Genomic DNA, 57,671 nt, shown 5'->3' on the forward strand with positions numbered 1-57,671 from the left:
GGAGAGCACCGAATGCCCGTCATGCCGATGCTCGTAATGCAGCATCACCCCGGCGCCATTCGGCAAAACCTTATTGATCAGAACGAAACGATCACCCCGGCGAACATAGGTCTCCCTGTGCTCAAGCCCCCGCATCAGCACCAACCGATCTTTGCTGAGGCGAATGACGGTCAGATTTTCAATGGCGTTGAAGTGAAAGAGTTTTACCTTGGGAAGGGGGAACTCATGGCTGCGTCCGTCGAAGTCATGAAACACCAAACCGTCGCCGACGAGATCAAAACGTGTAGTAAACGCCGTAATCCACCGCGCACCGATAACGTCCTGATCGTAGGCATCCAGACTCGAACAGTAAGTCCGCGTCCACTCAATCGGAAAAGGCCCTGGCAGGCTGAAATCGGTATGGCTAACCGACTCCGAACCCATCGCAAAACTGATGCTGTGGCGCGTCGACGCGCATGTGCAGGAGCAGGGACAGGCACAGGTGCATTTTTTCAGTACGTGGGGCCGACCCTTCGCGGGCTTTTCATGCTGAACAACCTCAAGCTTCCCTTCACCCAACCTGCGCTTGGCCTGATTAGTCACCCCCGGCTTGATGTTGAAGGATTGCCCGTGCCCATTGCGCGCACGCCAATTGACGACCGCATCGTTCAAAGTAACCAGCAGCGCGGCGATGGAGTGTTGAGCTCCGGGATCCGCCAACCCTTTCATCTGCGTCCGAAGCTGAGGAGCCAAAACACGCAACAAATCGGCCTGTCTGACCACCTTTTCTTCAACTGCTTCAGGCACGAGATGTTCGACGGCGCCATTCACCGCACCCTTGCCCGCCGCAACGCAAACCTCCGCAGCCGCCGCAAAAATATTCCCAATCGCCGCCTTAGGATCGTAAGCCCAGAGATCCCCGGCGGCATGGACCAACTGCTCCGCTTCCAGCAAATCAGCCTTGGCGTTGAGGTCCGGCCTAACCAGCTTTTCAAGGCCAGCAGCGATCTCAATCAGCACGCCTTGCCCAAGCTTCCCCGCATCCTCGAGAATCCCGGGAAGCTTGGCCTGCGCCTGACTCACAAAATCATCAAGGGTCCCGACGATGGTTGCATTCAGGTGCCCGATCAGAACCTCGATCAGCGCATCCCCCAGCACCATCTTCCCCGCCTGGCGCATCTCCTGACGCACCAGAAACAGCATCGGCCGCAGCGTCATTCGCGCTGCCGCCATGCCCGGCGGAATAGGCACCATCCCGATCAGGTTGATGCCCAAACTCACCCAATCGAGCGGGTCGCGTTTGTCACTGGTCGCCAGCCGAACGATGTCATTCAGCGCATCGACCAGCGCCATGATATTGCCCACCACCGGCAGCCCACCGGCCACGGTCTTGATCCGCTCAAGCGTGACAACCCCGCCGCTGATCTCCTGCAGCCAGGCATCGACATTGGCCGCACCCGCTCCCACGTCCTCAACCTGAATCAGATCAAGCGGAACAATCGCCACCTGAGCTTCGCGCTCTCCAATGCCCGCGCTCATGACAACTTCTCGCCGGCCAGCAGGCCCGACACTTCAAGCAAGCCCTCATCCACCGTGGGCACTGGCAGGCTCGGAAGCTTCCCGCTTTTGATCATCCCGCTCAGAAGGCCTGAAGCGATCGGCAGAGCCGCAGTCGCCAGCGGCGGCAAGCCCAATCCCGCCGCCCCAGCGTCAACCGCGGCCGTCATGACTTGGGCAACATCCCAGTTCTTGCTCGGCAGCCCCTCGGCAACCTCCGTCTCTAACGGCGCTGGTACCTCCCCCGCACCCGGCGGCAGGACCGGCCATTCGGGCTTGCCGATGAAGCTGCCTTCCGTCCAGGTGTCCGCCGGGTCCTTGCCGAAGGCCACCCTGCCAGGCCCGGGTGCAGCACCAGGAACGGTCGCGAAGCCCTTGGTATCAAGGGACCCTTTAAGCCGCTGGCCCAAGGCGTCGATCACCTCGAAACCGCCGCCCTGAATCCCTTGCTGCCCCGCGTACTGGTTGAACAACTCAAGGTCGCCCTGCCCTGGTTTCGGTGGCTCGGGGAACACGCCCGCGAGGTTTTTCGCCGAGGTGTAGGCGAAGTTGGCGGCGTGGGCGGTGTACGGGCCGGTGGTGACGTGGGTGATGCCCGCGGCGTTGTAGGTGGTGGCGCTGCCGCCGCCCTGAATCACCAGCTCGGTTTTGGCGGTGAGGGTGATGCGCTCGGCGTTGGCGGTGATGTTGAGTTTGGCCAGCAGGTTGATGCTGTCCTTCAGGGCGCGCACGTCAATGTCGCCGGAGGCGGCAACCAGACGCCAGCCGAGGCTTTGTACGAACAAGCGCATGCCCTGGCTGGCGCTGGCCAGGAGGCGTTTACCCACGGAAAAACTGGTGTGCCCCGTGCTGCTCAAGGCCAGGTGCTCGCCGGTGGCGATGTGACTGGAGCGTGGGGTGGTCAGGGCGATGCCGGCCGGGCTGGCGAGGACCAGATGCGGTTCGGTGAATTCGGGAAACTCGTTGGCGCTCTTGTTGGCGGGGCCGCTGCCGAGCACGCCCTGATGCTGGGCGTGCAGGGCTTTGGCGACGTCATCCTGATCGCCGGGTTCCTGGGCCTGCAATTCCTTGGCCTGCAGGGCGAAGCCTTCCTGCTGGTCGGCGGCAGTGGCCAGGCGTTCGGCGGTTTCCGGCAGGTCCTTGTGGTGCTTCGATTCGTTGGGCCGTGGCTCAGTGGTGATCAACAAACCTGCAGCGGCGCGCACGGCGCCGTGGCGGTCGGTGCGCAGCTCGAAACCTTCGCCCCGAGGCTGGCCGCCGGCGGGTCGCGGATGGGTCAGGTAACCGAGGTTGATGGCACTGGCGCCGTGATCGCTGCGCAGGGCAATGCTGATCTCGCTGGTGGTGTCGTCGATGCGCAGTTCGTTGGCGCGGCCGCCCTTGTATTCCTTGCTCTTGACCGTGGCCACGGTCTTGAAATCGGGCAGTTTGTACGGCGGCAAATGGGCGCCGTGGTACAGGCAACCGGTGATGAGGGGCTGGTCGGGGTCGCCTTCGAGGAAGGTGATCAGGACTTCCATGCCGACCCGCGGCAGGTTGATCGCGCCGAAGTTCTGGCTGGCCCAGTTCGAGGCCACGCGCATCCAGCAACTGGTCTTGTCGTTGTGCTGGCCTTCGCGGTCCCAGAAGAACTGCACCTTCACCCGGCCGTGCTGATCGCAGTAAATCTCCTCCCCTTCGGGCCCGGTGACCACGGCGCTTTGGGTGCCCAGCACCTTCGGTTTCGGATGTTCCAGCGGTGGCCGGTAGTGCACGTCCCACGGCGTCGCGCTGAAACGGTTGCGATAGCCCTGATGGAAATCGCTTTTCAAGTCAGTGACGTCGCTGGTGATGACCTCTTCCAGCACCTGTGGCTGCTTGCCTTCGTGGAAAACCTCGGTCAGCAGCCACAGGTCGTTCCACAGCGGGTTGGCGTGCCCGGTCAGGGCGAGAAAATGGCCACTGACCAACCGTGGTTGATCGCTGCTGCCTTCGGCCAGCCGGTAGTCGCTGCGGTGGCGCTCGAGGGCGCGATGGGCCAGATGACGGCCTCGTTCGCGATCGGCGAAGCGGCCGGGATAGTCATAGTCCTCGAGGTCGGGGACTGCCGCACTTTTGGCCGTGCTCTCCAGCTGGAACTTCGGTTTGGTGAAGTCGTAATCGCGGCGCGTGGTGCGGCTGGTGCGGGTGTTCATGCGCAGGCCGAAGCGCTTGATCACCTGGGCGTCGGCGACCAGTCCGGTGTCCTGCTGATAGAGCACCGGCGCCAGTTTCGGGAACACCGTCTGGTCATCGCCGAACACCAGCAGATGGCCCTTGGCGCTGTGCTGAAAATGAAAGTGAATGCCTTCCTCTTCGCACAGGCGCTGGATGAAATGCAGGTCAGACTCGTCATACTGCACGCAGTACACCCGCTCGGGGTAGGTCGCGCCGAGCTGGAACCGGTAATCGATGGAAAGAATGCCGTGCTCTTCCAGGACCTGGCTGATGATCTGCTGCACCGACATCTGCTGGAAAATACGCTGATTTATCCGGTGCGCCAGATAAGCCAGCTGAGGCCGCAGGGAAATCCGGTAGCGGGTCAGGCGTTTGCCGGCGTCCCCCTGGGCGATGCTGTACGCCAGCCCGTGAACCCCGGTGCCGTCCTCGGCCAGCTGCAAAAACGTCTGCGCGTGCAGCAGGCTTTCCAGATCGAGCGCAGCCTTTTCGCTGACCAGCTCCAGCTCGAATTCGAAGGGTTGGTTGAGGCGCTCCCGACCGGTGAAAGACAGCACTTGAAACAACGTGTCCTGCCCGTTGAGGGTCAGGCTGAATTGGGCTTGGTTGGCCGGTGCGAACATCCCTTGTTCCTTATGCGCTGTTGCGGCAGACGTCGATGCAAAGGAGGCGATCAACGACTGCAAATGCGTGGAAGGACAGCGAACCGCCAGGCGTCGGCGGTGCTCTCCGCGGTCTGAAAATCGCGACCTATCGGGGTTGATCGCGCATCCAGAGGACGACGGAGATATCAAGGGCCGTGCCAGCAGGCGCGCGGCCCCTATGCCACAAGGGTTTGCGGGAGATTCTTGCGGGCTGGGCGAGATGCCTGGTCAGGACTCACGGGAAATGTGCGCAAGGAGTTGCGCACCCCTGCGCAAGTTCTTGCGCACTCCTCTGCAGCCCACCAGCGATGTGGTCTGCAAGTCGGTAAGCCAGTAATTGGCGACGGTGTGCTGCGCAACTTCTTGCGCATGATGGCGATGGGGAGTCACAGGGAAGCGAGGGGTGTGACAGGGTGCAAAGAGGTCCGGCAGGGATCGGCAGCATCGCGCCGCCGATCCCTATGGCGCCGGATCAGGACTCGGCGTCGGCGTCCGCCAGGTGAGTGTTGAATGCAGGCCGCGTCCCGCCCACTCGCGCAAGGAAATACAGCGCCACCCCCACCAGCATCAGCGCCCCCGCACGCAGCCAGGTTTCGCCGCTTTGCTGCGTCAGCAGGATCAGGCACGACACGATCGCCAGCACCGGCACCCACGTCGGGACGCGAAAGTGGTCAGCCTCGACGGTGTCCTTGCGCAGGACCAGCACGGCGAGGTTGGTGCTGATAAACACGAACAACAGCAGCAAGACCACCGTCTCCGCCAAGGTTGCCAGTGAGCCGGTCAGGGTCAGGATGATCGCGACCACTGTCGTTGCGACGATGGCCACCCACGGCGTCCGCCGCTCAGGCAGCACGTTAGACAGCGCGTTGGGCAGCAGGCCCTGGCGCGACATGCCATACGCCAGACGGCTGGACATGATCATCGTCAGCAGCGCGCCATTGGCCACGGCCACCAGCGCAATGAAAGCGAATACTTGGGGCGGAATGCCCAGATGCGACGCCTTGACCACTTCCAATAGCGGTGCCGAGGAATGCACCAGTTGCTCGATGGGCATGACGGTGGCAGCGGCGATGCCGACGCCCATGTAGATGGCCCCGGCGATCAGCAGCGCACCGAACAATGCGCGGGGATAGACCGTGCGCACGTTGCGCACTTCCTCCGCCAGATTGGCCGAGGTCTCGAAGCCCACGAACGAATAAAACGCCAGTAACGCAGCGCCGAGCACGGCAAACGCGGGGTTGACGCCCTCCTTGAATTGCACGGCGCGTGACAGGTCCCCATCGCCGGAGCGGAAAAACCACGCGGCCGCGACAATCACCAGCAGCAGGCCGGAGACTTCAATCACCGTCATCACCAGGTTGGCGGACAGCGATTCCTTGATGCCGCGCGCGTTGAGCAAGGCGATCACCACCAGGAAGATCAGCGCGACGACGTGAGGCGGCAGGTCGATGAAAGGCGCCATGTAGTCGCCGGCGAACGCCAGGGACAGCCCGGCCGCGCTGGTCACCCCCGCTGCCAGCATGCAGAAGCCCACCAGAAACGAGATCAATGGCGACTTGAACGCCTTGCCGGCAAACACGGCAGAGGCGCCGGCGTGGGGATATTTGGTGACGAGTTCGGCGTAAGAGCCTGCGGTGAGCATGGCGAAACACAGGGCGATGAGCAGCGGTACCCAGATCGCCCCGCCCACTTCACCGGCGATGGTCCCGGCCAGGGCGTAGACACCTGCGCCGAGCACGTCTCCCAGGATGAAAAGCAGGAGCATGGGGCCCGTGACCGCGCGTTTGAGGGCTTGGCTCGGTTGTGGCGAGTGTGATGTCATGGGGTGGCTCCGGCGGTGTTCGGCCCTTGGGTTTAAGGATGTCCCGGTTGGCGAGATTTAACGGGGCTGATTGAGCGACAACGCTTCACCGTAAATCAACCAGCCCCGCGTTGCGAAGAACGCCTGACTTAAGCCGGCTTCCAGGTCACCGCATCTATCCCCAATCGCTCGGCCTTGGGCTTGGAGAGCTTGATGGCTCTGTCGCTCCGGTATTTGGGGATGTCAGCCACACCGGCGTCCACCGCAGCCCAGTGCCACGCCTCAGCGTTGTCCATTTGCGTGGCGCACACGTAGAACCAGCGTGGCTTGCCATGGAAAAGGTATTCGATGCGGTAGTGTTGGGTATGTTGCATGGTCTTGATCTCGTTCAATGTCGATTTCGTTGTTCGGTTTCCATCTTGGGTGGACGACTGACTCACCGCAGGCGGGTTGAGCGACAGACTAGGGATCCGCTTGTGGCCCGGCGGATCGACTGTTGGTACCCGGAGGCGAGGGTTTGGTCGGTTGCATGATGTGGCCGCGACCGGTGGGGTCTGCCAATTGCACCGCGTCGCCGTGCTGCCAGGCGTCGGCGCCCTTGAGCACCGGCCGGGCCTGAATGTCCGCGCGTTGCGAGCGCTTCTCCCGGGTATCAATGCCCATGCGGCGGTTGCGCTGTTCGACCATGGCCGGGTCTGCCTGGCCGTCCGCCGTAAAGCCCATCATCAGTTGGGGCACGCCCAATGGCAGTTGCTTGTCCTGGTCGGTGTGCCAGGTGTGCCAGGTTTTGCCATAGGTATTGGCAAGTTTGGCCATCAAGGCGTGTTCGGTGCTGGCAGGAATACCCGGCGCCACCAATTGCCCCGACTTCACTTCATGGGCATGGCTGTGCCAGAGGCGCTTCTCGCCATCGGGCAGCTTCTCGAAGAGCTCAGCGCTGATGATGTATTCAACGCCCATCAACTTGGCATCCCGCACATTGCCGTCGTAAATCACGCACTGAATGAACGCTTCACTCAGCACCGAGCAATAGTGATGAGCTTCCATCTGCACGTCAGGATGACCATTATAAAAATGAAAGCCATCCAGATAGGCGTTGAGCGCTTCGATGGGCGGACGCGACTGCAGCGTCGCGGCACCCGCGTCGAGCAGGCCGAGGGTTGCGCTGGTCGGCTTGCCGGGAGTCGGCACACTGGATCGAGTGTCGTCACCCGCACACCCGCTCAATGCACCACAGGCCAAGGTGACCGATAAGGCCAGGCTTGGGCTGAAACAGGCTAACTTCTTCTCAGGGGATGACCGCATTGAAAGTCTCCATAGTTGAGGCCTCAGGCTTTCAAGGGCGGCTTCGTGCCGCGTTCTAACTGGGCGGGAAACCCATTGATTCAATCAAATGCAAATAAGCCGGGGCAGACAATGCGCCGGTATAAAGTTGACCCTGTGCCGGAGCCGGATGTTCATCCTTAATGTCAACTTTCGGGACGAGCGGCTCAGAGGCGAATTAAGACTGTTAGTTGACGCCTTACATCAATCAAAGAGATGTATTAAGTCCGGCAGCAGCCTCGAATCATTCATTCGGATAGGCGCCGCCTCAGGTCAATAAACAGCTCGCACCGCCTACCCGACACCTATCAAAGCCTTTTAACCATCGAACAGCGCGGCTCACTGGATTAGTTGTCCGTCAGTGACAGTCGACACAGCCCGTTAGTTGATATCGGGGAGCCATCATGACTGCCATCAACGAGAAACCCGGGCAACTTCGCCAACGATTGTGAGCCAGTCAATCGCTCTCCAGCCTTACGGTTTCAGCACCCGGCAAGTCCAGAGGTTCTCCTGCGGCGATGCGCTCGGCCTGATCACGCCCCCGCTCCAGCCCTTGCTCGACGGTCGATTCCGACGCCGGCAGTCTGAACAGATGCTCCACTACCCTTTCCCCGTCCGCTGCGTAAACACAGACCAATACTTCGACGAAGTCGTTATTGGCCCGAGCGCGAACTTCCAGCTGACAGCCATTTTCCGCCGCCTCGCTGTAGGACTCGTCGGTGAGTGTTAGTTGCGCCCAGCTCTGATAGACATCACCACGATTGAACATTCAAGACTCCTGATTGGGTTTATAAGTGACCGTCGCTACTTGCACGGGTAACGCGCCCCGCCATTGAGACGGGCAATCAGCGAAACAACGGAACGGTTCATCGGCCGCTTCGTTAGTTCACCTTTTTTCACGGGCGGGGATGCTCGACGGAGGGTGTTCTTTCAGCCTCGCCACGCGCCCGTGTGTTGCGCATGTTCCGTTGGGCACGGCAACGCTGAAAAAAGTCATTTTCTTACACAGCGCCAGCGAGCCAGAGCGCCCCGCGTCGCAAGCGCGGCCATGGCTATAGAAACCAACCCTGCCGCCGATATCCTCTGACAGTCATAACGTTCTGCAGCGCTGCAAGTTGTGGGGTTCGCCGTTTTTTTCTTTTTGCGCGCGTTAGGTTCCTAGTCATGAAATTCCCGTCTTTTGATCGACTGAAAATGCTGGTCTGCGTGCAGCGAGACAACACGCGTCTGATGGAAGCGCAATACATCGCGCTGTCCAGACAGTTGCCCATGATGTACGTCATTCTGCTGATCAACACCCTCGCCCTCGCGGCCACCCATTACGGCATCGCTCCGCTGTGGCTGACGGTCTACATCCCGGTGTTGCTGACCCTGGTCGGCGCCGTGCGCGCGGTCCTCTGGTGGCAGAGCCGCAGTCAGCACATCACCACCGAGCGGATCTTCAGAAAACTGACCCGTACCAACCAGCTCACCGTATTCATCGCGTTCGGCTTCACGATCTGGGCGCTGCTGCTGTTTCCCTACGGCGACACATACACCAAGTCCCACGTGGCCTTCTACATGGCGATCACAGTGATCGTCTGCATCTTCTGCCTGATGCACCTGCCCTCTGCAGCGATGATGACCACGGCGGTGGTCAATATCGCCTTCGTGGCGTTTTTCGCCAGCGCCGGCAATGCCACGTACACCGCGATGGCGGCCAACGTCTTTCTCGTCTCGCTGGCGATGATCGTGGTGCTGCAGAATCACTACGGCGAGTTCACCCGCCTGGTCAACATGCAGATACGCACGGAAAAGCTCAGCGACGACAATGAACGACTGGCCAACGAAGACAGCCTGACCGGCCTGCCCAACCGGCGACAGTTCTTCAACCTGCTCGACCGTGAACTGAACCACGCCCGGCACGACGACACGCGACTGGCAGTGGGGATGATCGACCTGGACGGTTTCAAGCCGATCAACGACTCCTATGGCCACGGCGTGGGCGACAAGCTGTTGCGCCAGGTCGGCCAGCGGCTGCGGGCATTTGCCAGTGAGCAGCTGCATGTGGCTCGCCTGGGCGGCGATGAGTTCGGGCTGATCATCGTCAGGGCCGGTGATGAAAGCGACCTGATCAAACAAGGCCAGTCGCTGTGTCGCACCATGCGCCAGCCTTTCGTGATCGGTGACATTCAGGTCAGCATCAGCGCCTCCATGGGCCTGGTAGTGTTTCCGGACCTGGCGAGCACCTCGACCGAGGCCTATGAGTTCGCCGACTACGCGCTCTACACCAGCAAGCGCGAAACACCCGGCGAGCTGTGCATGTTTTCGCCCGGCCAGCATCAGCGCCTCAAGCGCGACATGCTCACAGAGCAGGGCCTGCGCCAGGCCAATGTCGCTGAAGAATTCACCCTGGTGTTTCAGCCGATCGTCGACATCCGTACCTCGCGCACGGTGGCGTTCGAAGCGCTGGCCCGGTGGATGAGCCCGAAGCTGGGCAACGTCGCGCCGGGCCACTTCATCGGTGTGGCCGAGCGGATTGGCCTGATCCACCGCCTGACGCCACCGCTGCTTGAAAAAGCCCTGCACGCGGCGCAGTTGTGGCCGGCCGATGTCAGGCTCTCCTTCAACCTGTCGGCCCACGATTGCTCGTCGATGGAGGCCGTTGAACTGTTGATTGAGGTGATCCGTCAGAGCGGTTTCGACGCCTCCCGGCTGGACCTGGAGATCACCGAAACCGCCGTCATCAAAGACCTCGTTCAAGCGCAAAGGGCGATCAACGCGTTCCGTGAGCTGGGCTGCGGCATTTCCCTGGACGACTTCGGCACCGGATATTCAAGCCTGAGCCAGCTTCACGCCCTGCCGCTGACCAAGCTGAAGATCGACCGCTCGTTCATCACCGACATTCACCAGAACGCCGCGAGTTTCAAGATCGTCAAATCACTCCTGGCCCTGAGCCAGGACATGGAATTGCAGTGCGTCAGCGAAGGCGTTGAAACCGAGGCGGAGCTGGAGGCGTTGCGGACCCTGGGCTGCACGCTGGTTCAGGGCTACCTGTTCTCACGGCCGATGCCCCTCGAGCAGACCCTGGAGTGGATCGGCTCAACGCCGAGCGTGCCTGTGGCGGCGATGGTTCTGTGATGGTGTTCCGGGAAGAGCACAGCGGCGCTTGTTGCCGCTGAGAGGATGGCAACGGGCGTTGCCGATCAGGCGCTGTGCTGAACTTTCATCATGGCCAGGCCAATGAAGCGTCGCGAGTCTTCCTGGAAGTCTCGCACCTGGGCGGCGAATTGCTCTTCGCGGACGTCCTGGTGGCGCGTGCTGAAACAGGTGGCGACGTCGGCGATCACCTGCGTCGTATCGTTGAGGGTCTGGTGAAGCGTGCCCAGAATGCCGACCGCATTTCGATTCGAAATGACCACTTCGCGGTTATTACCAGAGAACGTCCTGACCGAAGACGGCTGCTCGTCCGCATCCAGTCTGTCCGCAGTGCCCAGCAGGGGGTTGCCGGAAAACAGATAATGCATGTCAACGCCAGCGTCACAGACGCGTTGAAGATAATCGGCCTTGGGTGATCGATGGCCACTTTCGTAGTGACCTTGGGCGTTAGGTTCGACGCCGCCTATTCTGGCAAACGCAATTTGCGTCAGACCAAGCCGTTTGCGTTCTTTTCTCAAACGCGTTCCAAGCGTTTCCATGAGCAAACTCCTGCTGAATTCACGCCACGCGATGGAGCGGTGGGTGCAATGGGGGGCTGGAGTGCGAGCTTCCTGGGTTAGCGAAATAGCCTCGTACGGTGGGAACTCACCACCTTACAGCGTTTGCAACATGAGCGAACAAGTATTTGGCCAGCCTGCGGATTAGCCGGTGTTGAGTCATGCTTTCCTGACCCATCCTCTTTTGTCCGACAAAAAAAACGGCACCTCCATTACCCGACGTACATCCAGCTGAATGTACGCAACGGGATCAATCAAATCCCGGCAGCCATTGTTGGCCGTCCTCAAAATTGACCCGCTGAAACGCAAACGTTTTCCCCCCATACGAACGGATTAGCGCAAATCTGCCGACGACCGGTAGATCGCCGTCTAACTCAATATTTCTGCCGGTATATCAGTCGTTTACGTGATACCAGACGCCTCACATAGACAAACGTCAAAGTATTTTCTATTGATCTCGAATGGATCCCATCTAGATTAATGGCAAACGGCTTTCATCCAAATAAGGAACAAGGTTGCGCCTGCTTCAATGAATCGGGTGGCTGGTATGACACGCCATTAACCGCGTTGTTGTAGTGCTAAAAGCGAAGAAAGGGACTGTCGAATGGATAATATTGTTGTAGCCAATAAAGCAACATCCGAACTCACTGCCAAAACCTGGGGAGATCTTTCACTCAATTCACCGTCCGTTGTTCAAATGCCCGTCCCTCCCAGTCAAGTTGCTTCGGTCTCCCGCAATGGGCAAGACCTTGTGGTGAACTTGAAAAATGGCGAACACATCAAAGTCGCCAACTTTTTCAACACCGCGCCTGACGGTCCCAACAGCGACATGGTGTTTCAGGGCGAAGACGGCACGCTTTGGCAGGCGCAGTACGACACCCAGTCCTTCAACGGTTTCACATTCGACGAAGTCGATTCCCTCGACCAGCTCATCGCAGACGCTGGCGTAGTAAGCGGTTCGACCCCTACGTTTGCGATTGCCGGGCTCGGCCTGTTGGGCGCCGGCGGTGCGGCGGCAGCCGGCGTTGGCGGCGCCGGTGGTGGGGGTGGTGGCGGTGGTGCTCCCGCTGACACTTCCGCGCCCCTGGCGCCGGGCAACTTGCTCGTCAGTGCAGACGGTACTCTGCTGACCGGCACCAGTGAAGCCGGCGCGACCATTCAGGTGCGCAACAACGCGGGTGCCCTGCTCGGCAGCGGTGTCGTGGCGCCGGACGGGACGTTCAGTGTGACCCTGAACCCGCCACAAACCAGCGGCCAGCCACTGGCGGTCAGCGCCACCGACCCCGCAGGCAACGTTTCACCGACCACCCAGGCGCCAACGCCCGACACCGGCGGTGATCAGCCTGGGCCAGATACTACGGCTCCCGGCGCTCCGGCCAATCTGGCGGTCAACCCCACCGGCAGCGTGCTGACCGGCACCGGCGAAGCGGGTGCGACGATTCAGGTTCGCGCCGCCGACGGCACCCTGCTGGGCAGCGGCATCGTCGCAGCTGACGGCACCTTCAGCCTCACCCTGAGCCCGGCGCAAACCGACGGCCAGTCGCTGACCGTGACAGCCACCGACGCCGCCGGCAATATCTCCGTGCCGGCTCAAGCGCTGGCACCGGACATCGATGTCACCCCGCCAGGCGACACCACGCCGCCTGATGCGCCGGCCAACCTCGCCGTCAGTGCCAACGGCACCCGGCTGACCGGTTCCGGCGAAGCGGGTGCGACCATTCAGGTGCGTGCCGCCGACGGCACCCTGCTGGGCAGCGGCACTGTCGGCGCAGACGGCACGTTCAGCCTCGGCCTCAACCCGCCTCAAACCGACGGCCAGTCGTTGACCGTTAACGCGGTCGACGCCGCCGGTAACGTCTCGCCGCCGGCTCAGGCGACCGCACCGGACATCGACGTTCCACCGGTCGACACCACCGCGCCCAACGCCCCGGGCAATCTCGTGGTCAGCGCGGACGGCACGCGCATCAACGGCTCCGGCGAAGTCGGCGCGACCATTCAGGTGCGTGCCGCCGATGGCACCCTGCTGGGCAGCGGCACTGTCGGCGCAGACGGCACGTTCAGCGTCGGCCTCAACCCACCTCAAACCGACGGTCAGTCGCTGACCGTCAATGCGGTCGATGCTGCGGGCAATGTCTCCCAGCCTGCTCAGGCCCAGGCACCGGACATCGACGTCACTCCGCCCGGCGGGGATGTCACGCCGCCCGACGCACCTACCGGCATTGCCATCAGTGGCAACGGCGCGATCGTCAGCGGCCGTGGCGAAGCCGGCAGCACCGCGAGCGTCATCGATGCCAACGGGAACGTCCTCGGGACGGCCGTTGTGGGCACCGACGGGCTGTTCAATATCACCCTGAACGCGCCGCAAACCGCCGGTCAGTCGCTGCAGGTCACCCTCACCGACGCCGCCGGCAACACCTCGCCTAATGTGCCAGTGCAAGCACCGGACACCACGCCGCCAGCGGCGCCTTCGGATTTCGTCTTGTCGGCTGACGGCCTGATCCTCACCGGTCGTGCCGAAGCCGGCTCTCGCGTCCTTGTGCGCAATGCGTCGGGTGCGGTCATCGGCGCCACTCGCGCCGGACTGGATGGCACGTTCAGCGTGACCCTCGACACCGCGCAGACCAACGGCGAAAAGCTCAACGTCAGTGCCACGGATGCGGCCGGCAACTCTGCCTCGGCCGAGCTGACCGCGGCCGACACAACGCCACCCGCCCAGGTCACCGATGTGGTGATCAGCGCCGACGGCACCCAGGTCTCAGGCAAAGGCGAAGCCGGCGCGACGGTCACCCTCCTCGACGCCACCGGCGCCGCAATCGGCACCGTGGTGGTCGGCGCCAACGGCACCTTCTCCACAACCCTGACACCGCCGGTCAACCCCGGTGATCAGGTGCAGGTCACCCAGACCGACACCGCAGGCCTGCCGTCCCCTGTGGTAGTGGTCACGGCGCCTGACGCCAGTGGCCCGGCGACGCCTTCCGGGCTGGTCATCAATGCCGACGGCACCCAGCTGACGGGTACCGCGAGCGCCGGTTCGCTGGTCCAGGTGCGCGATGCCAACGGCGTGCTGCTCGGCAGTGTAACGGTTGGCAGCAACGGCAGCTTCACCGTCGTGCTCAACCCGGCCCAGGCCAACGGCGAAGTGCTCGACGTGGTCGCGGTGGACGGTCAGGGCGAAAGCTCGGTCACCGTTCCCGTCACCGCCCCCGACATCACCGGTCCTTCCGCCGCCACTGATCTCGCGGTGGCCAACAATGGACTGACCCTGACCGGCCGCGGCGAACCGGGGTCGAGCGTTTCAGTGCGCGATGCCCAAGGCAATGTCATCGGCACCGGCGTAACGTCCGCAACGGGCAACTTCAGCGTCACCCTCGCTTCCGCTCAAACCAATGGTCAGGCGCTGCAGGTGGTCCTGAGCGACGCCGCCGGGAATCCGTCCCTGGCGACGCCGGTCACCGCGCCGGATCTGGATGGCCCGCTGCAACCGTCGGCCATCAGCATCGATGCCAGCGGCACCACGCTGACGGGCACCGGCGAGGCCGGGTCGACGATCACCGTCACCGACGTCAACGGCAACGTGCTCGGCACCGCCGTTGCGGCCGCGAACGGCCAGTTCAGCGTGATCTTGAACAGCCCGCAGAACAACGGCCAGACCCTGCTGATTGGCGCAAGCGACAGCAGTGGCAACCCGGCCTCGCCCGTGACCTTTGTCACGCCCGACACCCAGGCGCCCGCCGCGCTGACCGGCGTTGCCCTCGACGGCGCCGGCCTGATTCTCACCGGGACCGGTGAAGCCGGTGCAATCGTGACGGTGCGTGATGCGGGCGGGAACATCATCGGCACCGGCCAGGCCGGCGCCGACGGCCGCTTTACCCTGACCCTGACAGCGGCGCAAACCGACGGTCAGGTGCTGCAAGTCACCCAGGCCGACAGCGCGGGCAACCAGTCGCTGCCGGTTCCGGTCACTGCGCCGGACCTTAGCGCACCGGCACCGGTGACCAACCTCGATCTGTCGGCCAATGGGTTGATCGTCACCGGCAACGGCCAGATCGGCGCCACCGTGACCGTCAAGGACGCCCTCGGCGCGACCCTCGGCAGTGCCGTGGTTGGCAGTGACGGACGCTTTGAAGTCACCCTGTCCAGCGCGCAGATCAACGGCCAGGAGCTCAACGTCTCGCAAGTCGATGGCTCGGCCCTGGCGTCTCCGGCCGTGCAACTGCAGGCAGCAGACATCCAGGCGCCCGACGCCCCTACCGGCCTCACCCTGAGCGCCAACGGCCTGACGCTGAGCGGCCAGGGCGAACCCGGCGCGACGGTCAACGTGCGGGACGCCAACGGCACGCTGCTGGGCACCGCGACGGCTGATGCCGTGACCGGTCGCTTTGACGTCACGCTCACTTCGGCCCAGGACGACGGCCAGGTGCTGGTGGTCAAGCAGACCGACGCAGCAGGCAATATCTCCCCCGCGTCCTCTCTTACCGCGCCGGACACCACTGCGCCGGACGCGCCGACCGGCATCACCATCAGCAATGACGGCTTGACCGTGTCCGGGACAGGCGTTGCAGGCGATACCGTTCAAGTGCGCGATGCCAGCGGGACCCTGCTGGGCTCCGCCACCGTCGCCACCAACGGCAGCTTTGCGGTGACGCTGAGTCCGGCGCAGCTGGACGGACAGGTGCTGAGCGTAACCCAGACCGACGCCAGCACCCTGCCCTCGCCGCCCGCGTCTGTCACGGCGCCCGACATCACGGCACCGCCTGCGGTCATCGACCTCACGCTCGACGGCAATGGCCTGCTGACCGGCACCACCGTGCCCGGCGGTTCGGTGAAAATCCTCGATGCCAACGGCATTCTGATCGGCAACACCACCGCCGGACCTGACGGCACGTTCACGTATACCCTTCAGTCCATCCTGAGAAACGGCGAGACGGTGCAAGTGGTCGCCACCGATGGCACCAACGACGCCCTGGCGACCCAAGTGCTCGCCCCCGACACCACCCGGCCGGTCGACGTGACCAACCTGGCGATCAGCCCGGACGGCGCGAGCGTCTCCGGCGTCGGCGAGCCCGGCACCACCGTTACCGTTCGCGGGCCGGGCAATGTACTGCTCGGCACCGGCACCGTCGGCCAGGATGGCGCATTCGTCATCGGCCTCAATCCGCCTGCCGCCATCAATACCAACGTCGACGTCACCAGCACCGACGCCAGCGGCAACGCATCCAACCCGGTTACCCTCCCAGGGCCGGACGGCACGCAGTTGGCGACTCCCAGCGACCTGGCCGTCAGCAGCGACGGTTTCATTCTCACCGGCGCCGCCACTGCGGGGAGCACGGTCAACATCCTCGACAGCAACGGCGTCAGCCTGGGCAGCGGCAGGGTCAACAGCCTCGGCCGCTTCAGCATCCTGATGCGTTTCGCCCAACTGAATGCGCAGACCTTGCACGTCGTCGCCACCGATGACGCAGGGCACACCTCGGTCACCGCGCTGGTGGTCGCCAACGACCTGACGGCGCCCGAAGCCCCGGCCGGGCTGACCATCAACGCCGATGGCAGCTCTGTCACCGGGCGCGGGGAAGCCGGCGCGACGGTGACCATTACAAACAGTGGCGGCACAGTGCTGGGTTCCGGCATCGTTGCGAGCAACGGCGTTTTCACCATTGCGCTGACCCCGTCGCAGCTGGATTCGCAGCCCCTGACGGCGACCCTGATCGATCAGGCGGGCAACGTTTCCCAGACCGGCAGCATCATCGCGCCGGACCTGACGGCGCCCGGCGCCGCCACGGGTCTGACCATCAACAACGTCGGCACCGTGGTCAATGGCCTCGGCGAGGCTGGGGCGACGGTGACGATCCGCGACGCTGCAGGCAACATCCTCGCCACGGGGCTGGTCAATCAGAGTGGCCAGTTCCAGGTCACTCTGCCAAACGCCGTCACCACTGGCGCGCCGCTGACCGTCACCCTGACCGACGCGGCGGGCAACGTCTCGGCCGGCACTGCCCTGGCGACGGTGGACACCACACCGCCGGCCCTGCCACAGAATCTGTTGATCAGCGCCAACGGCAGCACGCTCACCGGCACCGGCGAGGCTGGTGCGACGGTGAAAGTCCTCGACGCCAGCGGCACGCTGCTGGGCACCGCGCTGGTGGCAAATGACGGCACCTTCACCGTGACCCTCGCGCCTGCGCCCAACAACGGCCAGGCTCTGGACATCAGCCAGACCGACCCGAGCGGCAACGTCTCGCCGTCGGCGAATCTGACGGCGCCGGACATCACCCCGCCTGCCGCCCTCACCCAGGTGTCGGTGAACGCCGACGGCCTGACGGTGATTGGCCGTGGCGAACCTGGCGCAACGGTATCGGTGCGCACGTCCGGGGGTGCCCTTTTGGGCACGGCGCTGGTGGCCGCCAATGGCGCCTTCAGCGTCACGCTGAGCACCGCGCAGATCAACGCCGAAGTCTTGACCGTCACTCAGGAAGACCCGCCCGGCAACGTGTCGACGGCGGTCAATGTGACGTCCGTGGACCTCACTGCGCCGGACAGCCCAAGCGCCCTGCTGCTCAGCGGCAGCGGCGTGCAACTGGCGGGGAACGCCGAAGCCGGCAGCACCGTCATTGTCCGCGATGCTTCCGGCAACGTGCTCGGTTCAGGCGTCGCCGGGGCCAACGGCGTGTTCCAGGTCACCCTGTCCAGCCCTCAACTCAACGGTCAGAGCCTGAGCGTCACCTCCACCGACGCGGCCGGCAATGTTTCGGTGCCTGCGGCTTATCAAGCCGCCGACACCACCGCGCCCTCGGCTGCCAGCAACCTGGCCGTCAGCGCCGATGGCCTGACCCTGGGCGGGACCGGCGAGGCCGGGGCAACGGTGGTCGTGCGCGATGCCAATGGCAACGCGCTGGGCACGGCGACCGTGGCCGCCAATGGCAGCTTTACCGTCGGCCTTAACCCAGCGGCAGCGGCCGGCAGCACCCTGACCGTGATTCAGACCGACGCCGCCGGCAATCCTTCCGATGCCAGCACGGTGGTTGCCCCGGGCAATCTGGCCGAACCTGCGCCGGTCAATCTGGCCCTTAGTGCAGACGGCCTGACCCTGACCGGTACCGCCAACGCCGGCAGCACCGTCAGCATCCGCACCGCATCCGGTGTCCTGCTGGGGACTGCGCTGGTGAATGGCGACGGCACGTTCAGTGCACAGCTCAATGCGGCGCAGCTCAACGGCGAGTCGCTCTCGGCCATTGCCACCTCCAGCGACGGCATCAACTCGCTGGCAACCGGGTACCTGGCGGCGGATGTCACCGCCCCGGGGGCGCTCACCGATCTGGCCATTAATCCCAACGGCGTGACCCTGACCGGCCACGGCGAAGCGGGCGCGACGGTCACGGTGCTTGGCGCTGGCGGGGTTATTCTGGGCACTGGGCAAGTGGGCGCCGACGGCAACTTCTCGCTGACGCTGAACGCGCCGCAGATCGCTGGCCAGTCCCTGAGCATCAGTCAGACCGACGTCGCCGGCAATGAATCCGCCAGCATCGCGCTCACCGCCAGAGACCTGATCGCCCCGAATGCCCCGCTCGCCCTGGCGGTTACGCCAGACGGCGCGGTGCTGTCGGGCACCGGCGAACCGGGCGCGACGGTCAATGTGTTCAACGCCAGCGGCGCCCTGATCGGTTCCGGCAGCGTGCGCATCGACGGCACCTTCCAGCTCACCCTGACCACCCCGCAAGCCAACGGCGAACTGCTGGCGGTGACCCTGACCGATGCGGCCGGGAATACGTCCCTGCCCGCCGACCTGACCTCGGTCGACACCACGGCGCCGCTCGTCCTGACCCAGCTGAACATTTCCAGCGATGGCGCGACGCTGACCGGCCGCGGTGAAGCCGGGGCGATTGTCACAGTGACCAACAACCTCGGTGCCCTGCTGGGCACGGCAACAGTGGGCAGTACCGGGGCGTTTACCCTGGTGCTGGTCCCGGCGCTGTCCAATGCCGAAGTGCTGACGCTGGTGCAACGGGATGCCGCCGGCAATGTGTCGCCCCAGGCCAGCCTGACCACGCCAGACTTCACGCCGCCCGAACAGCTCGACAATGTGCGAATCAACGCGGCCGGCGCGGTAATTACCGGTACCGGTGAAGCCGGCGCCACTGTCACCGTTCGCGATGCCAGCGGCACCCTGCTCGGCTCAACGCTGGTGCTGACCGATGGCACGTTCAGCGTCACCCTCTCCACCCCGCAGATCAACAACCAGGTACTGAGCGTTCAGCAGGCCGACCCGCCCGGTAACGTCAGCGTGCCCGCGACCGTCATCGCCCCGGATTTGACGCCACCAGCGGTTGCCACCGACCTGCAGTTCAATGCGTCCGGCAGCGTGCTCAGCGGCAGCGGTGAAGCGGGCGCGGGGGTGCGCATTACCCTGGCCGATGGCACGCAAGTCGGCACCGGCACCGTGGGCGTCGATGGCAAATTCCTGATCACGTTGACCCAGACGCAGAACGCCGGCCAGCCCGTGTTCGTCGTGCTCACCGACGCTGCTGCCAATGCCTCGGCAGCGGGCTCCGTCGCCTCACCCGACCTGACGCCGCCCGCAGCGGTCACCAACGTGCAAATCGATAACACCGGCGTGGTGGTCAGCGGTCGCGGTGAAGCAGGCGCCAGTCTGTTGATCACCGATGCCGCCGGCAACATTGTCGGCACGGGCGTGGTCGGGGTGGACGGCAATTTCGCGGTGTCGCTGTCGGTGCCGCAAATCAATGGCGAGCTGCTGTCGGTGGTGCAACGCGATGCTGCGGGCAACCCGTCCGCCGGCGCGCCGGTAACGGCACCGGACACCACGCCCCCGGCGCTGCCGGTGGTGACCGCACTGAGTGCCAACGGCCTGACGCTGACCGGTACGGGTGAAGCCGGCGCGACGGTCAAAGTGACCAGCGCGACCGGCGCCAGCCTCGGCAGCGCCACGGTGCAGGGAGACGGGACCTTCAGCGTTGCGTTGAGCACCGCCCAGCTCAATGGCGAGAAGCTCAACCTGACCCAGACCGATGCGGCGACCAACGTTTCCGGCACCGTGGTCTACCAGGTTCCCGACGTGACCGATCCGGCTGCGGTGACCAATCTTTCGGTCAGCCAGGACGGTCTGACGCTGAGCGGACGCGGCGAACCCGGTGCTTCGGTGAGCGTTTCGCTGACCGGCGCAAGCGTGGGCACGCCTGCGCTGGGCACGGCCATCGTGCGCGCGGACGGCACGTTCAGCGTTTCGCTGTCGACTGCGCAGCTGAACGGTCAGTCGTTGTCGGTGGTGCAAGTCGACGCAGCGCTGAACGATTCGGCGCCGGTTCCCGTCATCGCGCCGGACAGCACGCCACCCGCAGTGCCGGTGTTCACCTCGCTTACCGGCAACGGCACGATCCTGCAAGGGACCGCCGAAGCCAACAGCACGGTGACCGTGCGGTCCGCCGACGGCACGTTGCTGGGCTCCACGCAGACCGACGCCGGGGGACGTTACGAGGTCGGGCTGAATCCTGCGCAAACCAACGGGCAAGTCATCTCCATTACGGCGACGGACGCGGCCAACAACGCTTCTGCGCCGCTGGTTTACACCGTGCCGGACACTCAGGCGCCTGATCCTGTCACCAACCTGACGATCAGTGCCGATTACCTGCTGTTGGCAGGTCGCGGTGAAGCGGGCGCAACAGTGACCGTCAAAGACTCCCTGGGTATCACGCTCGGCATCGGACAGGTGGCTGCCAATGGCACGTTTGTGGTGGGCCTGCGGGCCGGCATCACTGCCAACGACGTCCTCACGGTCGGTCAGGCGGACGCCAGCGGCAACGCCTCCGGGACCCTCGACCTTACCGTCCCCGTAACCCCACCACCGAATGCGCCAACCAACTTGCTGGTCAGCGCCGACGGACTGACGGTCACCGGCAGCGCCGCAACGGGCACCACTATCACGGTGTACAGCGCAACCGGCGTTGTGCTCGGGACGGCGGCTACTAATGCGGGCGGCACCTTCAGCATCACACTCAATACCGCGCAAACCAACGGCGAAAGCCTGGGCGTGACGGCCAGCACCGGAGCGGGCGGCGCATCCTTGCCGGCTGCGGTGCTGGCGGCCGACTCCACGCCGCCGACGGCGCTCGCCGACCTTGCCGTCAGTGCAACCGGCACCTTGGTGACCGGTCGTGGCGAAGCCGGGGCGACGGTGACCATCACCACCGCCGCCGGTGTCACCCTTGGCACTGCGCTGGTCAATGCCGGCGGCACCTTTGGCGTCCTGTTGAGCCCGGCGCAAGCCAACGGTCAGATCCTCAACGCCTATCAGACCGACACCGTGGGCTTGCAGTCGACCGTCCTGCCGGTCAATGCGCCCGACATCACCGCGCCCAACGCACCGGTGTCGCTGGTCCTCAATGGCGCCGGCACCGTGCTGAGCGGGATAGGTGAAGCGGGCGCGACAGTGACCGTGCGCAGCAGCCTCGGGGTCGTGCTCGGGACGGCAACCGTCGCCCTGGACGGCACGTTCAACGCCAACCTCTCGGCGGCCCAGCTCAATGGCCAGGTGCTGACGGTGAGTCAGCGTGACGCCGCCGGTAACGTCTCGGTGCTGGCTAATGTCAGTGCCGTCGACACCACACCGCCCGCTGCCCTGACCAATGTCGCGCTGAACGTCGCGGGCCTGCAGGTCAGCGGCAACGGCGAAGCCGGCGCGACCGTGCGCGTGACCAACGCATCCGGCACGGTGCTCGGTACCGCAGTGGTCAATGCGGCGGGCGGGTTTGTCGTCTCGCTCTCCAGCGCGCAGTTGAACGGTCAGGTATTGAGCGTTCAACAAGCGGACGTGGCGGGCAACGTCTCGGTCGTCGCGACGGTCAACGCCCTCGACCTTCAAGCGCCGAATGCACCTTCCGCCCTGTCGCTGGCCGCCAACGGCCTGACCCTCAGCGGCAGCGGTGAAGCCGGCGCGACGGTCAACGTGTTCAGTGCCAACGGCACGCTGCTGGGCACAACAACCGTAGGCGCTGGCGGAACGTTCAACCTCAGCCTTAACACAGCACAACTGGACGGCCAGGCGCTGACGGTGCGTCAGGTCGACGTCGCGGGCAACGTGTCGGCGGCCGGCAGCCTTCTGGCACCGGACATCACGGCGCCGGGCGCACCTACGGCGGTGACCGTGAACGCCAGCGGTTCGGTGGTGACCGGGACCGGTGTCGCCGGTTCGACGGTGATCGTGCGCAATGCACTGGGCACTGTACTCGGCACCACGACAGTGGCCGCCAATGGCAGCTTCACGGTGGCACTGAACGCCGCGCAGATCGATAACCAGGTGCTGAGCATCACCCAGGCGGATGCCGCCGGGAATGTGTCGGCGGCCGCCAGCGCCATCGCACCTGACCTGACGCCGCCTGCGGCTCCGGGTGCGCTGCTGGTCAGTGTCGATGGCCTGACGGTCAGCGGCACCGGGGAAGTCGGCTCGACGGTGCAGATCAAATCCACTGGCGGCGCGGTGCTCGGGACGGGCACCGTCGGGGCCACGGGGCTGTTCAGCGTCACCCTCGCCCCTGCGCAGATCAACGGCGAAACCCTGCTGGTCAGCCTCACCGACATCAAGGGCAACCTCTCGGTGGTGGCCAACGTCACCGCGCCGGACATCGACGTTAACACCCCGGTCATCGCCAGTGACAACCTCACCACCGCGTCGGTCACGCTGGTACCGGTGAAGACCACGCAGAACTTCGCGGACTCCTTCACCACGCTGCTGGCCGGGTTCTCCAAAGCGTTTGTGTTCACGGTCAACAGCGGCACCAGCCTTGATCCGACCCTGACGCTGACCACCGGCAGTGCGGTGTCCTTGCTCGACGGCTTGGTCTACACGCTGCAAGTGAAGAACGCCAGCGGCAACTGGGTCACGCTGGACGTCAACGGCAACGGCGGTCTGATCGACCTTGTGGCCCTGACCGGCCAGGGCGTGCGGGTGAACATCGGTGATTTGCTGGGTGGCGATTACCGGCTGGTCGTGTCGAGCACCGGCATCGGCGTGGTGACTAACGTCACCACCCAGCTGCAGCTGGACGTTACCAGTCTGACCCAGTTCAACGGGGTGGCCGGTGCCGCCGTGACCGGCAACGTCATCACCAACCCGGGCGTTGACGGCCAGGCGGACGTGACCGGCCCGGACAACGGCGCGGTGTTGCAGGTGCTGAAAAACGGCAGCTACGTCACCGCGAGCGCGGGCACCACAGTGCAAGGCCTGTACGGCACGTTGACCATCGACGCCAGCGGCAACTACAGCTACACGCCGAACGGCGCGGTCACCAGCGTCGGCAAAGTGGATGTCTTCAGCTATCAGCTGGTGCACCCGAACGGCCTGAGCGACACGGCCAATCTGTACGTGCGCATCGACAGCCCGCAGGCCACCGAGGTGTGGAGCGATACCAACCTGGCCAGCCCGGCGTTCCTGGTCGACGCCACCAACGACATCGCGGTCAGCGACATCACCCTGGTCAACAAGGAGGTCATCACCAATTCCACGCTGGGCAGCTTCAGCGTGCCGCTGGTCGGCACCGGCAACGGCTCCTGGACCACCAGTGTGGCGGCCGGCACCGTCACGGACCTGACGGTGGTGGTCAATTCCAGCAACCTGCTGAGCCTGCTCGGGTCGATGACCGTCGGCCTGTACAAGCTCAACACCACCACCAATCAATACGTGCTGGTGAAGAGCTATGGCGGCAGTGCGCTGGCGAACCTGGGCGGGGGCAATTACGGCATCCGCTTCGACGACCAGACGGCCGGCAGCTACCAGGTGAAAATCAGCTCCGGCGGCATCGGTGTGCTGAGCACCGTCAACGCCAGCCTGATCAACGACGCCACCTACACCAATCAGTTCGTGGTCAGCAGTTACACCCCGGTGGCGGGCAATCTGCTCACCGACACGGCCGGCGGCGGGGCTGATGTGCTGGGCTCGGCGTACACCGTGCTCAATGTGCTGGCGGCCGGCAGTTACGTGACGCCGGGCTACAACGGCACCACGATTGTCGGCACCTACGGTTCGCTGCTGGTGCAGGCTGACGGGCGCTACACCTACACGCTGACGCCAGGGCAGACCGATGCAGTCATCGGCCATGAAGACATCTTCACTTACCAGCTCCAGCACCCCAACGGCACCACCGACACGGCGACGTTGACCATTGATCTGGAACAGGCCGGTGCCGTCGTCACTACCTCGTTCGCCGCGCTGTCCACCGTAGCGAACGTCGATGATCACAGCGCCCTGACGGCCGTCGCCACCACCGGTGCCGAGCTGATTCAAGGCACGGCGGGCAACGACACGCTGGACGGGTCCCATGGCGGTGCGGTGACGCTGCAAGGCGGCGCCGGCAACGACACGCTGATCATCGCCGACCAGCATTTCGCCTCGGTCGATGGCGGTACGGGCACCGACACCCTGCTCTGGGCCGGGGGCGATGCGACCATCAACCTGGGCGATCTGCAGAGCCGGATCCACAACATCGAGGTGCTGGACCTGAACCACACCAGTGCCGTTGCGCTGACCATCAGCCTTGCGGACCTGGTCTCCATTACCTCGGCCGACAACAACACATTGATCATCAAGGGGGGCAGCGAGGACACCGTACACATGACCAGCACCTGGGTCGCCGGCGGTGCGCAACAGGCCGATGGCGTCGATTACACCCAGTACACGCCGCAGGAAGATCCAACCCATCATCTGTGGGTGCAGAACGGTATTCACGTCGTTTGATCGGCCCGCCGCCTGGCGCTGCCAGCGGCGGGGTTCAACCGGCCGATTGATTGGGTCGGCCGGTTGATTCACTAATAGGGAAGCTCTGTATTCGTACAGTAAGGAAGCCATGTGGAGCGCGTTCGCAAGCAGAAATGGCCGGCGGTCGTTCTGACCCTCGGCCTGTGTCACCCGATGTTTTCCGTTGCGGTGGCGGAGGATCAGATCGATCCCGGCCTGCGCAGCATCAGCCCGTCGCGCCTGCAGGCTAAGCCTGCGGATCAGCGCCCCAAGGGCAATGGGCCTGCGGGCAGTGACAATAGGAGTGCCAAAGGCAGCGACAAAAGCAGTGCCAAGGGGAATACAAATGACCGTTCCGGGCCCGGGGCGGTCATGGTCAAGGAAGACAGCCAGACCCTGGGCCTCGAACAGGCGGTCAGGCTCGCCGTTGACTGGCACCCCAGCATCAGCGAAGCGATCGGCACGCTGTATCAACAGGCCGAGGGCATCAACGTGGCCGAAGCCGGTTACTACCCGCAGATTTCCGGCGGGATCAAAGGCGGTTACACCAGCGGCTACGGCAGCGACGACGGCAGCCAGTCGGTGAGCATCTCCCTCAAACAGATGCTTTACGATTTCGGCAAGGTGTCGAACTCGGTCGAAGCGGCCCGGGCCAAGGTAGCGCGCAGTCAGGCAAGCATCCTGCTGACCATCGATCAGGTCAGCCGCGACACCGCGTTCGCCTACATCGAGGTCCAGCGCTACCAGCACCTGGTGGACATCGCCCGGGAGCAAATCCGCGGCATCGGCGACATCGTCGAACTGGCCAAACAGCGCAGCGACATGGGCGCGAGCACTCGCTCCGATGTGGTTCAGGCGCAGTCCCGCGCCGAGGGTGGCATGGCCACGCTGCAGGAGTACAAAGCGCTGTACGCGCGCTGGCAGTCGACGCTGACCAACCTCCTCGGTCGGCAGACCCCGCCCCAGGTCAGCGACACCTTCACGCCCTCGATGACCGACGCCTGCACCGCGCCCGTGAGCACAGACGCCCTCCCCGCCGTGCTGCAAGCCGCGGCCCAGCGCACCCAGGCTCAGGCAGAACTGGCCCAGGCCAAAGCCGAAGCCTATCCGACACTGTCGTTGCAGCCGTCCATCAACCAATTTTTGGACGATCACTACGACGACCAGAACTCGAGGATCAATCGCACCCAGGCCGGGATCTTTCTCAACCTGGAAGTGCCGATTTATCAGGGTGGCGCCATCAGCGCCCGCAGCCGCGCCGCCAACTATGCGCTGACCGCCGCCGATTCCGCCGAAGACACCGCCCGCCTGCAGGCGCGGCAAGGGCTGGGCGAAGCGCAGGCACAGACATCCGGCCTGACGCGCCGGCTCAGCTCGCTGGAATCCCGGCAGACCAGCATCACCGAGGCCCGCGAGCTGTACGGCCGGCAGTACCTGGAACTGGGCACCCGGCCGCTGCTCGATCTGCTCAACGCCGAGCAGGAAATCCACCAGTCGCGCTTCGACCTGGCCAACACCCAGGCCGACCTGCGCCGCCTGCAAATCGACTGCCTGTACAACAGCGGTGCGCTGCGCCGCGCGTTCGGCATCGATCACAGCACCATCCAGCACGTGGAGATCCTGCCATGACCGAGACCATCGTCATCCCCGAAGCCCCTGCGGCAGGCCCCGATCGTCCGGATTATTCGCCGTGGCTGGAAGCCATCCTCAGCGTCGCCCGGCATTACCGCCTCGACGTATCCCCGGAAAGCATTCGCCTGGCATCGACCAACAGCGAGGGCCGTGTCGAAGAAGTGGTGCGCTACATGGCGCGCCAGGCGGGCTTGAGCGTCAAGTTCGCCAGCTACGACCGCAAGAGCCTGTCGCGCTGGCGCACGCCGCTGCTGGTGCAACTGCGCGACGGCCAGGTCGGGGTGATCGAAAGCGTCAGCGAGCAAGGCGAACTGGGCATCGCGTACAGCGGCGATCAGGGCCTGCAAAGCCGCATCGACCCGGTCGTGCTTGCCGAGCAGGCGCTGCGCACGGTGATCCTGCGGCCCATCCAACCCCTGAGCGACGTGCGCACCGACGACTACATCAAGCCCTACGACGAGCACTGGTTCCGGCGCATCGTCCTCAGTGACCTGCGCCCTTACCGGCAGGTGATGCTGGCGTCGCTGGTCGCCAACCTGCTGGGCATGGCCGGGGTGCTGTTTTCCATGCAGGTCTACGACCGGGTGATTCCCGCCGAGTCCCTGCCGACGCTGTACGTATTGTTCGGCGGTGTGATGCTGGCGCTGGTGTTCGACTTCGTCATGCGCATCATGCGTCTGCGCATCACCGACGTGATGGGCAAGCGCGCCGACCTGCGGGTGTCGGACCTGGTCTTCGGCCACGCCCTGCGCCTGCGTAACTCGGCGCGGCCAAAATCCACCGGCTCGTTCATTTCGCAGCTGCGCGAGCTGGAGCAGATCCGCGACCTGATCACTTCCAGCACTGCCACGGCACTGGCGGACATGCCGTTCTTCTTTCTGTTCTTGCTGGTGTTCTATCTGATCGGCGGGCCATTGGTGCTGATCCCTTTGGTTGCGCTGGTGGCGATGGTGCTGCCCGGCGTGCTCGCCCAACGCAAGCTCGCGCGGCTGGCCAATGCCTCGATGCGCGAAGCCGCGCTGCGCAACGCGATGCTGGTGGAAACCGTGCAGGGCATGGACGACATCAAGGCGCTGCAGGCCGAGCAACGTTTCCAGCAGCAGTGGAATCACTACAACGCCGCGTCTGCCGACAGCAGCCTGAAATTGCGTTCGCTGACCAACAGCCTGGTGGCCTGGACCCAGAACGTGCAGGGCGCGGTCTTTGCCGTGGTCATCGTGTTCGGTGCGCCCATGGTGATTGGCGGCAACCTCACCACCGGCAGCCTGGTGGCCGCCTCGATGCTGGCCTCGCGGATGATGGCGCCAATGGCGCAACTGACCCACGTGCTGACCCGCTGGCAACAGGCGAAAGTCGCGCTGCAGGGGCTCAATCGCCTGATGCAGATGCCGGTCGATCACCCCGAAGGCAGCCAGCGCGTGCATTTGCCCGCCATTCGTGGCGATTACGTGTTGCGTCAGGCCGGTTTCAAGTACAGCGAAGAGGCATCGCCCGCGCTGAGTGGCATCAATCTGAACATTCGGCCCGGTGAGCGCGTCGCCATTCTGGGGCGCAACGGCGCGGGCAAGTCGACGCTGCTGCAGGCGCTGGCCGGTGCGATGGATTTGTCCAGCGGCGAGACCACCGTGGATGGCATCGCCATCGCCCACCTGGACCCGGCCGACCTGCGCCGGGACGTCGGCCTGATGTCGCAGCAGGCGCGGCTGTTTCACGGCACCCTGCGGGACAACCTCACCCTCGGCGCGGGTCAGGCCAGCGATCAGGAAATCATCGCTGCCCTGTCGGTGACCGGCGCGCTGGAGTTCGTCCGCCAGATGCCCAAGGGCATGGACCATCTGATTCTCGAGGGTGGACTGGGCCTGTCCGGTGGTCAGCGCCAGAGCCTGCTGCTGTCACGCTTGCTGATTCGCCAGCCCCAGGTGCTGCTGCTGGACGAACCCACGGCGTCACTGGATGACATCACCGAACGCCAGCTGCTGGAGAAACTGTCGACCTGGTGCCAGGGCCGTACGCTGATCGTCGCCACGCACCGGGTCAGCCTGCTGCAACTGGTGGAACGGATCATCGTGCTGGACAACGGCCGCATCGTCATCGATGACCATCGCGACGCCGCCCTCACCCGACTCAGACAGCCGCAAGGAGCGCAGGCATGAACGCACTGACCACGGAGCAAACCCCACGGCTCGCCGACCAGATCACCTACCTCGACGGCAAGGACGAGCGCAGCATCACCGGGAGCGTGCGGGTGATCTGGACCTGCGCGCTGATGCTGGCGTGCTTTATCGCCTGGGCGGCCTGGTTTCAGGTGGTGGAAGTGTCCACCGGCACCGGCAAGGTGGTGCCCAGTTCCAGGGAGCAGCTGATTCAGTCCATGGAGGGCGGGATTATCAAGGAGCTGAACGTCAGCGAAGGCACGCTGGTCGAGCGCGGTCAGGTACTGGCGCAGCTGGATGCGGTCAAAAGTGAGTCGAACGTGGGTGAAAGCGAGGCCAAGTACCGGGCGGCGCTGGCCAGCGTCAATCGGCTGCAGGCGGAAGTGAGCGAGAAACCGCTGACCTTCGACGCCTCGCTGGACAAGTACCCGGAGCTGCGCCGCGCCGAGACAGAGTTGTTCAACGCCCGGCGCAGGGGCCTGAGCGAAACCCTCACCGGCATCGAAAGCTCGCTGAAGCTGGTGCGCAGCGAACTGGACATCACCGAGAACCTGGCGAAGATCGGCGCGTCGAGCCGGGTCGAAGTGCTGCGCCTGAACCGCCAGCGCTCCGAGCTTGAGCTCAAGGCCACCGAGGCGCGTTCGGAGTACATGGTGCATGCCCGCGAAGACCTGGCCAAAGCCAATGCCGAGGCGCAGATGCTGTCAGCGGTGATCCGTGGGCGCAGCGATTCGTTGTCACGCCTGACCTTGCGCTCGCCGGTGCGCGGCATCGTCAAGGACATCAAAGTCACCACCATCGGCGGGGTCGTGCCGCCCAATGGGCAGTTGATGCAGATCGTCCCGCTGGATGAGCAGCTGCTGATCGAAACCCGCATCTCGCCCCGGGACATTGCCTTCATTCATCCCGAGCAGCAGGCCAAGGTGAAAATCACGGCCTACGACTATTCGATCTACGGCAGCCTCGACGGCAAGGTGGTGACCATTTCGCCGGACACGATTCAGGATGAGGTCAAGCCGGAAATCTTCTACTACCGCGTGTTTATCCGTACGGACTCGGATGTGCTGCGCAACAAGGCGGGCAAGACCTTTGCGATCGTCCCCGGGATGATCGCCACCGTGGACATCCGCACGGGTGAAAAAACCGTGCTGGACTACCTGATCAAACCCCTCAACCGCGCCCGTGAAGCCCTGCGCGAGCGTTGATCAGTTGACCGCGAGATGAACCGGCGCTGGCGTGGCAGGCTTGAGCTGCGCCATGTAACGGGTCCACTCGCGGTTGATTTCGTTGTACGGCATGAAAATGCTGATCCGTGGCTGGTTGGCCAGGTCCGGACGCTTGATCTTGGCCAGGTCGCTGGAGGTCAGCAACGCCACGGTGATCCCCACCACCTTGCCATCTGCGGCGAATACCGGACCGCCCGACATGCCCTTGGCCACTGGGCCATCATGGGTGCCGTACATCACGTTGCCTTCTTTGGCGTCCAGGCGAACCATCGCCGGCAGCGCATGGCCTGTGCCTTTCACCGACATGTAAGCGGAGTTGTAACCCACGGAGGTGAGCTCTTCACCCGGCTGGTATGAACGCCACATCGGAACGGAATCGGCCTTGTGCTTGAAGAACTGCACGTCGCCCTGCCCCTGAAACACCGCGCCCGAGATGTAAGGGATGTGTTTGACGGTCACCGCATAATCTTCATTCCACTGGATCGCGGTGCCCATCAACAGATAGGGCAACGGCGCACCGGAGTGGACGACGAAGGCTTGGTCAAAGACAGGATCCTGGGTAAAAGCGGTGGGCATTCCGTTGCACCCGCTGATCAGCACTGAGGCTGCAACAAGTGACTTGAAGGGGCGCATCTGGATTTCCGTAGTGAGGGTGGATGACGGGAGCGAATATGTCATTGCGCCATCACTCTGGCAATAGAGTTTAACTACCGTCCGACTAGCGGTAATGCACTCAGCTTATTGGATCCAACCTATTTGGATCTATCAATTGATCGGTCTGGTCGATGAATCATTCATTTGTATGTATTTTGAAGAAAATGAAGATGTCTCTGAATTATTCACGCTCTGCGCCTATCTGATGCTGATCAGCCTGCCACTATTACGACAGTACGGCCCCTCCAAACGGAGGGCGCCCGCTGCCAAGGCCAGAGATCTGATCGCCACGCTGTCGCAACGTCACACCTCTACCTGCCGGGACTTTTATGAGATCACGCAAGAAAACCGTCAACCCGATCGGGTTGCAAGACATCACTATTGTCGACGATGCCAAGATGCGGAAGGCCATCACGGCCGCTGCCCTGGGCAACGCAATGGAATGGTTCGACTTCGGCGTCTACGGCTTCGTGGCCTACGCACTGGGCAAGATTTTCTTCCCCGGCGCCGACCCCAGCGTGCAGATGATCGCGGCCCTCGCGACCTTTTCCGTGCCCTTCCTGATTCGCCCCATTGGCGGCGTGTTCTTCGGCGCCATCGGCGACAAGTACGGGCGACAGAAAGTCCTCGCCGCGACCATCGTCATCATGTCCCTCAGCACCTTCGCCATCGGGCTGATTCCCTCGTATGAATCGATTGGCATCTGGGCGCCGATCCTGCTGCTGCTGGCGAAGATGGCCCAGGGCTTTTCGGTCGGTGGCGAATACACCGGCGCCTCGATCTTCGTGGCTGAATACGCGCCGGACCGCAAACGCGGGTTCCTCGGAAGCTGGCTGGACTTCGGCTCGATCGCCGGTTTCGTACTGGGTGCCGGTGTCGTGGTGCTCATCTCCTCTGTGGTGGGTGAAGAGAAGTTTCTCGAATGGGGCTGGCGCCTGCCGTTCTTCCTCGCCCTGCCCCTGGGCATGATCGGCCTCTACCTGCGTAACGCCCTGGAAGAAACCCCGGCGTTCCAGCAGCACGTGGAAAAACTCGAACAGGGTGACCGCGAAGGCCTGGCCCACGGCCCGAAAGTGTCGTTCAAGGAAGTCGCCACCAAGCACTGGCGCAGCCTGCTGACCTGCATCGGCGTGGTCGCGGCGACCAACGTCACTTACTACATGCTGCTGACGTACATGCCCAGCTACCTCTCGCACAACCTGCATTACAGCGAGAACCGCGGCGTACTGATCATCGTCGCGATCATGGTCGGCATGCTGTTCGTGCAGCCGCTGATTGGTTTCCTCAGTGACAAGATCGGCCGTCGTCCCTTCATCATTGCCGGCAGCATCGCCCTGCTGGTGCTGTCGATTCCGGCGTTCAAACTGATCAACAGCGGTCAGCTCGGCTTGATCTTCGCCGGCTTGCTTATGATCGCGGTGATCCTCAACTTCTTCATCGGGGTCATGGCCTCGACGCTGCCGGCGATGTTTCCCACCCACATCCGTTACAGCGCGCTGGCCAGCGCCTTTAACGTGTCCGTGTTGATCGCGGGCCTGACCCCGACCGTGGTCGCCTGGCTGGTTGAAACCACCCAGGACCTGTACATGCCGGCGTACTACCTGATGGTCGTCGCAGTGGTGGGCCTGATCACCGGCCTGACCATGAAGGAAACCGCCAACAAGCCTCTGCGTGGCGCAGCGCCGGCGGCATCGGACCTCAACGAAGCCCGTGAGCTGCTGCAGGAGCACCACGACAATATCGAACAGAAGATCGAAGACATCGACACGCAGATTGCCGAGTTGCAAGCCAAACGCGAGAGCCTGGTTCAGCAGCACCCGCGTATAGATTGACCGCAACTTATCCAAACAGATGGCCGCGACAGTATCCCCTGCCGTTCGCGGCCATTTCGGCAAATTTGTCGGAACCGCTGCGTCCCTCTCCCGGTCAGGTCTTGCATGAGCATTCACCCGCTTCTGTGCAGGCACTGACAGGCGGACAGAGAACTGAAAGGCAGCCTCCCCATGACCGACATCATTGATCACTTGCCCCCCGTGCTACGACCGCAAAGCGAAATGATCCTGGCCGACATACGCGCCTCTGGCTCGACCATCGATGTGGTCAAGAGCGGCGCTCAGGCCAATGGGTTCGTGCTCGGTTTGCGTTGCTGCGGGGGAATTGACGCGCAGCAGGCCGAGCAGCTTTCGGAATTCTATGACGCCGTCGTGGAGTCGCGGTTGAAGCGGCTGACGCTCGGGTTGTCCTGATCAGCTTTATGCAGCTTGCCTGAGCGCCGGGCGCGTCCCTTTTATTTTTAGCCATTGTCAGCGGATGACATGTTTACCAACGGAGCCACACCATGCGATCCAATACTTCCTTTCTTTTCGACCTCGACGGCACCCTGACCGACAGCGTTTATCAGAACGTCACGGCGTGGAAAGAAGCCCTCGATTCGGAAAACATTCCGCTGGCGATGTGGCGAATCCACCGCAAGATCGGCATGAGCGGCGGTTTGATGCTGAAGATGCTGTCCCGGGAAACCGGGATGCAGATCAGTGAGGCGCAGGCCGAGCGGTTGAGTAAACGGCACGCCGAGGCGTATGAGAGAACCCAGGATCAGATCATTGCTTTGCCTGGCGCTGTTGATTTGCTGAAGACGCTGGACGATGAGGGTTTTCCCTGGTGCATCGCGACGAGTGGGGAGATGTCGACGGCGAAGATCAATTTGAAGGCGTTGGGGCTGGACCCGAAGAAGATCAATCTGATCACGCGCGATGATGTGAAGAACGGCAAGCCGGACCCGGATTTGTTTGTGACGGCGGCGAAGAAGATCGACGCGAAGATCGAGGATTGTCTGGTGATCGGTGATGCGATCTGGGACATGCTGGCGGCGCGGCGGTGTAAGGCGACGGGAATTGGTCTGTTGTCGGGCGGGTATGATGTGAGCGAGTTGGAGCGCGCGGGGGCGCTGCGGGTGTATGAAGATCCGCTGGCGCTGCTCAACCATCTCGATGAGATCGCGACGCGGGATTAGGTTTACAGCGTTTTTTTCAGATCAAGATCAAGGGCGTCTGCCTGGGGGCAGACGGTTTCGCCTTCGGCGAGTTACTTGGAAAAGCACCCCAAGTAACCAAGGGTGCCTGCTCTCGGTTTGGCCCTTCCTTCGTCAGGGTTCCTTCACTCCGGTCCCGCTCCGTGGGCCCGCGCCGAACGGGCATCCATGCCCTGACGGCGCTCTCGCCGCATCCATGCGGCTCGGCCCACTGCGCGAGACCTGCGTTCAGCCTGCACCCAAGTCGCGTTTGGCGGTGACTGAGCCTTTTGTGTACGAAGATCAAAATCAAGGGCAGATCAACAGCTTCCCGGCTAAAGCCGGTCCCACTGACTGAACGCGTCGCTTTTAGTGGGACCGGCTTTAGCCGGGAAGACGCAGGCCTGATCACCCCCAATTTCGCTGAATGCACGCGCTGCTCTTAGTGGGACCGGCTTCAGCCGGGAAGACGCCAGTTCAGGCGCCATCAGTTTTGATCTTCAAACTCTATCCCGCTGACTCCACAAGTGATCATTCCCACGCTCCGCGTGGGAATGCATCCTCCGACGCTCCGCGTCACCCCAATCGGCTAACCCACCCTGCCTTCATTCACCCGCTTTATAAACCGGGTAGTCGATATACCCCTCTTCCGTCCCGCCATACAACGTGGCCGGGTTGACGGGGTTCAGGGGCCAGCCGTTGGCGATGCGGGCCGGCAGGTCAGGGTTGGCGATGAAGGGGCGGCCGAAGGCGATGAGGTCGGCCAGGCCGGCGTCGATCAGGCGGTTGCCGCGCTCGGCGGTGTAGCGGCCGGCGTACATGATGCGTCCGGTGAAGGCTTCACGGATGGCTTTGCGGAAGGTGTCCGGCAGTTCGGGGGCGTTGTCCCAGTCGGCTTCGGCGATGGAGACGTAGGCGACACCTGCGTTCTCCAGGACCTTGATGGCTTCGACGTAGGTGTGGTGCGGATCGCTTTCCACCAAGCCGATGTAGACGCGTTCTTCATCGGTGCTGGCGAACAGAGGTGCGAAGCGCACGCCCAGACGGTCCCCGCCTACGGCTTCGGCGACGGCAGTGACGATCTCGCGCAGGAAGCGCAGGCGGTTTTCCAGCGAGCCGCCGTATTCGTCATCGCGGTGGTTGGCGTGCTCGGAGATGAACTGGTTGACCAGGTAACCGTTTGCCGCGTGAATTTCCACGCCGTCAAAACCCGCTTCAATTGCGTTTTTCGCGGCTTGGGCATACAGCTTCACCAACTCGCGGATTTCTTCGACCGTCAGGGCGCGAGGCGTTGGCGGCACCACCAGCTGTCCTGCGGCCGGCGCCGTTTCGATGAACGCCTTGGCGTTGGCTGCCGGGATCGCCGATGGGGCAACCGGCGCTTCGCCGTTGGGCTGCAACGCGTGGTGGGACACGCGGCCCACGTGCCAGAGCTGAGCGAAGATCACGCCCTCTTCCGCGTGCACCGCATCGGTCACTTTGCGCCAGCCTTCGACCTGCTCGGCGCTGTAGATGCCCGGCGTCCATGCATAGCCCTGGCCGCGCGGCTCGATCTGGGTGCCTTCGGTGATCATGAAACCGGCGGACGCACGCTGCTGGTAGTAGGTCGCCATCAGGTCCGAAGCGATATCGCCCGGTTGAAGGCTTCGCTGGCGGGTCAGCGGCGGGAAGGCAATGCGGTTTTTCAGCACGTGCCGACCCAGCGTTACGTGGGTGAGCAAGGGTTGCGTGGCCATGGCTAATACTCCGTTCAAGGCTTTGAAAGTGATGACCAGATCGGTCTGCGTAGACCAGTCGTCTAGTGGATGGCCGGGAGTCTAAAGCGCACCTGCAGACCCGGCAATGTCAGATCCGCAATGATTCCGGACATCGGCGGCAGACAACGCTATTTGCAGAATCTTGCGCTTTTGAGCCCACCCACCCTGACGACCCGTTGCACTCAGCTGTCGCGGCCTTATGATTCCGCGAATCGAACGTTGGTCGACTCTCGGCAATACCAGTGGGCTCACCGGTCGCCACCCCACACCCTGAACAGGCACTCCATGAACATCATCCGCAGCAAAGACTTCACCGGTGACCGCGCGTGGGCCGCATTGGACATCGCCAGCATGAACGGCATCACCACGCGACTGCACTGGACGGATCAGCCCTACAGATGGCACGTGAATGACGGTCAGGAGGTGTTTGTGGTGCTGGACGGGCAAGTGGAGATGCGCTTCAAGCAGGACGGTGTCGAGCATAAAACCGTGCTGCAAACGGGGGATATTTTCTACGCCTCCATCGGCACGGCCCACGTTGCCCACCCGTTGGGTGAAGCGCGGATTCTGGTGATCGAAAGCGAGGGCAGCGTCTGAACCAGGCCGCCTGATCACCGCAAAATCGAGGGTGCTCGAAAGGGCCCCTTCCCGGCTGAAGCCGGTCCCACTAAAACACCGCGCCCATCAGTGGCACCGCATACCCTAGTGGGACCGGCTTCAGCCGGGAACAGGCCGGTGAGTACACCATCAATGTTACGGTGTGACATCTGACGCGTTCCCCGCTAAAGCCAGTCCTGCAAGTTGATCGCGGTCCCATCATCTGCTCGCGGTGACTCAGTCGGCAGGTGCTGTGGGGACCCTGACAGACATCAGGGTGCCTGTTCCTGCCAAAGCGCCTTCGCCGCCGTTTCAAGCCGGACACGCTGCGTATACTCAAGCGCGACGAAGCACAGGACTTCGAACCGCCGGGGGCTACGATGCTGGACGAACATCAATCTCCTCTTTATGACCGCTTCCCGCTGCCAGCGGAACAACACTGGCCGGAGGCGATTCGGCACCCTTCTCTGCAGCCCCTTGCGCGCCCGGCCGCGCGCATCACTCCCGTCTGCCATCAGGACGCCGCCGGGCAAAGCGATTACGCCCAGAGCCTTCACGCCCGCAAGATGGCCGAGTTCAGCGCCTCCATCGCCCATGAAATCTGCCAGCCCCTGCTGGGCATCGCCGCCAATGCCGCCGCCAGCCTGCGCTCACCGCCCAGCGGGTGCGGCTCGAAACCGGTTTGTTTGTAGACCAATCCATCGTCGCCGACGCCGTTCAGTTGCAGCAGCTGCTGGTCAACCTCATCACCAATGCCGTGGAAGCCATGGCCAGCTATGGCCGCGACGCCGCTGTCCTGCGCATCAATTCGTTCACCCTCGATGACGGCGTCGAAGTGTGCATCGAAGACAACGGTCCGGGCATCCCGGCAGACCGCCGCGAGCAGATCTTCGGCGCGTTCTGTACCACCAAGAGCAGCGGCCTCGGCGTCGGGCTGGCAATCTGTCGCGCGGTGGTCGACGCCCATCACGGGCGCATTTGGGCACAAGCCTCGGCCAGCGGAGGCGCACGCATTCGCATTCAGCTGCCGACGTGCTGTTACTGAAAGGCTGCCAGCCAGCTAGCCATTCCCCAACGACGCCTCATCAAGCCCGTTCGATCAGCCGCGGCAGACACGCCGCACACCCCCGATTGCGTCCAAACGCCAATCATTCACATTCGTTCGCGCAATCCCCTAGAATGCCGCCTGGATTCAGGCTCGTGCCCCCTGCGCTGGCAGTGGCGGTAACAGAAAGGCGATCAAGGCATGCGCGACATTCCAAAGCAGAAAACAGTGGCGGTGGTGCTGTTCAACGACGTGCTCATGCTCGACGTGACCGGCCCCATGGACGTTTTTTCGATTTCCAATCGACTGCTGGCGCCGGAGAAGCAGTACCGACTGATCACCGTGGCTCAACCCCCACTGCTCATCCGCAGCTCCTGCGGACTCAAGGTTCAGGCGGACCTGGCGCTGAACGATCTGCCGGGCGACATCGACCTGCTGCTGGTCCCCGGCGGGCCGGGCGCGTACGGCGTCAGCCATCCTCAGCTCACCGCCTGGCTACCGGCCGCTGCCCAGGGCGCCCGACGTTTCGGAGCGATCTGCACCGGCGCGTTTCTGCTGGGTGACGCCGGCCTGCTCGACGGTTACCGCTGCACCACTCACTGGAACTACGTCGAGCGCCTGGCCCGGCGCTTCCCCGCCTCCCGTGTCGAAACCGAACAGATCTATGTCGTCGACCGCAACCTGATCACCTCCGGCGGCATTACAGCGGGGATCGACATGGCCCTGGCCATCGTCGCCGAAGACCACGGCAAAGAGGTCGCGCTGGAGGTCGCCAAAGTGCTGCTGGTGGTGATGAAGCGTCAGGGCGGACAAACGCCCTACGGCCCGTTGCTGGCGGCGGTGCCCCGGGATGACAGCGCGATCGCCCGGGTGCAGGCCTACGTCGTGGACCACATTGATGAGGCCTACACCGTGCAGCGCATGGCCGACCTGGCGGCGATGAGCCCGCGCAATTTCGCTCGGGCGTTCCAGCGCGAAGTCAGCCTGACGCCCATGCAATTTCTGCTCAACGCGCGCATCGACCATTCACGCAAACTGCTCGAAGGCAGCGACCTGCCCCTCAAGGTCGTGGCCAGTCGCTGCGGCTTTGGCAGCGCGCGGCACATGCGCAAGGCGTTCAGCGAGCGCATTGGCGTGACGCCCGGCCAATACCGTCAGCAGTTCGGCGGCGACTGAACGAGTGCGCGCGTCAGTCATCTGATCTTCAAGGGCGGCCATTGCGCCGCACACTCGCCAACAGGCTCGCAGACACGCACACTGCGCTGCTTGTCTGAAACACACACCGTTCAGTCGCTGGAAGGACTTGCCCATGACCACCCACACCGAAACCGCGCTGCTTGCCGGAGGCTGCTTCTGGGGCATGCAGGACTTGCTGCGCCGCTACCCCGGCGTCGTCTCGACCCGCGTCGGCTACTCCGGTGGCGACGTCGACAACGCCACTTATCGCAACCACGGCACCCACGCCGAAGCCATCGAAATCGTCTTCGACCCCGAGCAGATTTCCTACCGCAAAATCCTGGAATTCTTCTTCCAGATTCATGACCCGTCGACCCCGAACCGCCAGGGCAATGATCGGGGCGTAAGCTATCGCTCGGCGATTTTCTACCTCAACGACCAGCAGAAAGCCGTGGCCCTGGACACCGTGGCCGATGTCGATGCCTCGGGCCTGTGGCCGGGTAAAGTCGTCACCGAAATTGCCCCGGCCGGGCCGTTCTGGGAAGCCGAACCCGAGCATCAGGATTACCTGGAGCGCATCCCCAACGGCTACACCTGCCATTTCATTCGCCCAAACTGGACACTGCCAGTACGGGACAAGGCCACCACCGCCTGATGGGTTTACTTTCATGGGGGGCCGCGTGCCAGAGCGGTCCCCCGAACATGACGGTCAGCGCCGAAGCACAGTCTCCGACTGGCATCCGTGCATAAACTAATAACCAAACGATATTTAGCGAATTCTTTTTAGAACCTTATGATTCGTGGCTTGCGCCCTTTCGCGCCTCACTCGCCACGAGTCCGCCATGCCCATCCTTCGCACCACTGCTGGCACGTTCATTCGAAACGCATTGCTGACCGGCCTGGTCGCTGCGATGGCGAGCGGTTTCGCGCTGTCGGCGAGTGCTCGAGAAACGGTGCGCATCGGCTACCAGAAATCCTCCACCCTGATCACGCTGCTCAAAACCCAGGGCACCCTCGAGGAGGCACTGGGGAAAGACAACATTGACATCACCTGGATCAAAAGCCACCCCCGGGAAGCCGCGCAAGTGCTTGGCCCGCTGTGGGGCAATCTGGACGTGGAAACCGTCGAGGCCGCCAACGCCCATCGCAGCTACCAGGTCGAGCCGGTGAAGGCCGACCAACTGGGCGAACAACAGAAGATCGCTGATGCCTTTTTCAAGGCCGGGCTATTGCCCACTGCTGTGGATGCCAAGGACGTGGACATCTGGACGCCATGAATGGAGCACCTGGCGTTGCCAACCGCTGCACCTGACCCTTCACTCCCACTCTTGAGCGCACTTGATGAAAGGCTTAAAACCGCTGTCGCTGTCTGCCGTACTCGGCTCCGCCCTGCTGCTGAATGCCGTGTTTTCGTTCTCCGCCGTCGCCGGCCTGCTGGAAAAGGGCCGCAGTCAGGGGCTGACCGCCGGCATCGCCAACGAGCAACCCTACGCGTACGTGGGCACTGACGGGAAAATCGTCGGCGCCAACGTCGAAATCCTCCGGGCCATTCTGGAGCCCCTGGGCATCAGCAAGGTTGAACTGCCGATCACCGAGTTCGGCTCGCTGGTGCCGGGCCTCGCGGCAGGTCGTTTCGATCTGATCGGTGCCGGCCTGTTCATCAATCCGGCGCGCTGCAAAGTGATTGGCTATTCCAACCCGGTCACCCGTTCCGGCGGCGCGTTTCTGGTCAAGGCCGGCAACCCGCTGAAGCTGCACAGCCTCAAGGACGTCGCGGCCAACGGCAAGGCGCGGCTGGCGACCCAGCCCGGCAGCAATCAGGTCCAGGAAGCCAAGCACAGCGGCATCAGCAATGGCAACGTCGTGCTCTTCGACAAGGACACCGAAGCCCTTGCCGCGCTGCAGGCCGATCGCGTCGACGTGGTGTACTTCCCGGATGCCGAAATCATCGGCCTGCTGAAAAAAGCCGAGGGCACGCCGGTTGAACGGGCGCTGCCGTTCGAGCAGATCCCGGACGCCGACGGCAAACCGACCTGGAATTACCACGCCTACGGCCTGCCGAAAAACGATCCGGCGTTTACCCAGGCGTTCAATGAGCAACTGGCGAAACTGCGCGCGTCCGGCGACCTGCTGAAGATCCTGCAGAAATACGGCTACACCGAAAACGAACTGCCACCCGCAGACGTGACGGCCGAGCAACGCTGCAACCGCTAATGCCGATGCCGATGCCGATGCCATTGTAGGACCGGCTTCAGCCGGGAAGACGTCGGTGGGCACACCGCAAAATGGAGGGCGCCAGTACGGGCCTCTTCCCGGCTAAAGCCGGTCCTACAGACCGCGTGCATTCAGTGGGACCGGCTTTAGCCGGGAAGGCGTCGATAGGCACACCGCAAAGTTGATTTTTCACCCCGCAACATAACGGCCCCAGCCCATACGAGTACGGCCCATGCTTTTTGATGCTTCCACCCTTGATACCGCGCGCTTCATCGCCCGCCAACTGGCGAACGGCGCACTGGTTACCCTTCAAATCACCTTCTTCGCCCAGGTCGTCGTGGTGGTGATGTCGTTTGTTATTGCGCTGATGCGCCTGTCGCCGTGGCGCGCGTTGCGCTGGATTGCGACGGTCTACGTTGAAATCCTGCGCGGCATATCCGCCCTGGTGCTGCTGTTTTACCTGTTCTTCATCCTGCCGCTGTTCGGCATCACCCTGGCGCCAATGACCACCGGCATTCTCGGCCTGGGCCTGACCTTCTCCGCCTACGGTGCGGAAATCGTGCGGTCGGCCCTGAGCAATGTCGCCCGGGGCCAGCGCGACGCCATCAAGGCCTTGGACTTCGACGCGATCACCGCGTTTCGCCGAATCATCCTGCCTCAGGCGTTGCCCTTCATGCTGCCGCCGATGGGCAATCAACTGGTCGAACTGTTGAAGACCACCTCGCTGGTGTCACTGATCACCCTCAGCGACCTGACCTTTTCCGGCGGTCAACTGATCACCACCCTGGGCAAGCAGACGCTAATCTGGAGCATCGTGCTGGTGTGTTATTTCGTCATGGCCTGGCCGCTCAGTTGGCTGGTCAAGCGCTATGAGCGACGGGTTACCCACTGGCGTCGCGGGGTGGCGCCATGAACTTCGATTACGCCTTCGCCTGGTCCATCGTCCCCGATCTGTTTCAGGGGCTGCTGGTGACGCTGCAAGTGGTGATCCTCGGCTTCCTGCTGGCGGTGCTGCTCGGTCTGCTGCTGGCCATCGCCCAGCGCTCGAAAAAAGCGCGAGTTCAACGACTGAGCGCCGGCTACCTGAGCTTTTTTCGGCACACGCCGCTGATGGTTCAGCTGTACGTGCTGTTCTTCGCCCTGCCCCTGGCCGGCCTGACCCTGCCGCCAATTTCCACCGGGGTGATCGGGCTGGGGCTGTATTACGCGGCCTACATTGCCGAAGCCTTTCGCGGTGCCATCGAAGGCGTGCCGGCGGGTCAATGGGAAGCGGCCAGGGCACTGGATTTCGACAGCGCCACCACGTGGCGACGGATCGTCCTGCCCCAGGCGCTCAAGCCGATGCTGCCGGTGCTCGGCAATTACCTGATCGGCATGTTCAAGGAAACCCCGCTGCTGGCGGTGATCACCATTCCCGAGCTGTTTCAGGCGGCGAAACAGATCGCCGGCATGACCTACCGCTACAACGAGCCCTACACGGTGATGGCGCTGATGTTTCTGGCGATCAGCGTGCCAACCTCCCTGTTGTTCAAATATTTCGAGAGGCGCAGCCATGTCTGATCTCGCACACGCTCTGCCCGGCACTTCGCCGCAGATCATCCTCAAGCAAGTGGTGAAAAACTTCGGCGCGACCTGGGTCATCGATCACCTCGACCTGAGCATTCCCGCTGGCCAGAAAGTCGCACTGATCGGCCCCAGCGGTTCGGGCAAATCCACGGTGCTGCGTCTGATCAAGGGCCTTGAGGCCTATCAGCACGGCAGCATCGAGGTGGCCGGCGCGCCGGTACCGGCCAAATCCGGCGGCTGGCACTGGCCCGGCGCGAAAAAGCCACCGGTGGTGCACCGCGTCGGCATGGTGTTCCAGCAGTTCAACTTGTTTCCGCACCTGACCGTGCAGCAGAACGTCACCGAAGCGCCGCTTCAGGTGCTCAAACTGAGCCGCGAAGAGGCTCTGGAACGCGCCCATCAATACCTTGGGCTGGTCGGTTTGAGCCACAAGGCCGATGCCTATCCCGCGCAGCTTTCCGGCGGCCAGCAACAGCGCGTCGCGATCGCCCGGGCGCTGGCCATGCGGCCCCAGGTGATGCTGTTCGACGAGGTCACCTCCGCGCTCGACCCGGAGCTGGTCGGTGAAGTGCTGGCGGTGATCCGCGCCATCGCCCACGAGCAGCAGATGACCATGCTGCTGGTGACCCACGAAATGAAGTTCGCCCAGGACATCGCCGACCGCGTGCTGTTCATGGAGGCCGGGCGCATCGTCGCCGACGGCTCGCCCACCGAGGTGCTGGTCGACCCGGACAACGAGCGCACGCGGCGCTTTCTCAATCTGGTGGAGCAACGTTGATCGGCCGCGGGTCAGGCTCGCGCGCCGTGGAAAAAAACCGAACTCGCCGACCGCTCACACATCCAACCTTCATACCCCACAGCGAGAATGAATCCATGAGCAACGACACCCCGGTTGACCCACGCAACGTCACACAGCCTGACGCGCCAACCCTCGACAGCGCTGGCAAACCTGTCAACGTCGTGCAGCGTGACCTCAACGACCCGGACAACGACACCCGCGCAGTGGACGAAGTCATCACCCCGACCTCCATTCGTGAAAAGGAACAGGACGCCGAAGAGCTGAACAAGAAATCGGCTGAAATCGAACGCAAGGTTGCTGACGGCCGTTGATTCGCCACAGGGCGGTCTAATGGCCGCCCTGCTTTCCTGAATCTGTGTCCACTCCCGGCATCATTTGCCGCGCCGCAACATCGATTGTGTCCACCCCTGAAGCCGGTCCTAGGTGTCCAGCAGTGCGCGCACCGCTTCAAGCACCGCGCTGATCTCGAAGGGCTTGTCGAACACCTTGCTGAACAGATCGGGCCGGGCGATGCCCAGGTGAGACTGCGCGCCGCTCATCAGCACAATGGGGATTTGCCCCAGGCTCTGATTCACGCGCACCGCTTCCGCCAGCTCGATGCCGTTCATCCCGGGCATCATGTAATCGGTGATGATCAGCTGCGGGCGCTCGCGTTCGAGAATGCCGAGGGCCTTCAATCCGCTGCTGGCGGTGACGGTCAGGTAGCCTTCATCTTCCAGCGCGAAGCTCAATATGTCGGCGATGAGGTATTCATCATCGACAATCAGAATCGTGGTCATGCAGCCCTCCGCGCTTTCGAGCGAACATCGGCTCGAAGACAACCGTTACGCCGTCGCATTGCCTGAATCGTCGAGGGCATGAAACGCAGCCTTTTTCACAGTCAGACCCTGCTCGCCAATCAAGACGTCCAGTAGGGCCGGGTCGTAGGGGTTGTCGCGGATTTTGAGGATCGACAGTTGCCGGGTCAGCCCCGCTGTTGATTGCGCAAAGCGGATCAGCATGAGGTTGTCGACAATGCCCGACATGTCAGGGGCCGGAGCGTCGATCTTGCCGCCGATCAGGCCGCGGATTTCCCAGCTGGCAACCACCGTGACGCCACGGGCGCGAAGCTCGCTCATCAGGGCGCTGAAGAGGTCGAGAATACGCGATTGATCGGCCGAAGCGCGGGCCATGCCACCGAGGCTGTCGAGGAACACCCGCTTGATGCCCTGCCGCTCGACGATCGTCAGCAGGTCGAGGGCAAGTTTGTCGATCAACTCGGCGCTCGCCGATTTCCAGGCAATGTGCAGCGCACCGGCGCGCTCCAGCGCTTCGAAGTCCAGCCCGAGCGCCGCCGCCTTCACCCGTAGGCGCTGGGGCGACTCGTAGAAGCCGAACAACAGCCCCGGTTCGTCGGGCGTCGAGCGAGCGAGAAAGTTCAGGCCGAACGTGGTCTTGCCAGTGCCCGATGGGCCGAGGAGCAAGGTCACCGACGATTCCACCAGACCACCGCCGATCAACGGGTCCAGCGCGTCGATGCCGCTGGGGACGACACAGAATTCTGCACTGTCGCGCAACGCCGAGTGGGTGATGGTGCTTTCGAGGCGCGGGTAGACAACCAGGCCGTTTTCGGTGATTTCGCATTCGTGGGCGCCGGGGATGGCGCCGCTCCCCCGCGTCTTGCGCGCCTTGATGCGGCGCACGGAACGGTTGCCGACCAGTTCTTCGCCCATCTCCAGCACGCCGTCGACCATAGTGTGTTCGGGGCTGCCGTCATCCAGTTGTGAGCTGGTCAGGAAGAATACCGTGCAACCGGCGAAGGCGGCATGGCCCTGCAATTCGGAGATAAAGCGTTTGGTGTTGAGGGTGGATTCGGCTTTGGAGCGGGCATTGAGCAGCCCGTCGAGGATCATCACCGTGGACTTCTGGCGGACGATCTCCCGGCGCAGCAGCTTGACGACTTCATCGAGGCCGTCGTTTTCCATGGTGTCGAACGCGCTCACGAACTGGATCTGGTCGCCGACGCGGTCCTTGTCGAAGAAACTCATGGTGGAAAGAAACTGAAACAGCCGTTCGTGGGGCTCGGCGAGCAGGGTCGCGAACAGCACCCGGCCGCCATTGCGGATGTGATTGAAACCGATCTGGTTGGCCAGGATGGTTTTTCCGGAGCCCGGTCGGCCCTGAATGATGTACGAGGATCCGGCAACGAAACCGCCCATTAGCAGCTCATCAAGCCCTTCGATTCCGCTCTGAAGGCGTTTTAGCTGATTCAAATTTGCTTCCTCCGCCAGCGTATTGGCGTCGTGAATATTGCGAGTTAAGTGCGCGACTAATCACGGATTATTGAGTTTTTGAGGAAGCTTTCCAAGGGCAATCATCAATTCTCATGACAGATTCACACGCATTCGCCGACAGGCATTGCGGCTAATCCATTCATATGAGTGATTATCACTCGACCGAATCGGATCCGGCTTCCGGGGTACACCCTTCGGTTTCGGCCTGGGACTGCTCGGTGCGCCGCTCGGGATCGTCGGACTTGAGGGGTGCGGACAGCGGGTATTCAGGCGTGTCGTCACGGTCTGCCGGTTGGTCGTCAGCAGTCCCGCGAACAAGTGATGAGCTGTCTGGGCGCATGGTTGCAGGTCCATTGAGGGAGGCAGGTGTTGGAGCGCACCGGCAGGCACTCGTGCGGTTCACCGGACCAATGGAGTGAACGGTGTCGTGTGCACCGAGCTGGATTGGCTACGACCTCGACTGTAGGACCGGCTTTAGCCGGGAAGGCGTCAATAGTCCCGCGCAAAATTGGGACTGTACCCACTGGCCTCTTCCGGGCTGAAGCCGGTCCTGCTGCCGGGAAGGCGTCGGTCGTTACAACGCAAAACGGAGGGCGCTCACACCCGCTTTTCCCCGGCGTCATCCAGATTCAGCAACACGGTAAAACAGCATCCCCCGTCATCGCGGCTGGTCAGGGTCACGGTCCAGTGCTGATTGGCGCAGATGCGCTGGACCAGCGACAACCCCAGGCCCAGCCCTTCCCCGCGTTGCTCGTCGCCGCGCACGAAGGGCTGGAACATGGCCTGCTGTTTTTCCAGCGGGATGCCGATGCCGCTGTCCTCGACGCTGAAACCCTCACTGCGCAGGGTCAGCTGGATGAACCCCTGATCGGTGTAATGCCAGGCGTTGCGCAGCAGATTGCCCATCACCGAGCGCAGCAAAGGCGCGTTGTAGACCTCACCGTCGCCGTCGTGGCGCTGATAGATGAAGCGCAAGCCTTTGTCTTCGATGGGCGCGCGCCAGGTGTCCACCAGCTCATCGGCAATCAGCACCAGCGAAGAACGCTGACCCTGAGGCGTGTTCTTGCCCTCCGTGCGCGCCAGCAGCAGGAAGGTTTCGACCAGTTGGTTCATACCCGCCGTGGCCTTGCCGATGCGCTTGACCTGCGTGCGGGAGCGGTCGTCCAGCGCGGGGTATTCCATCAGCAATTCGCAGGACGTCGCCAGCACCATGAGCGGCGTGCGCAGTTCATGGCTGACGTCGCTTGTGAACAGCTTCTCGCGGCTCAATGCGGCGCGCAGCCGGCCCAGGGTTTCATCGAATGATCGGGCCAGCGCACCGACTTCATCGTTGGCGTAGTCGCTGGCGAGCACCGGCGCCATCTCCAGCAACTGATCGCGATGACGCACCTGGCCGGCCAGGCGCGACACCGGCGTGATCACCCGGGACGCGAGCAGCCGACCCAGCAGCACCGCCAACAGCACGCTGAGGAAGAAACCGACCAGCACGACACCGAACAGAATGCGCTCGCGCTTTTCGAATTTGCGCTGGTCACGCAGCAGCACGTAGTGGCGCCCGTTTACCTCGGAGACCATGGCGTAATAGGCTTTCTTGCCGCGAAAGAACTCCTGGAATCCCGGGCGCAGGCCCTTGAGGTCGTCGCTCATGGCGAGGTCACCGACGCCCTCGTCGGCGTAGAATAACTCGTCTTTTTCCGGCCGGTGGCGCCAGTCGTTGACGCTGTCCACCGCCAGCAGCCGGTGCAGATTGCCGCCCAGGCTCATGATCGTCAGGCGCTTTTCGACCACGTGCACGGTGGCGATGATGCCGACGGCGAATACCCCGGCGACCAGCGCGCTCATCAACGCAAATACGATGACAATCCGTTGTTTAAGGCTGTGTTTGATGTCCATGAAGGTCCGTGCATGGCGGTACTCGAATCCGGGGCGTGGCCCCACCGGCGGCGATTATCCGGTGCCGGATGTCATGGTTTTGTCAAATGCCGCGCTCTTTCCGGCTGAAGCCGTTCCCATTGGAAATCAGCGGACGCATGAGCAACATCCCGACCGCGCACCCGCCCATCAGCAGGCAGGTGACGATGAAGATCACCGGCATGCCGAAATGCCCGCCCAGGTATCCCCCGGTCAGTGGCCCCAGCACCTGGCCGATGTACTGGCAGGACGTGGAGTAGCCGAGCATGCGCCCGGCGACGGCGTCGGGTACCGAATGGCGGATGATGGCCGCAATGCACGGCAACAGGCCGCCCAGGGCAATGCCCATGAGAAAACGCAGCAGTACCAGCTGCCAGGCATGGGTGACGAACGCCTGGGGAATGAGCAAGACAGCCGCCGCCGTCAGACACCCGATGACCACTTTCCAGTGGCCGATGCGGTCGGCCAGCTTGCCAATGCGCGAGGCCGACAGCACGCTGGCCAGCGCAGTCGCCGACATCACCAGCCCGGCCATCAGCGTGACGTTTTCGCTGTGCAACTGGGTCAGGTACACAGTGATGATCGGCTCGATGGACATGATCGAAAACATCACCAGACAGGCCACAACCAGCATGGTCAGCACCGGTTTTCTGTCCGCGATGACGTCCCAGGCCCGCACAGCCGGCGCTTTCGCCACGCCAGTCTGACGCTTGGGCCGAGGCGCCTCCTTCATCAGAAACAGCGTGGCAAGGAAGGTCAGAAAGATCACGCCCCCGGCCAGGAAGAACGTGCTGCGGATGCCGATCAGCGGCGGCAACAGCCCGCCAATCAACGGCCCGGTCAGATTACCGGCCATGATTCCCGACGAGAGCATGCCCAGCGCCCAGCCGGTGCGCGCCTTGGGCGTCTGCGTGGCCACCAGAATGGTCGCACCGGAGGCATAGCCGCCGAGCAACCCCGCCAGCAAACGCAGCCCGACCAACTGATAAATGTTCTCTGCCAGCCCGATCAGCGACATCGCCACCGCCATGCCCAGGCTGGCACGAATCAGCATCAGCTTGCGCCCGTAGCGATCACCCAGCCGCCCCCACAGCGGCGCGGTCAGCGCGGCGGACAGAAAGGTCGCGCCAAACGCCACCCCTGACCACTGCACGATGGCGGCCTGATCAGTGACGCCCAGGTGCTCGACATACAGCGGCAGAAACGGCAGCAGCAAGGTCATCGCAACGATGGTGGTGAACGCGCCGAACACACAGACGGCCAGGTTGCGCCTCCAGTGTTCTTCGACGAGGGATGGCTGAGATTGAGAAAGCGTGGTCATGACGGCTCTACCGGGAACGGAATACGCTCACGGTAGAGGGCTGAGGACCATAAATAAAATTCATGTTTTTCATGTGGGGGATTCCAGCCAGGAATAACCCCCTGCCGCTAAAGCGGTCGCACCGGGTTCACGACGCCGTGGACGCGCGCGGTATCGTGAAACGGAATTCGCTGCCGACGCCCTCTTCACTGATGGCCGTCAGTTCACCGCCGTGAACTTTGACGATCCCTTGGGAGATATAGAGCCCAAGGCCGGTGCCACTCGGGTTGCCTTCACGTCTGCGCCAGTAGCGCTCGAACACATGGGGCAACTGATCGCTGCGAATACCCTCCCCGGTATCCACCACGGTGAACACCACATGGTCGCCCGCACCCGCCGCCGTGACCTTTACGCTGCCAGCCTTGGGGGTGAATTTGATCGCATTGCCCACCAGGTTGGAGAGCACCTGAAACATGCGCTCCGGATCGGCGAAAACCGTCAGCTCGGGTTCGGCGTGGAAGGTCAGGTCGATGAATTTGTTCAGCGCCAGTGGCGTGAGCAGTGACCAGGCGTCTTCGAACAACTGGCTGACTTCCAGCCGCTCGGCGTCGATGAAGTAGCGGCCGGCTTCGATCTTTGACGTATCGAGCAAATCCTCCAGCAGGCTGCTCATCCGCGAAGACGCGCGCTGCAGGATGTCGACGGCAGAGCTGAGTCGTTTGGTAGATGCTGTGGCGTCGGCGTTGATCACCCGCTGCATCATGCCGCACTGCATGACGATAACCGTCAGCGGGCTGCGCAGGTCGTGCGACACCACGGCCACCAGTTCATCGCGGGCACGCACCGCCTCTTTCTCGCGCAGCACCTGCCGTGACAGGTCTGCCTCCAGCGCAGAGCGACGCAGATCGGACACCGCGTAGACCTCACCGGCGCTCCAGGTTCTGGCCTTGCCCTCGACCTGCTGTTCCCACAGGGCAAAGGATTCCCGTGGTTGCAGGCGATCATTGACGACCCGTTTGGCCTGTTGCGGGTTGCCGCTCCACTCCACGCTGCCCCTGACTTCGGCGCGAAACCACAACACCCCGTTGGCCACCGGTTTGGGCAAGCTGAACGCCAGCAGTCCGCTGGCCACGCGTTGATACGCTTGGGCGTCGGGGAACACGGCACCGAGGCTGGACGTCTCGAACACCGATCCGGGCCGGTTCTGCAGCCATTGCTGCAACGCGCTCACTTGCTCGGTGCTCGGGCACTGGCCGATCAGGTGTACCTGACCGTCGATGATCACCGCCGCACCGGTGGCGTCGACCAGTGTCAGCAGCGCCTGGGCGTGTTCAAGCAGCCCGTTGTACACGTCGTCAGCGGACTCGTTCATCGCCCTGGACAGCCTGTCCAGCATATGATGCTTGGCCAGTCGCTGGCGCTGAGTCTGCTGATCTTCCAGCAGGCTGATCTGCATCGACAGCACTTGCCCGATGGTCTGGCAGGCCGAGCGCAGCGTGTGGGGAACCTGCAGCGGCTCGCGATTGCCGCAACTGATCAGGCCCCAGAGGCGTTCATCCTTGAGCAGGGAAATGCTCATTGATGAGCGCACGCCCATGTTGTGCATGTACTGACAATGGATCGGCGACACGCTGCGCAGCACCGCGTGGCTCATGTCCAGCGGCTCGCCGGTATCCGGGCGCAGGGCCGGGACCAGAGGCGCCGGCACATACGCAGCGTCGGGGATGATGCGCAGCCAGTTCAGGCGGTACAGCTCGCGGGCCTGCTGCGGGATGTCGGTGGCGGGGAAAAACAGCCCCAGGTAGGCGTCCAGTTCGGCCGTCGCCGACTCGGCAATGACCTGCCCGTGACCCTCCTCTTCAAAGCGATAGATCATGACCCGGTCGTAGCCGGTCAGTGCACGGATTTCCGAGACGCTGATGGCGTACAGATCGTCCAGCGATTTGGCCGATTGCAGGCGACGCAAGGTGCGCGTGAGGCGCGGCCCCAAGTGCTGCATCGATGCCTGTGTGGCGACGGGCTCAAGTTCCAGAAACAACAGGCCGTCGTGACGATGCATCAGGCCATCGAACGCCTGCCCGGCACATTGCATCGGCAAAGGATCGAGGCTGTGCAGATCCGCGTCCTGAACGGCGTCGCGCAAGGCGTCGGCCTGCGCCTCGCCCAGCCAGCGTACCAGCGAGTCGCCGGCCTGCGCGTCGCCGGGGATGCCCAGCATCTGCCAGGCATTGGCGCTGGCCTGTTGCACGGTCCAGTCGGTTTCGAGCAGGGTCAGCAGAGCACCGTGGGGCTGAATGGCGCCGGGGATACGAATGGGTTCATTGGCACAGGTGTCCAGCAGCTCATCCATGTTCAGCGTGTGGTCAAGCGTCATTCAACACTCCCCTTTGCTCCAGCCAGGTTTGAAAGCAGTGGAAAGTGGAACAGGCCGCCTGCACCACCTCGGCGTTGTGCAGCGGCCCATCGAACTCGGCCAGTTGCTTGAGGAAGGCCTTCCACAACCGCCCGGTGTCGCGGCCGTACACGTCCAGAAACTCACCGCCGCTGTCGGCGTCGACGCTCAGCCTGTCGGCGATGATCCGCCGCAGCACCTGCCCCCCCAGCGTCGCCCCTTCCATGACGTACATCACACCGAGCAACTGCGCGCGGCTGTCGATGGCAGGCAGCGCGCTGCATTGGGGCAAGGCGTGGATCTGCGTATCACTCAGCCCGAGGGCGTAGAGATCCTTGACCAGCGCCGGGATTTTCTGCCGCGCCGGGTCGATGGCCTGGGGCACAAGAAACCGCTGCATTGACTGCTGCAACGGCAGATGGAAGCCGTAATAAGCCTCGATGATCCGTTTGTAGGTGTCGAGATCGAGTCGGGAATGGGTCAGTGGCAGCCTGGCTTCGAGGGCCAGATGCTGGGCAGCGGTCGCCGTGCGCAACTGCTGCTGCACGGTCGCGAGAGGCGCCGGGGCGTCTGCGCAGGGCAACTCGGGGGTGATTTCAACCAAGGGCGAAAGTGTCCGTCTGAGCGAAGGTGCCTGAACATGCGGCGGCCGCGGCGTGAAGGCAGGTGATGCGCGCACACTAATGGACGCACACTAATGGACGCAAGACCCGGCTGTAAACCTGGCTGACAGTCAAATGCCAGGGTTCGGCTGGGCGGTCGGTAGCCCCTTTGTGCGACCGGCGTCGTGGGGGAGCGTGAAAGCAACGCGCACCCTCACTGCCAGGCCAATGCGGCGATCAGGCTTAACAGCGTGACGATCACTACTCCGGTCCATACCGCCAGGCGTTTTTTCGTACGGGGTCTGATGGTCTGGGCAGGCGTGGGCTGCGTGACCGCCGGGCCCCTCTGCGCCGGGAGATGCGTTTCGGTGTGCAGCGGTGAAGGTTGCGTGGAGTGCTGCGCGACCATCGCCGTGGCCTGAGCGACGCGCTCGATGCGGGACGCCCGTTGCGCAATCTGCTGGCGCAGCTGTTCCAGAGGTCGGGTCGGCAGCGGATTCTGGTACCGCAGCGTTTGGCGCAACTGTCCAAGCTGCACGTTCAACAGGCCAAGGTCCGCGAGATCGCCGGCGTTGATCTCCATTTCCCGCAGCACCGCCTGCAACTGGCCGAACAGTCCCCCGAATATCTCCGCCCGCGCCGACACCCCGCGGGGCCATGTGTTGCTGCCTGCCTGCAAGAGGTTTTCCATCACGGTCACCCCTTCGGACATCCCGTTCACCCCGGCTCGGTGACTGCGGGCCAAGGCATAGGCAGCCGCTGATTGCAGATCAGCGCCGTTGCGGGCAAACACATCCAGGCAACACTGCTCGACCTGCCGCCAATCGACATCAGGACAGGCGGGATGAGCGAGCCTGGCCATTTCGGTGCACAGCGCGCGGTATTCGGACAGCGCGCGCGGATCGCCCCCAGGCTGGATGTCCAGGCCTGACAGACTTTTTGCCTGGCCGCTCACGTCCGGGCCTGCACATTATGGCGCTTGAGATGACGCACCACCGCCCTTCCCTCCGGGCTCAAGGTCGTACCGAACGTCGCGGTGCGGTTCCCTTCAAGGGTGGCGTCGAGGGCGTAGACCAGATGACCCGGCTGGGTCTGCGGCAACAGCTCAATGTGCAGCGACAACAGGCGCGGCTCGTACTTGAGCAGCGTGTCGGCGATGGTCCGCATCAGTCCATGGGCGGCAGAGGGCAAGCCTTCGAGCACACCGCCCATGTCCGGCAGGCCGTAATCGGGCAAGTGCGCGAGGGTGCCCGCGCGGCTGTTGAGCACGCGTTGCACATTGTCCAGCACCGAGAGCACGTACTGATCGTCTTCCCCCACCCGGGACAGGTCGAGCTCGCCGCTGAAATTCTGCAGCAGGGTTTCGTACAGCGAAGGGTTGAGCTCGCTCATGGCTCAACCCTCGGCCAGGGGACGCAGGGTCAGCCGGCTTTCGCCCAGCTCGATGACCCGGGGCCGATCCGGGTCGAGGTCGTCGCGGGTGAGCAGCAAGCGCCAGTCGTTTAGCTGCAGATCGGGCTCGCGGAACAACCCGACCACGGCGACCACTCCGGCGTTTTCGTTCAGCGGCACATCCAGCGGCGCGCCCTCCCCGGGCTTGACCACCAGCGATCGCTGATCCAGCAGATCAGCGCCGAGCGCGTGGTCGGCGTCGCGCAGCAGGTCGTCGTAGGTGGCTTTGTTCACTGACTTGCCATCGCGCAGCTGATACACCCGCACCATCACCGGCACCGACAACCCGCGCATGTCCGTGCCATCGGTGTTCAGGGCCACGCGGCCGTCGAAGTCCAGACGCAGGGTTCTGACCTGTTTGTAGAAGATCGCCTGGGTCATGGCTGCGGTGGATTCGGACACGCTCTGCGTCACCCCGCAGCCGCTGACGAAGAGGCTGAGGGCGATGACGGACAGCGTTTTATAAATAATAGGCGACATGGGTGGGTTCTCTTTCCTGAGGATTGACGTGGAGCCCCTGATAACGGCCCAGGTGAATGGTGATGCTGTCGGCTTGCGCAGCAGCGCGGCCCTTCAGTCCGAGTCCGGCGGTCATGCCGAGCAGCACACCTCGTCCGCCGAGCGCTGACACCGGCAGGCAGTCGATGGGCAGCGACAGGCGCAACCGCGCGGTACAGCGCCAACCGAGGTAAACCTGCAACAGCACCCGCAGGTCGCTGTGCAAGCCGCCGCCGGGCAGCCATTCCCGCGCCTCGTCGTGGTCGGCGGTGAACAGCGTCAGCAACAGTTCGCTGTTGACGTCGCGGCCGACGCAGCCCAACGGCGTGCCTTGTGACAGGCTCACCGGCCGCGCCGACGACAGGCTGGCAGGCGCGTCGAGGGCAATGTTTCGCGGCCAGTGCGGCTTGATCGACGCCTGAGTGTGGGTCGCCAGCAAATGCACCAGCGCCGAAATGCCCTCGGCGTTGCGGGTTGGCAGACGCATCACGCCGAGCAACGCCAGAAAACGCGACAGCGGCGTGGCGATGCGTTTCGCGGTGCCGGGGATGCCCAGCCCGATCAGCCCGAACAGGCACTGGGAGGTGGGGTCGGCCCCAGCGGGCGCAAACGAGGCCGGGTAGGAATACTTGCGCCAGATCCGGTAGAACTGGGTGAAGACCCGATGGTTGAAGATGTCGAGAAACCCCTCCAGCGCTTCGTGGCCTTCCCGCTTTTGCGCAATGTCGTCGAGGTAGCGCGTCGGCATCGGCGAATCCACGCCGTAGAGGCCGAGCAAGCAGGTGCGCACAGTTGCGGGTAGCCGCTGATCCTCAGATGACCATTCCACCGCTTTCAGTTCACTGGCGGGAAAACCCATGCCGGGATCGGGCCGGAAACGCACCAGATCGTCGGCCGGATCTTCGGAGCTGCCCAACGGCGGCTGATCCGGCACGGCGCTCTCAAGCAACTGGCAAAAGCGGTAAACGCTCGCCTCCGCCACCCGCCCCTGCACCGCAGCGAGCCATTCGGCGACCCTTAACCGGGAATCCGCTGGCTGTGGTTTTCGCTCCATCGCAGGCTCCTCCCGGTCGGTTGCAGAATCAGGGTGATCTGGGTGAACAAGTGGATGTCGGCGTACAGCGCGAAGAACCGGTTGAGCATTTCGCCGAACAGGCAGATGTCGCCCTCGCCGGCAAAGCCGTTGGCATCGAGGGTCACCTCGATGTCCACGCCGCGCAGCAAAAAACCTTTTTCGAAGCGCTGGATGAGGTGGTGACGCACCTCGACGATGGCTTCCAGACGCCGGCGATTGAGCTCGCTGCCGGTCCAGTCGTACAGCGCCAGGGTGCCGCGCAGCACCTCGGCGTTGTCGAGCATTGGCAGAAAGTTCGAGCCCAGATGGCTCAACACCCGCCAGTGAAAGCGGTCGCGGCTGGGCGGATAGCACGGCAGGGTCGGCGCACACAGGTTGCGCACCCGCAGACCGGCCTGGGTTGTGTGCAGCGGCGTATCAAGGATCGTGCTTTGCAGCGCCTTCCTCGGCAGTTGTCCATTGGTGCCGGTGAGGCGCAGTGACAGGCACGGGCGCTCGGTCAACCGATCGAGGTCGGCGCCCTCGCCGCCCAGTATCAGCCAGGTGTCATGCAGCCCGTTCGCCCCGCGCTTGAGGCGGGTGTGGAAATAACGCTCGGGCGCCTCGTCACGGAGCATGCCGCCCTTGTGCCGGAAGCTGGAAAACGGCACGTATTCTTCCCGCCCGGAATCCCGGGACGCCGTCACCCGGTCGACGGAGTAGATTTCAGTGTGGCCGTCCTGCAGGCGCATGGGCCGCAGCAAATAGTCGGTCTGCAAGGGGTCCAGGGACAGCGGGTCGGCCTCCAGCGGAAACAGATTGATCACCGGCACGGCGTGCAGGCGAATGTGCTCGCTGCTCAACGAAAATGCATGGGGCCAGGGCACACTCAGGACAGCCTCGAGTTCGAACCACGGCGCGTCCGGCGCGATGCTCATGTTTTCGAGCCCGTGCAGGGTCACGAACATGAATTTCTCGCGAAAACTGAAGTACTCCAGCAGCAGCTGATAGCCACTGAAGGCGCTGTCGCCCTTCACCCAGAGCCGGTCGTCATCGCCGAAGCCCTTGGGCCCAAAACGTCCTTGCAGCGGTTGGCGGTGCGCGTCCCCGGGCTGACGCACATAGAGGGACTGAGTGCCCAGGGTCAGCGCGTGATGCAGCGCGTTGGCCACCGCCGGGGTGGCGTTGAGGTACAGCGGGATGCGGCGCAAATCCAGCTGACCCCAGTTGCTCAACGCCCCGCAGGAAAAACGCAGGCGGATCACCGAGCGCCCGTCCGGTTCCTGGGCCAGGCGCACCGAATCCAGCGCCAGCGGGCGCAGGGTCAGGTCCTGGGTGGTGGTGTAACTGCAACGCGTGCGCTGGGGACCGATGGGTTGCGACTGAATTTCAAAGCCGGTCGCGACCTGCTCGCTCTGCTTCATCTGGTTTACGTCGGGCTGCAGCTCGACGATCGACAGCGATGGAATCGTGCGCAGGTAATGAGGCCACAACAGGCTGACCAGGCCTTCGGTAAGCTCCGGCAGGTCGTCGTCGAGTTTTTCCCGCAGCCGTCCCATGAGGAACGCGAAGCCTTCGAACAGCCGCTCGACGTAGGGATCGTGGGCGCCGGGCTTGTCCAGATTCAGCGAAGCGGCGCGGTCGGGAAACGCCTGGGCGAACTCCTTGCCGGCCTCGCGCAGGTAGCGCATTTCCGCATCGAAATAACGCAGGGTCAGATTGTCCGTGTTCAAAAAAACCTCCTGGTTGAAAGTGTCAGCCGCACAGCACTGCCGCGCGAACCGGGTCCATGGCCACCAGAGCCGCCAGCAGCGGCTCCATCCGTTTGCCCAGCGCAGCCTTGTCGGCGTCGCTGCGCTGGGCTTTCATGCGCAGCAGCTTGAGCAGCCGCGCCTTGACTTCAAACACCCGCGCCGGCTCCCACTGAGCGAGCACATGGCGCTGGGCCGTGGCGTCCAGTTCGCCAAGCAGGTGCAGCGCCAGCTCGCTTTTGCCGTACTGTTCGGCGACCCGCGCCATCAGCAGGCGCAGCAGCCAGCGCTGCCGGCCGCCGTGAATGTCGGGTCGCGTGTCGAGCCAGCTCAACGCCACCTCGACGCCGTCGCGATCGGCCTGGGCCAGTGCCTCGCTTTCGAGGGCCAGAATGTCGGCTTCGTCTGCGTGGGAAGCGGCCGTCGCGGGCAGCCAGGCAGCCACGCTTTGAGTGCTGACGTGCTGATCGATCCATTCGCAGGTGGTCTCGTCGGCAAAGGCCGAGCCGTCGTCCCAGCACAAGGTTTCGAGGCCCGGCAGGCGCTCGAGGAGCATGCCCAGATCCTCCTTGACGATGCGCGCCCAGCCCTCGAACGGCGCAGGCTGCCGGCTCAGCGCCTGGTACAGAAACCACTGCAGATCGAGCCAGAAATGGTTCACGCCCTCGGCGAACATACGCTCTACCTGATCGAGCAACTCGTTCCAGCTCTGTTGCAGGTACAGCCGCTTGAGTTGCGCGCGGTATTCGGATCGGGGCGGTGCCAGGCGCGTGCGGCCATTGGCGTCCTGGGGCGGCGACTGGTGCACGGTGTCCCAACGCAGGCTTTTCATCAGCCGATGGGCTGCCAGCCAGCCCTGGGGTTGTTCGCGCAGATAGCAGGCCAGCGCGCGGCCGTTGTCCAGTAGGTCGCGGCCCGAGCGGATGGTAATTGGGGCGGGGCCGGCGCCGTGGTTGGCGGCTTGTTTAGTGGCCTGAGGGTTCGCAGCGTCATGGCCGGCACTGAATTGCGGCACCACGGCATCAAGTCCGCCGGCTTGGGCCAAACGCGCCGACAATGCGGAGTACAGCGCGCCGAGCTCCGGCCGTTGTTCAGCGGGCCAGCCTTCCAGCACCTGATCCAGCCAGGCCAGCGCGGCGACCGTGCGTTCGGCCTCGGCCTTCACCACTTCCGGGTACAGCGTCAGGCTGTCGAGGACTTTGGCGCTGGCCAGCCACTCCAGCGCGACCTTGCGACTGTTAGGCCGCGCCGGCAGCACCTCGGCGCTGTAGCGATCAACCATGGCGGCCAGTAGATTCAAGCCTTCCGCCAGCCCGGCCTCGCCGTCCCGCTGCAGGCGCGCCCACAGGTAATAGGTGAGCACGCGCAGGTCCTTGCACGTGCCTTTCAGTAGCTTTTCCGCCAGCACGATGACCCGATCCGCGTCCGCCCCGGACAGCTTGTTGACCTCCTCGCGCATGCTCTGGAAATCATCGTCATAGCCGGGGTCCTGACCCACATTTAAGTCACCACTGATCGGCGCCAGCCATGACGCCCACTCGGTAGCGTGGGCCTTGGCGAGGGCCACCGCGTCGCGCTCACCCAGCGTCGTGGCGATCAACGTTTGCAGGCTCATTCCATCACCTCGGCGCGCGACGACGTTTGTGCGCTGGCGATCCCGTTGAGGAAGATCT

At 63.5% G+C, this 57,671-nt stretch carries 41 protein-coding genes and 1 pseudogene (1 of these 42 running past the window's edge); 19 read left to right on the forward strand and 23 right to left on the reverse strand.

Features of this window, described 5'->3' with window-relative positions; genetic code table 11:
• From QWI20_RS23780 to QWI20_RS23805, 6 genes are all read right to left on the reverse strand, one after another.
• The coding region (locus QWI20_RS23780) for a DUF6531 domain-containing protein (RefSeq protein ID WP_369307498.1) at positions 1 to 1,518 on the reverse strand (1,518 nt) is incomplete at its 3' end.
• Positions 1,515 to 4,355 (reverse strand): type VI secretion system tip protein VgrG, encoded by a 2,841-nt coding sequence (locus QWI20_RS23785; protein WP_369307499.1) that lies wholly within the window; start codon positions 4,353 to 4,355, stop codon positions 1,515 to 1,517. The genes QWI20_RS23785 and QWI20_RS23780, both read right to left, overlap by 4 nt.
• 493 nt (positions 4,356 to 4,848) lie before the next feature.
• Positions 4,849 to 6,141 carry an APC family permease gene (locus QWI20_RS23790; protein ID WP_369307500.1) on the reverse strand — a complete coding sequence of 431 codons (1,293 nt, stop codon included), beginning with the start codon at positions 6,139 to 6,141 and terminating at the stop codon, positions 4,849 to 4,851.
• A 185-nt stretch (positions 6,142 to 6,326) separates the two neighbouring features.
• The gene (locus tag QWI20_RS23795; protein WP_282373075.1) at positions 6,327 to 6,551 is read right to left on the reverse strand and encodes a DUF6555 family protein; all 225 of its coding nucleotides are present in this window, start codon (positions 6,549 to 6,551) and stop codon (positions 6,327 to 6,329) included.
• Between the two features lie 88 nt (positions 6,552 to 6,639).
• On the reverse strand, positions 6,640 to 7,482 hold the full coding sequence (locus QWI20_RS23800) for an OBAP family protein (protein WP_369307501.1): 843 nt from the start codon (positions 7,480 to 7,482) through the stop codon (positions 6,640 to 6,642).
• Positions 7,483 to 7,957: 475 nt separating this feature from the next.
• Positions 7,958 to 8,269 carry a hypothetical protein gene (locus QWI20_RS23805; RefSeq protein WP_369307502.1) on the reverse strand — a complete coding sequence of 104 codons (312 nt, stop codon included), beginning with the start codon at positions 8,267 to 8,269 and terminating at the stop codon, positions 7,958 to 7,960.
• 395 nt (positions 8,270 to 8,664) lie between these two features.
• Here QWI20_RS23805 and QWI20_RS23810 point away from each other — a divergent pair, with 395 nt between their 5' ends.
• Positions 8,665 to 10,620, forward strand: coding sequence for a putative bifunctional diguanylate cyclase/phosphodiesterase (locus QWI20_RS23810; protein ID WP_369307503.1), 1,956 nt, complete (start codon positions 8,665 to 8,667; stop codon positions 10,618 to 10,620).
• A gap of 359 nt (positions 10,621 to 10,979) precedes the next feature.
• Here the strand turns inward: QWI20_RS23810 and QWI20_RS23815 are convergent.
• Positions 10,980 to 11,177: pseudogene (locus QWI20_RS23815) on the reverse strand (helix-turn-helix domain-containing protein); the annotation flags it as partial.
• 622 nt (positions 11,178 to 11,799) lie between these two features.
• On the opposite strand from QWI20_RS23815, the gene QWI20_RS23820 reads away from it, so the two are divergent.
• The 4 genes from QWI20_RS23820 (at position 11,800) to QWI20_RS23835 (ending at position 29,926) form a co-directional block, all read left to right on the forward strand.
• Positions 11,800 to 24,936 carry a BapA/Bap/LapF family large adhesin gene (locus QWI20_RS23820; protein WP_369307504.1) on the forward strand — a complete coding sequence of 4,379 codons (13,137 nt, stop codon included), beginning with the start codon at positions 11,800 to 11,802 and terminating at the stop codon, positions 24,934 to 24,936.
• Positions 24,937 to 25,110: 174 nt separating this feature from the next.
• Positions 25,111 to 26,565 carry a TolC family outer membrane protein gene (locus tag QWI20_RS23825; protein WP_369307543.1) on the forward strand — a complete coding sequence of 485 codons (1,455 nt, stop codon included), beginning with the start codon at positions 25,111 to 25,113 and terminating at the stop codon, positions 26,563 to 26,565.
• Positions 26,562 to 28,721 carry a type I secretion system permease/ATPase gene (locus tag QWI20_RS23830; RefSeq protein ID WP_369307505.1) on the forward strand — a complete coding sequence of 720 codons (2,160 nt, stop codon included), beginning with the start codon at positions 26,562 to 26,564 and terminating at the stop codon, positions 28,719 to 28,721. The genes QWI20_RS23825 and QWI20_RS23830 overlap by 4 nt, the downstream gene beginning before the upstream one ends.
• Entirely contained in the window at positions 28,718 to 29,926 is a 1,209-nt protein-coding gene (locus tag QWI20_RS23835) for an HlyD family efflux transporter periplasmic adaptor subunit (protein ID WP_369307506.1), read from the forward strand. The genes QWI20_RS23830 and QWI20_RS23835 overlap by 4 nt, the downstream gene beginning before the upstream one ends.
• Here QWI20_RS23835 and QWI20_RS23840 read toward each other — a convergent pair whose 3' ends face one another.
• Positions 29,927 to 30,523 carry a trypsin-like peptidase domain-containing protein gene (locus tag QWI20_RS23840; protein ID WP_192172237.1) on the reverse strand — a complete coding sequence of 199 codons (597 nt, stop codon included), beginning with the start codon at positions 30,521 to 30,523 and terminating at the stop codon, positions 29,927 to 29,929.
• Positions 30,524 to 30,930: 407 nt separating this feature from the next.
• On the opposite strand from QWI20_RS23840, the gene proP reads away from it, so the two are divergent.
• From proP to QWI20_RS23855, 3 genes are all read left to right on the forward strand, one after another.
• Positions 30,931 to 32,433, forward strand: a complete 1,503-nt coding sequence (proP, locus tag QWI20_RS23845; RefSeq protein ID WP_369307507.1) for a glycine betaine/L-proline transporter ProP — start codon at positions 30,931 to 30,933, stop codon at positions 32,431 to 32,433.
• A 171-nt stretch (positions 32,434 to 32,604) separates the two neighbouring features.
• Complete coding sequence (locus tag QWI20_RS23850; protein WP_192172239.1) at positions 32,605 to 32,847, forward strand: hypothetical protein; 243 nt, start codon at positions 32,605 to 32,607, stop codon at positions 32,845 to 32,847.
• Between the two features lie 92 nt (positions 32,848 to 32,939).
• Positions 32,940 to 33,614 carry an HAD family hydrolase gene (locus QWI20_RS23855; protein WP_369307508.1) on the forward strand — a complete coding sequence of 225 codons (675 nt, stop codon included), beginning with the start codon at positions 32,940 to 32,942 and terminating at the stop codon, positions 33,612 to 33,614.
• Positions 33,615 to 34,216: 602 nt separating this feature from the next.
• Here the strand turns inward: QWI20_RS23855 and QWI20_RS23860 are convergent.
• The gene (locus tag QWI20_RS23860; RefSeq protein ID WP_369307509.1) at positions 34,217 to 35,347 is read right to left on the reverse strand and encodes an alkene reductase; all 1,131 of its coding nucleotides are present in this window, start codon (positions 35,345 to 35,347) and stop codon (positions 34,217 to 34,219) included.
• Positions 35,348 to 35,653: 306 nt separating this feature from the next.
• On the opposite strand from QWI20_RS23860, the gene QWI20_RS23865 reads away from it, so the two are divergent.
• The 11 genes from QWI20_RS23865 (at position 35,654) to QWI20_RS23915 (ending at position 43,076) form a co-directional block, all read left to right on the forward strand.
• Positions 35,654 to 35,965 (forward strand): cupin domain-containing protein, encoded by a 312-nt coding sequence (locus QWI20_RS23865; protein ID WP_369307510.1) that lies wholly within the window; start codon positions 35,654 to 35,656, stop codon positions 35,963 to 35,965.
• Between the two features lie 380 nt (positions 35,966 to 36,345).
• On the forward strand, positions 36,346 to 36,657 hold the full coding sequence (locus QWI20_RS23870; RefSeq protein WP_369307511.1) for a hypothetical protein: 312 nt from the start codon (positions 36,346 to 36,348) through the stop codon (positions 36,655 to 36,657).
• Positions 36,648 to 37,010: an ATP-binding protein gene (locus QWI20_RS23875; protein ID WP_369307512.1), complete on the forward strand. Its 363-nt coding sequence runs from the start codon at positions 36,648 to 36,650 to the stop codon at positions 37,008 to 37,010. Before QWI20_RS23870 ends, QWI20_RS23875 begins: the two co-directional genes overlap by 10 nt.
• Before the next feature lie 201 nt (positions 37,011 to 37,211).
• The gene (locus tag QWI20_RS23880; protein ID WP_369307513.1) at positions 37,212 to 38,186 is read left to right on the forward strand and encodes a GlxA family transcriptional regulator; all 975 of its coding nucleotides are present in this window, start codon (positions 37,212 to 37,214) and stop codon (positions 38,184 to 38,186) included.
• 133 nt (positions 38,187 to 38,319) lie between these two features.
• Positions 38,320 to 38,841, forward strand: coding sequence for a peptide-methionine (S)-S-oxide reductase MsrA (msrA, locus tag QWI20_RS23885; RefSeq protein ID WP_346628222.1), 522 nt, complete (start codon positions 38,320 to 38,322; stop codon positions 38,839 to 38,841).
• A gap of 187 nt (positions 38,842 to 39,028) precedes the next feature.
• Positions 39,029 to 39,463: a hypothetical protein gene (locus QWI20_RS23890; protein WP_369307514.1), complete on the forward strand. Its 435-nt coding sequence runs from the start codon at positions 39,029 to 39,031 to the stop codon at positions 39,461 to 39,463.
• A 64-nt stretch (positions 39,464 to 39,527) separates the two neighbouring features.
• Positions 39,528 to 40,400 (forward strand): ectoine/hydroxyectoine ABC transporter substrate-binding protein EhuB, encoded by an 873-nt coding sequence (ehuB, locus tag QWI20_RS23895; protein ID WP_369307515.1) that lies wholly within the window; start codon positions 39,528 to 39,530, stop codon positions 40,398 to 40,400.
• A gap of 232 nt (positions 40,401 to 40,632) precedes the next feature.
• Complete coding sequence (gene ehuC, locus QWI20_RS23900) at positions 40,633 to 41,313, forward strand: ectoine/hydroxyectoine ABC transporter permease subunit EhuC (RefSeq protein ID WP_369307516.1); 681 nt, start codon at positions 40,633 to 40,635, stop codon at positions 41,311 to 41,313.
• On the forward strand, positions 41,310 to 41,960 hold the full coding sequence (gene ehuD, locus QWI20_RS23905; RefSeq protein ID WP_369307517.1) for an ectoine/hydroxyectoine ABC transporter permease subunit EhuD: 651 nt from the start codon (positions 41,310 to 41,312) through the stop codon (positions 41,958 to 41,960). The genes ehuC and ehuD overlap by 4 nt, the downstream gene beginning before the upstream one ends.
• Positions 41,953 to 42,744: an amino acid ABC transporter ATP-binding protein gene (locus QWI20_RS23910; RefSeq protein WP_369307518.1), complete on the forward strand. Its 792-nt coding sequence runs from the start codon at positions 41,953 to 41,955 to the stop codon at positions 42,742 to 42,744. Before ehuD ends, QWI20_RS23910 begins: the two co-directional genes overlap by 8 nt.
• Positions 42,745 to 42,839: 95 nt before the next feature.
• Positions 42,840 to 43,076 carry a hypothetical protein gene (locus tag QWI20_RS23915; RefSeq protein ID WP_369307520.1) on the forward strand — a complete coding sequence of 79 codons (237 nt, stop codon included), beginning with the start codon at positions 42,840 to 42,842 and terminating at the stop codon, positions 43,074 to 43,076.
• Between the two features lie 108 nt (positions 43,077 to 43,184).
• Here QWI20_RS23915 and QWI20_RS23920 read toward each other — a convergent pair whose 3' ends face one another.
• The 14 genes from QWI20_RS23920 to QWI20_RS23985 all read right to left on the reverse strand — a co-directional run.
• Positions 43,185 to 43,544 (reverse strand): response regulator, encoded by a 360-nt coding sequence (locus QWI20_RS23920; protein WP_369307521.1) that lies wholly within the window; start codon positions 43,542 to 43,544, stop codon positions 43,185 to 43,187.
• A 45-nt stretch (positions 43,545 to 43,589) separates the two neighbouring features.
• Positions 43,590 to 45,017 carry an ATPase domain-containing protein gene (locus QWI20_RS23925; RefSeq protein WP_369307522.1) on the reverse strand — a complete coding sequence of 476 codons (1,428 nt, stop codon included), beginning with the start codon at positions 45,015 to 45,017 and terminating at the stop codon, positions 43,590 to 43,592.
• Between the two features lie 175 nt (positions 45,018 to 45,192).
• Positions 45,193 to 45,378: a hypothetical protein gene (locus QWI20_RS23930; RefSeq protein WP_369307523.1), complete on the reverse strand. Its 186-nt coding sequence runs from the start codon at positions 45,376 to 45,378 to the stop codon at positions 45,193 to 45,195.
• A 257-nt stretch (positions 45,379 to 45,635) separates the two neighbouring features.
• Entirely contained in the window at positions 45,636 to 46,931 is a 1,296-nt protein-coding gene (locus QWI20_RS23935; protein WP_369307524.1) for a sensor histidine kinase, read from the reverse strand.
• Positions 46,932 to 47,013: 82 nt separating this feature from the next.
• Positions 47,014 to 48,270 (reverse strand): MFS transporter, encoded by a 1,257-nt coding sequence (locus QWI20_RS23940; RefSeq protein ID WP_369307525.1) that lies wholly within the window; start codon positions 48,268 to 48,270, stop codon positions 47,014 to 47,016.
• Between the two features lie 127 nt (positions 48,271 to 48,397).
• Positions 48,398 to 50,623: an ATP-binding protein gene (locus tag QWI20_RS23945; RefSeq protein WP_369307526.1), complete on the reverse strand. Its 2,226-nt coding sequence runs from the start codon at positions 50,621 to 50,623 to the stop codon at positions 48,398 to 48,400.
• Positions 50,613 to 51,245, reverse strand: a complete 633-nt coding sequence (locus QWI20_RS23950; protein ID WP_369307527.1) for a biliverdin-producing heme oxygenase — start codon at positions 51,243 to 51,245, stop codon at positions 50,613 to 50,615. Before QWI20_RS23950 ends, QWI20_RS23945 begins: the two co-directional genes overlap by 11 nt.
• Before the next feature lie 212 nt (positions 51,246 to 51,457).
• Positions 51,458 to 52,198, reverse strand: a complete 741-nt coding sequence (locus QWI20_RS23955) for a type VI secretion system ImpA family N-terminal domain-containing protein (protein ID WP_369307528.1) — start codon at positions 52,196 to 52,198, stop codon at positions 51,458 to 51,460.
• A complete protein-coding gene (gene tssE, locus QWI20_RS23960; protein WP_369307529.1) occupies positions 52,195 to 52,635 on the reverse strand; it encodes a type VI secretion system baseplate subunit TssE in 441 nt (146 codons plus the stop codon). Before tssE ends, QWI20_RS23955 begins: the two co-directional genes overlap by 4 nt.
• A 3-nt stretch (positions 52,636 to 52,638) precedes the next feature.
• Positions 52,639 to 53,175: a type VI secretion system lipoprotein TssJ gene (gene tssJ, locus QWI20_RS23965; protein ID WP_369307530.1), complete on the reverse strand. Its 537-nt coding sequence runs from the start codon at positions 53,173 to 53,175 to the stop codon at positions 52,639 to 52,641.
• Positions 53,156 to 54,247: a type VI secretion system baseplate subunit TssG gene (gene tssG / locus QWI20_RS23970; RefSeq protein WP_369307531.1), complete on the reverse strand. Its 1,092-nt coding sequence runs from the start codon at positions 54,245 to 54,247 to the stop codon at positions 53,156 to 53,158. The genes tssJ and tssG overlap by 20 nt, the downstream gene beginning before the upstream one ends.
• Positions 54,211 to 55,980, reverse strand: a complete 1,770-nt coding sequence (gene tssF, locus QWI20_RS23975) for a type VI secretion system baseplate subunit TssF (protein ID WP_369307532.1) — start codon at positions 55,978 to 55,980, stop codon at positions 54,211 to 54,213. The genes tssG and tssF overlap by 37 nt, the downstream gene beginning before the upstream one ends.
• A 22-nt stretch (positions 55,981 to 56,002) precedes the next feature.
• Positions 56,003 to 57,613: a type VI secretion system protein TssA gene (gene tssA, locus QWI20_RS23980; protein WP_369307533.1), complete on the reverse strand. Its 1,611-nt coding sequence runs from the start codon at positions 57,611 to 57,613 to the stop codon at positions 56,003 to 56,005.
• Positions 57,610 to 57,671, reverse strand: partial view of an ImcF-related family protein gene (locus QWI20_RS23985; protein WP_369307534.1) — the 3' end only. Its footprint extends 3,316 nt past the window's final position; only the last 62 of its 3,378 coding nucleotides appear in the window; its start codon lies beyond the right edge, outside the window; it ends in the stop codon at positions 57,610 to 57,612. The genes tssA and QWI20_RS23985 overlap by 4 nt, the downstream gene beginning before the upstream one ends.

Source organism: Pseudomonas sp. W2-17, assembly GCF_041060445.1.
In the GTDB taxonomy this organism is placed as follows: domain Bacteria; phylum Pseudomonadota; class Gammaproteobacteria; order Pseudomonadales; family Pseudomonadaceae; genus Aquipseudomonas.

Bases quoted from the DNA above. Each gene is read 5' to 3' on its own strand.
- QWI20_RS23785 (WP_369307499.1), bottom strand. From the start codon at position 4,355: ATGTTCGCACCGGCCAACCAAGCCCAATTCAGCCTGACCCTCAACGGG.
- QWI20_RS23790 (WP_369307500.1), bottom strand. From the start codon at position 6,141: ATGCTCCTGCTTTTCATCCTGGGAGACGTGCTCGGCGCAGGTGTCTAC.
- QWI20_RS23795 (WP_282373075.1), bottom strand. From the start codon at position 6,551: ATGCAACATACCCAACACTACCGCATCGAATACCTTTTCCATGGCAAG.
- QWI20_RS23800 (WP_369307501.1), bottom strand. From the start codon at position 7,482: ATGCGGTCATCCCCTGAGAAGAAGTTAGCCTGTTTCAGCCCAAGCCTG.
- QWI20_RS23805 (WP_369307502.1), bottom strand. From the start codon at position 8,269: ATGTTCAATCGTGGTGATGTCTATCAGAGCTGGGCGCAACTAACACTC.
- QWI20_RS23810 (WP_369307503.1), top strand. From the start codon at position 8,665: ATGAAATTCCCGTCTTTTGATCGACTGAAAATGCTGGTCTGCGTGCAG.
- QWI20_RS23820 (WP_369307504.1), top strand. From the start codon at position 11,800: ATGGATAATATTGTTGTAGCCAATAAAGCAACATCCGAACTCACTGCC.
- QWI20_RS23825 (WP_369307543.1), top strand. From the start codon at position 25,111: ATGTTTTCCGTTGCGGTGGCGGAGGATCAGATCGATCCCGGCCTGCGC.
- QWI20_RS23830 (WP_369307505.1), top strand. From the start codon at position 26,562: ATGACCGAGACCATCGTCATCCCCGAAGCCCCTGCGGCAGGCCCCGAT.
- QWI20_RS23835 (WP_369307506.1), top strand. From the start codon at position 28,718: ATGAACGCACTGACCACGGAGCAAACCCCACGGCTCGCCGACCAGATC.
- QWI20_RS23840 (WP_192172237.1), bottom strand. From the start codon at position 30,523: ATGCCCACCGCTTTTACCCAGGATCCTGTCTTTGACCAAGCCTTCGTC.
- proP (WP_369307507.1), top strand. From the start codon at position 30,931: ATGAGATCACGCAAGAAAACCGTCAACCCGATCGGGTTGCAAGACATC.
- QWI20_RS23850 (WP_192172239.1), top strand. From the start codon at position 32,605: ATGACCGACATCATTGATCACTTGCCCCCCGTGCTACGACCGCAAAGC.
- QWI20_RS23855 (WP_369307508.1), top strand. From the start codon at position 32,940: ATGCGATCCAATACTTCCTTTCTTTTCGACCTCGACGGCACCCTGACC.
- QWI20_RS23860 (WP_369307509.1), bottom strand. From the start codon at position 35,347: ATGGCCACGCAACCCTTGCTCACCCACGTAACGCTGGGTCGGCACGTG.
- QWI20_RS23865 (WP_369307510.1), top strand. From the start codon at position 35,654: ATGAACATCATCCGCAGCAAAGACTTCACCGGTGACCGCGCGTGGGCC.
- QWI20_RS23870 (WP_369307511.1), top strand. From the start codon at position 36,346: ATGCTGGACGAACATCAATCTCCTCTTTATGACCGCTTCCCGCTGCCA.
- QWI20_RS23880 (WP_369307513.1), top strand. From the start codon at position 37,212: ATGCGCGACATTCCAAAGCAGAAAACAGTGGCGGTGGTGCTGTTCAAC.
- msrA (WP_346628222.1), top strand. From the start codon at position 38,320: ATGACCACCCACACCGAAACCGCGCTGCTTGCCGGAGGCTGCTTCTGG.
- QWI20_RS23890 (WP_369307514.1), top strand. From the start codon at position 39,029: ATGCCCATCCTTCGCACCACTGCTGGCACGTTCATTCGAAACGCATTG.
- ehuB (WP_369307515.1), top strand. From the start codon at position 39,528: ATGAAAGGCTTAAAACCGCTGTCGCTGTCTGCCGTACTCGGCTCCGCC.
- ehuC (WP_369307516.1), top strand. From the start codon at position 40,633: ATGCTTTTTGATGCTTCCACCCTTGATACCGCGCGCTTCATCGCCCGC.
- ehuD (WP_369307517.1), top strand. From the start codon at position 41,310: ATGAACTTCGATTACGCCTTCGCCTGGTCCATCGTCCCCGATCTGTTT.
- QWI20_RS23910 (WP_369307518.1), top strand. From the start codon at position 41,953: ATGTCTGATCTCGCACACGCTCTGCCCGGCACTTCGCCGCAGATCATC.
- QWI20_RS23915 (WP_369307520.1), top strand. From the start codon at position 42,840: ATGAGCAACGACACCCCGGTTGACCCACGCAACGTCACACAGCCTGAC.
- QWI20_RS23920 (WP_369307521.1), bottom strand. From the start codon at position 43,544: ATGACCACGATTCTGATTGTCGATGATGAATACCTCATCGCCGACATA.
- QWI20_RS23930 (WP_369307523.1), bottom strand. From the start codon at position 45,378: ATGCGCCCAGACAGCTCATCACTTGTTCGCGGGACTGCTGACGACCAA.
- QWI20_RS23935 (WP_369307524.1), bottom strand. From the start codon at position 46,931: ATGGACATCAAACACAGCCTTAAACAACGGATTGTCATCGTATTTGCG.
- QWI20_RS23940 (WP_369307525.1), bottom strand. From the start codon at position 48,270: ATGACCACGCTTTCTCAATCTCAGCCATCCCTCGTCGAAGAACACTGG.
- QWI20_RS23945 (WP_369307526.1), bottom strand. From the start codon at position 50,623: ATGACGCTTGACCACACGCTGAACATGGATGAGCTGCTGGACACCTGT.
- tssE (WP_369307529.1), bottom strand. From the start codon at position 52,635: ATGAGCGAGCTCAACCCTTCGCTGTACGAAACCCTGCTGCAGAATTTC.
- tssJ (WP_369307530.1), bottom strand. From the start codon at position 53,175: ATGTCGCCTATTATTTATAAAACGCTGTCCGTCATCGCCCTCAGCCTC.
- tssG (WP_369307531.1), bottom strand. From the start codon at position 54,247: ATGGAGCGAAAACCACAGCCAGCGGATTCCCGGTTAAGGGTCGCCGAA.
- tssA (WP_369307533.1), bottom strand. From the start codon at position 57,613: ATGAGCCTGCAAACGTTGATCGCCACGACGCTGGGTGAGCGCGACGCG.